Source organism: Verrucomicrobiota bacterium, from assembly GCA_016871535.1.
In the GTDB taxonomy this organism is placed as follows: Bacteria; Verrucomicrobiota; Verrucomicrobiia; order Limisphaerales; family SIBE01; genus VHCZ01.
Genome location: VHCZ01000019.1, coordinates 1 through 46,166, shown reverse-complemented (window position 1 = coordinate 46,166; position 46,166 = coordinate 1). Strand labels below are relative to the sequence as shown.

General features: G+C 60.4%; 37 protein-coding genes and 1 pseudogene. 13 read left to right on the top strand and 25 right to left on the bottom strand.

Going from position 1 to position 46,166, the window contains the following annotated elements:
- Positions 1 to 251: 251 nt before the first annotated feature.
- Entirely contained in the window at positions 252 to 1,652 is a 1,401-nt protein-coding gene (locus FJ398_04730; protein ID MBM3837261.1) for a hypothetical protein, read from the bottom strand.
- A gap of 307 nt (positions 1,653 to 1,959) precedes the next feature.
- On the opposite strand from FJ398_04730, the gene FJ398_04725 reads away from it, so the two are divergent.
- Positions 1,960 to 5,688, top strand: a complete 3,729-nt coding sequence (locus FJ398_04725; GenBank protein ID MBM3837260.1) for a DNA polymerase III subunit alpha — start codon at positions 1,960 to 1,962, stop codon at positions 5,686 to 5,688.
- The gene (locus tag FJ398_04720; GenBank protein ID MBM3837259.1) at positions 5,689 to 6,813 is read left to right on the top strand and encodes a D-2-hydroxyacid dehydrogenase; all 1,125 of its coding nucleotides are present in this window, start codon (positions 5,689 to 5,691) and stop codon (positions 6,811 to 6,813) included. It abuts the gene before it with no gap.
- Positions 6,814 to 6,819: 6 nt separating this feature from the next.
- On the opposite strand, the gene FJ398_04715 is transcribed toward FJ398_04720, so the two are convergent.
- From FJ398_04715 to FJ398_04650, 14 genes are all read right to left on the bottom strand, one after another.
- Positions 6,820 to 7,464: a hypothetical protein gene (locus tag FJ398_04715; GenBank protein MBM3837258.1), complete on the bottom strand. Its 645-nt coding sequence runs from the start codon at positions 7,462 to 7,464 to the stop codon at positions 6,820 to 6,822.
- A gap of 10 nt (positions 7,465 to 7,474) precedes the next feature.
- Complete coding sequence (locus FJ398_04710) at positions 7,475 to 8,635, bottom strand: hypothetical protein (protein ID MBM3837257.1); 1,161 nt, start codon at positions 8,633 to 8,635, stop codon at positions 7,475 to 7,477.
- Positions 8,636 to 8,644: 9 nt separating this feature from the next.
- On the bottom strand, positions 8,645 to 9,397 hold the full coding sequence (locus FJ398_04705) for a hypothetical protein (protein ID MBM3837256.1): 753 nt from the start codon (positions 9,395 to 9,397) through the stop codon (positions 8,645 to 8,647).
- 27 nt (positions 9,398 to 9,424) lie between these two features.
- Positions 9,425 to 11,053: a hypothetical protein gene (locus tag FJ398_04700; GenBank protein MBM3837255.1), complete on the bottom strand. Its 1,629-nt coding sequence runs from the start codon at positions 11,051 to 11,053 to the stop codon at positions 9,425 to 9,427.
- Positions 11,054 to 11,189: 136 nt separating this feature from the next.
- Entirely contained in the window at positions 11,190 to 12,323 is a 1,134-nt protein-coding gene (locus tag FJ398_04695) for an ATP-binding protein (protein ID MBM3837254.1), read from the bottom strand.
- A 212-nt stretch (positions 12,324 to 12,535) separates the two neighbouring features.
- On the bottom strand, positions 12,536 to 12,871 hold the full coding sequence (locus FJ398_04690) for a hypothetical protein (GenBank protein ID MBM3837253.1): 336 nt from the start codon (positions 12,869 to 12,871) through the stop codon (positions 12,536 to 12,538).
- 45 nt (positions 12,872 to 12,916) lie between these two features.
- Positions 12,917 to 13,081, bottom strand: a complete 165-nt coding sequence (locus FJ398_04685) for a type II secretion system protein (protein ID MBM3837252.1) — start codon at positions 13,079 to 13,081, stop codon at positions 12,917 to 12,919.
- Positions 13,078 to 14,115, bottom strand: a complete 1,038-nt coding sequence (locus tag FJ398_04680) for a hypothetical protein (protein MBM3837251.1) — start codon at positions 14,113 to 14,115, stop codon at positions 13,078 to 13,080. Before FJ398_04680 ends, FJ398_04685 begins: the two co-directional genes overlap by 4 nt.
- A complete protein-coding gene (locus FJ398_04675; GenBank protein ID MBM3837250.1) occupies positions 14,096 to 15,406 on the bottom strand; it encodes an MFS transporter in 1,311 nt (436 codons plus the stop codon). Before FJ398_04675 ends, FJ398_04680 begins: the two co-directional genes overlap by 20 nt.
- A gap of 186 nt (positions 15,407 to 15,592) precedes the next feature.
- Positions 15,593 to 16,588 (bottom strand): D-glycerate dehydrogenase, encoded by a 996-nt coding sequence (locus FJ398_04670; protein MBM3837249.1) that lies wholly within the window; start codon positions 16,586 to 16,588, stop codon positions 15,593 to 15,595.
- A gap of 262 nt (positions 16,589 to 16,850) precedes the next feature.
- Positions 16,851 to 17,165: a hypothetical protein gene (locus FJ398_04665; protein ID MBM3837248.1), complete on the bottom strand. Its 315-nt coding sequence runs from the start codon at positions 17,163 to 17,165 to the stop codon at positions 16,851 to 16,853.
- A gap of 224 nt (positions 17,166 to 17,389) precedes the next feature.
- Positions 17,390 to 17,665 carry a hypothetical protein gene (locus FJ398_04660; GenBank protein ID MBM3837247.1) on the bottom strand — a complete coding sequence of 92 codons (276 nt, stop codon included), beginning with the start codon at positions 17,663 to 17,665 and terminating at the stop codon, positions 17,390 to 17,392.
- Positions 17,666 to 17,695: 30 nt separating this feature from the next.
- The gene (locus FJ398_04655) at positions 17,696 to 18,799 is read right to left on the bottom strand and encodes a prepilin-type N-terminal cleavage/methylation domain-containing protein (protein MBM3837246.1); all 1,104 of its coding nucleotides are present in this window, start codon (positions 18,797 to 18,799) and stop codon (positions 17,696 to 17,698) included.
- A 5-nt stretch (positions 18,800 to 18,804) separates the two neighbouring features.
- Positions 18,805 to 19,563, bottom strand: a complete 759-nt coding sequence (locus tag FJ398_04650; GenBank protein ID MBM3837245.1) for a ThuA domain-containing protein — start codon at positions 19,561 to 19,563, stop codon at positions 18,805 to 18,807.
- Between FJ398_04650 and FJ398_04645 the strand changes: the two genes are divergently transcribed.
- Complete coding sequence (locus FJ398_04645; protein ID MBM3837244.1) at positions 19,551 to 20,144, top strand: hypothetical protein; 594 nt, start codon at positions 19,551 to 19,553, stop codon at positions 20,142 to 20,144. The two genes, FJ398_04650 and FJ398_04645, sit on opposite strands and share 13 nt — an antisense overlap.
- A gap of 1 nt (position 20,145) precedes the next feature.
- Here FJ398_04645 and FJ398_04640 read toward each other — a convergent pair whose 3' ends face one another.
- Positions 20,146 to 21,207 (bottom strand): LysR family transcriptional regulator, encoded by a 1,062-nt coding sequence (locus tag FJ398_04640; GenBank protein MBM3837243.1) that lies wholly within the window; start codon positions 21,205 to 21,207, stop codon positions 20,146 to 20,148.
- Between the two features lie 389 nt (positions 21,208 to 21,596).
- On the opposite strand from FJ398_04640, the gene FJ398_04635 reads away from it, so the two are divergent.
- From FJ398_04635 to FJ398_04590, 10 genes and pseudogenes are all read left to right on the top strand, one after another.
- Entirely contained in the window at positions 21,597 to 21,782 is a 186-nt protein-coding gene (locus FJ398_04635) for a hypothetical protein (protein MBM3837242.1), read from the top strand.
- 295 nt (positions 21,783 to 22,077) lie between these two features.
- Positions 22,078 to 22,656: an ATP-binding cassette domain-containing protein gene (locus FJ398_04630; protein ID MBM3837241.1), complete on the top strand. Its 579-nt coding sequence runs from the start codon at positions 22,078 to 22,080 to the stop codon at positions 22,654 to 22,656.
- A 93-nt stretch (positions 22,657 to 22,749) separates the two neighbouring features.
- The gene (locus FJ398_04625; GenBank protein ID MBM3837240.1) at positions 22,750 to 24,258 is read left to right on the top strand and encodes a hypothetical protein; all 1,509 of its coding nucleotides are present in this window, start codon (positions 22,750 to 22,752) and stop codon (positions 24,256 to 24,258) included.
- 239 nt (positions 24,259 to 24,497) lie between these two features.
- Positions 24,498 to 24,722, top strand: a complete 225-nt coding sequence (locus tag FJ398_04620) for a hypothetical protein (protein MBM3837239.1) — start codon at positions 24,498 to 24,500, stop codon at positions 24,720 to 24,722.
- Positions 24,719 to 25,030: a hypothetical protein gene (locus FJ398_04615; protein MBM3837238.1), complete on the top strand. Its 312-nt coding sequence runs from the start codon at positions 24,719 to 24,721 to the stop codon at positions 25,028 to 25,030. The genes FJ398_04620 and FJ398_04615 overlap by 4 nt, the downstream gene beginning before the upstream one ends.
- Before the next feature lie 353 nt (positions 25,031 to 25,383).
- A pseudogene (locus FJ398_04610) lies at positions 25,384 to 25,961 on the top strand (hypothetical protein).
- On the top strand, positions 25,934 to 27,391 hold the full coding sequence (locus FJ398_04605; protein ID MBM3837237.1) for a carboxypeptidase regulatory-like domain-containing protein: 1,458 nt from the start codon (positions 25,934 to 25,936) through the stop codon (positions 27,389 to 27,391). Before FJ398_04610 ends, FJ398_04605 begins: the two are co-directional and overlap by 28 nt.
- Positions 27,392 to 27,426: 35 nt before the next feature.
- On the top strand, positions 27,427 to 30,255 hold the full coding sequence (locus tag FJ398_04600; protein ID MBM3837236.1) for a carboxypeptidase regulatory-like domain-containing protein: 2,829 nt from the start codon (positions 27,427 to 27,429) through the stop codon (positions 30,253 to 30,255).
- 295 nt (positions 30,256 to 30,550) lie between these two features.
- Positions 30,551 to 31,171, top strand: a complete 621-nt coding sequence (locus tag FJ398_04595; GenBank protein ID MBM3837235.1) for a hypothetical protein — start codon at positions 30,551 to 30,553, stop codon at positions 31,169 to 31,171.
- A complete protein-coding gene (locus FJ398_04590) occupies positions 31,172 to 31,792 on the top strand; it encodes a DUF4202 domain-containing protein (GenBank protein MBM3837234.1) in 621 nt (206 codons plus the stop codon). It abuts the gene before it with no gap.
- A gap of 35 nt (positions 31,793 to 31,827) precedes the next feature.
- On the opposite strand, the gene FJ398_04585 is transcribed toward FJ398_04590, so the two are convergent.
- From FJ398_04585 to FJ398_04545, 9 genes are all read right to left on the bottom strand, one after another.
- Positions 31,828 to 33,033: an FtsX-like permease family protein gene (locus FJ398_04585; GenBank protein ID MBM3837233.1), complete on the bottom strand. Its 1,206-nt coding sequence runs from the start codon at positions 33,031 to 33,033 to the stop codon at positions 31,828 to 31,830.
- 86 nt (positions 33,034 to 33,119) lie between these two features.
- Positions 33,120 to 34,349: an FtsX-like permease family protein gene (locus FJ398_04580; protein ID MBM3837232.1), complete on the bottom strand. Its 1,230-nt coding sequence runs from the start codon at positions 34,347 to 34,349 to the stop codon at positions 33,120 to 33,122.
- 276 nt (positions 34,350 to 34,625) lie between these two features.
- Positions 34,626 to 34,988, bottom strand: a complete 363-nt coding sequence (locus FJ398_04575; GenBank protein ID MBM3837231.1) for a hypothetical protein — start codon at positions 34,986 to 34,988, stop codon at positions 34,626 to 34,628.
- Positions 34,945 to 35,613 carry an ABC transporter ATP-binding protein gene (locus FJ398_04570; protein MBM3837230.1) on the bottom strand — a complete coding sequence of 223 codons (669 nt, stop codon included), beginning with the start codon at positions 35,611 to 35,613 and terminating at the stop codon, positions 34,945 to 34,947. Before FJ398_04570 ends, FJ398_04575 begins: the two co-directional genes overlap by 44 nt.
- A gap of 178 nt (positions 35,614 to 35,791) precedes the next feature.
- Positions 35,792 to 37,150 (bottom strand): efflux RND transporter periplasmic adaptor subunit, encoded by a 1,359-nt coding sequence (locus tag FJ398_04565; GenBank protein MBM3837229.1) that lies wholly within the window; start codon positions 37,148 to 37,150, stop codon positions 35,792 to 35,794.
- A 512-nt stretch (positions 37,151 to 37,662) separates the two neighbouring features.
- Positions 37,663 to 38,796 (bottom strand): ABC transporter permease, encoded by a 1,134-nt coding sequence (locus FJ398_04560; protein ID MBM3837228.1) that lies wholly within the window; start codon positions 38,794 to 38,796, stop codon positions 37,663 to 37,665.
- A gap of 3 nt (positions 38,797 to 38,799) precedes the next feature.
- Positions 38,800 to 40,050 (bottom strand): galactonate dehydratase, encoded by a 1,251-nt coding sequence (gene dgoD, locus FJ398_04555; protein ID MBM3837227.1) that lies wholly within the window; start codon positions 40,048 to 40,050, stop codon positions 38,800 to 38,802.
- Between the two features lie 376 nt (positions 40,051 to 40,426).
- Complete coding sequence (locus FJ398_04550) at positions 40,427 to 41,971, bottom strand: CRTAC1 family protein (GenBank protein MBM3837226.1); 1,545 nt, start codon at positions 41,969 to 41,971, stop codon at positions 40,427 to 40,429.
- Between the two features lie 522 nt (positions 41,972 to 42,493).
- Positions 42,494 to 45,793 carry a hypothetical protein gene (locus tag FJ398_04545; protein ID MBM3837225.1) on the bottom strand — a complete coding sequence of 1,100 codons (3,300 nt, stop codon included), beginning with the start codon at positions 45,791 to 45,793 and terminating at the stop codon, positions 42,494 to 42,496.
- Positions 45,794 to 46,166 lie beyond the last annotated feature (373 nt).

Sequence of the window (46,166 nt, the reverse complement as noted above, 5' to 3'; positions counted from 1 at the left end):
GATGGACGACAAAGCTCGTAGCGCAGAGTTGCACTCTGCCGTATCGCAGAATTGTATTCTGCGGGGCGTCTCCCAGTCCGAGCACGCTGGGACTTGCCGGCGCCCTGCCGATTGGAAATCGGCGATACCGCAGATTGAAAATCTGCGCTACGGTTCTCCGGTCGATCTGTCGTCAATCCCACGGTCTGCACAGTAACTCGCATTTAACCGATTTAACGATTAACGATTTAACGTTGTAACGACGTAACTCTTCACCGCTTCAACGCGTTCAGCAATCTCAGCGCCGCATCGACCAGCATTTCACCCGAACCAGCCGCGCAGCGGGCGCTGACGACTTCGTAATTGCCTTGGGGATAGGCTTCGCGGTTCGGGATGTAGCCAATCGATCCGTTCGCCAGCTCCGCGATCATCGTGTAACGGAAGGGCGACGCCTGCTTGATCGCCAATCCAAGCTCGACGAAAATTTCCCCCGGCAAACTCACCCAGGCCAGATCGTCGCCGAGCGCAATCGCCTGCACCTCGACCTCCAGCGGTTTGCCTTCCCGCGCGGCCACGTCGAGCGCTTTGAAGGCTTGGACCTTTTCCATGAAACCGGAATTGTCTTTCATGCTATAGCGTTTGACGGTGGCGCGGGCCTTCTCGACGTCTTCCGGTTTGATCTCCGGCAGGGGCAGCTTGACGATTTCGCTTTGCGCGCGCAACGGCCTCTCCTTCACGGGCTGCAATTGTTTGTAAGCTTGAAAAACCGCCGCCGCCAGAACGGTCCCGATACGATGCGCTTCCTGAGGCCCTTTCTGCGCACCGGCCCATTGGACGTCGATATGGTTGATGTTCCCGCAAGTGCCGTTGGCGAAAAGCGTCAGCATGGCCGCGCCTTTGTAGGCGGCCAGGATTCGCGACAGCGTGCCGGGATAATCGGCTGAGAAATATTCGCCGCCGACTGTGTCGGGATGCATGGCAAAGTTCACGTAAGTGGCGAGCGGTTCCGCCGGAAATTTCTCGCGGGGCGCTTCGAGCAAGACGACGCCCACGTCAGGATCGATGGGGCCGGCGGGCCGGACGATCTTCGGATTCAGCTTGCCTGGATTCCAGCCCACGGTGCCGTCGCTCATGAAAAAGCGGCGATTGAAACTGAGGTGTTCTTCGCGGCCCGTCGCGACCGCGGCGCGCGCCGGCTGCAATCGCGACGCGGCCAGGCGCACGCTTTCCGCAATGCGCCGGGGCAGCTCGTCCGAATAGCGTTGCGAAAGATCGGTGTCGCCGCCCTGCGAAGATTCCCGCGTGCTGCGCCGGGCCAGCACCGGACCCGTGTGCGCGTGCGTGGCGCTGATCATGACGCGGTCGCCGCGCAACGCCGTCGTTTGCTCGATTTCGCGGCGGGCGGCTTCGACCATCGATCGCGTCGTCGAGATCAAGTCCAGGCCGACGAGGGCGGCTCGCACGTCCCCTTGCTCAAGGACGATGGCCTTGGCGAACAGATCGTCGTTCGTGCCCTGCGCGCCGCGCTCGAAATAATAACCCGCCATGCCGATCCCGACCGGCGGCGTGATGTTGACGGCGGCGGCGCCCACGCGCAGTTCGCTAGCGGAGGCGGCCAGGCACTCCGAGAAAAGCAATCCAATGATAGTGGCCCGGAAGGCGGATGATTTCATAAGTGGTTGCGGGGATTAAGCCACAACGCTGCTCGGCCAGCAATTCTCGCTTTGATTTTTCTGGTCTTTCTTCCCGGCGACTCGTCGCGGTGTGAAATCGCCTCGGTGTTGATCCTTGCGAGTTTTCTCAGGCCGCGCAAAATTTCACTGATCTCCTAACTCTCTTAAACTGAATATTAGACTAAAATCCGCCTCTCGCGTCGGCTGCTGCATTCCCCTCCGCGCGCACAGCCATTATTCATTTCTTGACTCCGCCCTTTCGCCGACGGCGATCGTCGAGCTGGCAAAACGGCACGGCCTGCCTGCTGTGGCGCTCACGGACATCGGGAATCTGCACGGCGCGGTTGAGTTCGTGTCGGCGGCGAAGGACGCGGGTGTAAAGCCAATCCTGGGCGCGGAATTGCGCGTCGAAGGCAAACCGCTGCTCCTCTACGTCGAGTCCGCGCGCGGCTATCACAACCTTTGCCGGTTGCTTTCGAAAAAGGCCGACGACGGAGCGCGCCCGTCCCCGGGCGCAGCAGCGCCAGACATCGCTAACGGCAACGACGAGACCGACGCGCAAGAACGTGCAAACGTTGCTGCGGCCGAGGACGGCCGCGCTCCGCTAAGCAGATACCAGAGCGGAGAGGGTGTCCGCAGGACGCGTGCGGCGTCGAATGAAAGACAGAGTGAAGAAGGCAGCGTGGCCGGGCGGCAACGGGCTTCCATTCCTTCCACGTTCTTGCGGTATCATGCTGCGTTGCTCGAAGGACTGGTTGCGGTCGGGGAGGACGTCCAGTTGGCGGAGTTGTTTCCGGGGCGCTTCTATCGTCTCGTCACCGCGCGGGAGATGCCGGCGGATTTCCCGGCCGTCGCGGCGCCTGCGGTTCATTATGCCACGCCCGAAGACCGCCAGAAATACGACATCGTGCAAAGCATCCGCACGCTGACGTTCTTGCGGGAAGCACATCCGGAGAAGCGTCTGGGAGGGCGGCTGCATTTCCGCGCGCCGAGCGAGATGGCCGCCGGTTGCCGGGAGCATCCCGACTGGATGCGGCACACGCTCGAAATCGCCGAGCGCTGCAACTTCGAGTTCCCGTTCGGAAAGCCGCAATTCCCCGCGTTCACCGCGCCGGACGGCTCGTCTCCGAGCGAGTTTTTGCGGCAACTCGTTCATCGCGGACTTCAGGAACGCTACGGCCACGTTACCGAAGAGGGGTCAGAGGCCAGGTGTCAGGTGTCAGGTGGGGCGCATTACGTTTCACGTTTTACGAATCACGAATCACGCTTCCTTCATACGCCAATTGCCAATCGCCAATCACCAATCGCCAATCTCAAGTCTCAAATTGAGACGGAACTGAACATCATCACGGAAGTCGGTTACGAAGAATATTTCCTGATCACCTGGGATTTTCTCCAGGAATGCCGGCGGCGCGGCATCGACTGGATCACCCGCGGCTCGGCGGCGGATTCGCTCGTCTGCTATTGCCTCGGGATCAGCAGCGTCTGTCCGATTCGGTTCGACCTTTATTTCCGCCGCTTCCTCAACAAGGAACGGATGGCCCTGCACAAGTTGCCCGACATCGACATCGATTTCGCGCACGACTTCAAGGACGACGTGGTCCAACTGATCTTCGAGAAATACGGCCCCGAACATTGCGCTGTGGTCGGCGGATTCTCGACGTTCCAAGCCCGGAGCGCGTTTGCGGAAGTGGCCAAAGTGCTCGGCGTCGCGGAACGCGAAGTGCGGAAGTTCACCGAGCATTTCCCGTGGAGTTTCGGCGGCGGCTGGGTGCCGGACGAACCGGCTCCGAGCGGCGGTGAAGGATTGGTCGAGATGCTGCGCGCCAGCCCGGAAAACCGCGAGTTGCCGCTCGATGAAGAGCCCTACAAAACGGCGCTGCAAATGGCCGAGTTCCTCGACGGCGTGCCGCGTTATCCGAAGATGCACCCGTGCGGCCTGGTGCTCTCGCGTCAGCCGATGCACGAGTTGACACCGACGTTCATTTCGAACAAGGGCTGCCCCACGACGCATTTCGATATGGAGGCCGTCGAAGCCGTCGGCCTCGTGAAGATGGACATCCTGGCGCAAGGCGGCCTGGCGGCGATGCGCGACGTGAAGGCGATGCTCGGCGAGCGCGGCATCGAAATCGATCTGGAGCATTGCGTGGCGCGCGACAAGGCCAGCGGCCAGTTGCTGCTGGGTAGCACAGGCGACCCGCCTGTGCCGTCCGGCGACTCGCCGGACGGAAGGGCGAGTGCGTTTGCCAATTCTGACGCCAGTCTTGTCCGGACGGCGCATCGAATTCCGGTCGGCGGGTCGCCGACTGGAACGGGCGAGTCGCCCGTGCCACCCATGTTTCAAACAAACCCCGAACCGTGGCAAGACCCGGAAGTGTGGGACATGATCGCCAGCGGCCACGCGCGCGCGGTGCACCATATCGAGTCCCCCGCGATGACGAGCCTTTCGCGCATGTGCAATGTTCGCGAGATCGACGGTTTGATCGCCATCGTGAGCGTCATCCGGCCCGGGGCGGCGAACGAAGGCAAGAAGCTGGCGTTCACCCGGCGTTATCAAGGGATGGAACCCGTGACCTATCCGCATTCGTCGCTGGAAACTTGCTTGCGGAGCACGTACGGGTTGGTGATTTATGAGGAGCACATCCTGCAAATCTGCGAAGCCTTCGCGGGCCTGGAGCCGGGCCGCGCCGATGTGTTGCGCCGCGCCCTCAACAAACAGAAACGCCGCGTCATCGAAGAAATTCGCGGGGAATTTTTCGCATCGGCGCGCGCCCGTGGCCACACATTGGCGAAGACGGCTGAAGTGTGGGATCTGGTGACGGGATTCGCGGGCTACGCGTTCTGCAAAGCGCACAGCACGGCGTACGGCGTCGAGGCGTATGAATCCGCGTGGCTCAAACGTTATTTCCCCGCCGAGTTCATGGCGGCGGTGCTGAGCAACGGCAAAGGATTTTACGATCCGGTCGTTTACGTGCTCGAATGCCATCGGCTCGGCTTGAAATTGCAGCCGCCGTCGGTGAACGCACCCGGACCGGAGTTTAGCGTGCTTGGCGAATCCAATGCGCCGGGTCGAAGTTCGCTTCCTTTCCCCGCACCCTGTCCCTCTCCCCAAGGAGAGGGGAGCGTTGTCGCCGTCGTGGGACAACCCGAAGCCTCCCTTCCTGACCAACGCCGGGCATCATTCCTCCCTCTCCCCAAGGGAGAGGGCCGGGGTGAGGGGGAAGAGAGCGCCCATTCGGCCCAGTGCTTAAAAACCGAGAGGCGCCAGAAGGAAGCCGTTTCTTCCTTCTGCCTTCCACCCTCTGCCTTGTTTATCCGCGTGCCGCTAACGCGCATGAAAGGCCTCACCGCCCGCACTGCGGAGAACTTGCTCGCGGCGCGCCAGCAAGGGCCGTTCGCTTCGATGGACAATTTTTTCCGCCGCGTCGAGCCGTCCGGCGAGGAATTGGAAGCGATGATTCGCGCCGGCGCTTTCGACGAGTTCGGCGAGACGCGCACCCGCCAATTCTGGCAAGCCCAATACCTCGTCAAGAATGCGGAGCGCGGAATGCGGAATGCGGAATTAAACTTCGGTGAAACGGCGGGTTTGCCTCCGGCCTTCCGCGTTCTTCCGGCAGACTTTCTTCACGAACCGTCTCGCCGGGAACGCCTGATCGGGGAGACCGAGTTGTTCGGGTTTGCCGTCAGCGGGCATCCGCTCGAATTGTTCGACGACGTGGCGTGGGACACTTATTGCCCGGTGAACCGCCTCGGCGAATTTGCCGGCCAGACTATCACGACATGCGGCCTCGTGGTCGAACAGCGCGTCCATCACCAGACCACCGGCGAGCCGATGAAATTCCTCACGCTGGCAGACTGGACCGGGATGGTCGAAACCGAGCTCTTCGCGCAAACATACAAGAGCTACGGCCTGGCGACGGTCCGGTATCCGGTGCTGGAGATCGAAGCGAAGGTCGAGCCGTTCGAGAACGGCCAGGGCTTCTCCCTGCGCGTGCTGCGGGCGGGCAAACCGAGGACGAAGCAGGATGAGCAGTGAATGCGTCCAGAGGAATTCTCCATCCTGGCGCAAATCCGCTTGACGCCCGGCGCTGATAGGACTACGCACGGGGCTATCATGACCCGGAGACCTAATCTTCCTGCATTCGTTTTTGTCTTTGCCGCCGCGTTGCTTCTGGCAGCGCCATCCGCTCTTGCTCAGAAGGTCAAAGTGCTCGTCCCGGCGGGCAACCTGAACGACCTCCAATCGCTCACCGAGCGCCATTCCAATCTGGATCTGGTCCCCTTCAGCACGTCGCAAGATTTGCTCGCCAAGGTCGCTGACGCCGACGCGATCGTTGGCTTCGGAGCAAACAACCCCGCCCCTCAAATCGTCGCGGCTGGCAAGAAACTGAAGTGGATTCAAACCCACAGTGCCGGTGTTGAGACCACCCTGGCCGAGCAGGCGGTCCGAGACAGCCAGGTCCTGCTCACGAACGCGAAGATCATTATGGGGCCGGAGATTGCCGATCATGCCCTGGCGTTGTTGCTGAATCACACGCGCGATCTCAAGTTTCACAACGAGCAAATGACGAAGGTCGGCTTTCAACGCGGCAACCGTCTCCCGCAAATCGAGCTGCGCGGCAAGACCGTCCTCATCATCGGCCTGGGCGGCATCGGCACGCAAGTGGCGGAGCGCTGTTTTGCGTTTGGCATGCGCGTCCTGGCGGTCGATCCGAAAGACATTCCCTTCATGCGCGCCGTCGAGGAAGTCCGCAAGCCGGACGAACTGCACAAGCTTTTGCCGCAGGCCGACGTGGTCATCAGTTGCACGCCGCTGACGCCGGAATCGAAGCGTGTCCTTGGCTCCAGTGAGTTTGGGCTGATGAAGGACGGCGTTTACATCATCAACGTTTCGCGCGGGGAAGTCCTCGATACCGAAGCGCTCACGGCGGCTTTGAAGTCCGGCAAAGTTCGTGCGGCGGGCCTGGACGTGACCGATCCGGAACCGCTGCCGGGCAATCATCCGCTGTGGTCGATGCCGAACGTCACCATCACGCCGCACAACGCGACGAACTCGGATCATCTGCAAGAGCGCCGGCTGCAGCTTTATCGCGAGAACATCGAACGCTTCCTGACAGGCCGGCCTCTGCGCAACGTGGTGGACAAACAGCGGCGCTATTGAGTCGCGTTATGGCGCGATGGCGCGGTAAAAACGCCCGCGAATGCTGACGGCCGCCGGGTCGCTGAACGTGGCGACCCCGTCCACGAACTTCACCTCCCCGACCCGCGTCCAGTTCAGCAAGTCCGTCGAGGCCTCGATGACGTAACTTTCGCCCGGACTGCCCGTCAGATTGAATCGGAACTGGCCGCCGGAGACTCCGGCTCCCTTCGACCCCAGCCGGCTTGAAGCGCGGGTTTCCCTTTGCCCGGTGATGGGAAGGATGTTGCCGTCGAAAGAGGCGACCCCGGCAAAGGCGACGGTTTTCTCCGGCTTCGAGCTGGGCACGACTTCGTAAGTCAATTCACGAGCCGTGTTGTCAAAGAAGGGGCCCCATTTCACCTGACTGTTGACCGCATCGATCGCTCCGCCGTCGCTGGGATTCTGCGCTGTCCAACCGGCTGGAATCTGATCCTGGACCGCATACACGGAAACATCCGGCGTGGTGCGGATCGCCAGCCGAACCTTGAAGACCTCGCCGGCCACGAACGCCGGCGGCAAGACGCTGCCCGCCGAAAGCCCTGGGGCCTTATCGACCGCGCCCATAAGGCCCAACGGTCGTGCGGCGGGTGGGTTAACCCACCAGAGCGGCGGGGCGGGGATCTTTGGATCCAAAATGTAACTTTCACCGTCTTTCCAAAGCGCGGCGCATCGGGTGACGTAATCTATCGAGATCGGACTCGGCGGAGTCGGCCAGGGCGAACCTTTCCGCCAGGCCGAGCCGTAGGCCGTCACTTTCGTCGAGTGTGATCCGGCTGTCCGCCGGGTTGGTGTCGGCCGGGTGTAAACTGGCGAGCTGGATGACGCGATCGCTTCCAATGGCGCTGCCGACGCCATTGACCGAAGCCATCCCGGTAAACTCCTTTGCGCCCGTCTCTCCGAACGGCGGTGTGACCACATAGGTCAGGGTTCGTGGATTCGCGTCGAAATAGGGACCCCACTTCACGTTTTTGTTATTCGCGTCGTAAGCGCCGCCGTCGCTGATTTGGCTCACCACCCAGTTGGCCGGCGGGCGATCTTCAACCGCATAAACACTGGCGCCCGCGGGCGGCGAGGCCTGCAGTGTCACACTCAGCTTCGTGCCGGCGGAATAAGTGGAAGGAAGCTGCCGTTCGACGAAGACAGCGGGGAGCGAGACGATGGCCAATTCACTCGTAACCGAGCCCAGACTGTTGGAAACCACCACGGTGTAGCCGCCCTCCGTCGCAGCCGTGGCATTGTTCAACGTTAGCGTTGTGCTCGTAGCCCCGGAGATCACGGCGCCATTTTTCCGCCATTGAAAGGTCAGCGGCGGCGTGCCCGTCGCCTCGACGCTCAGAGTAATTGTCGAACCAATGACGAGCGTCTGGCTTTGTGGTTGTTTGACAATCACCGGTCGCGCGGGATTCTCCACCGCGAGCTTCAAAACCCTGTGGTTCACTCGGTCGGTGACGAAAAGATGTCCGCTATCGCTGTAAGCTACCGCAAAGGTGTGCCCCGAAAGCGGCTGCGTCGGTGTCGCGCCCGAAGGCAAAATGTAAGAGCCGAGCAGGAACCCCGTTTGCCGGTAAGCATCCACCTGGTTGGAGTACAAGTACGTGACGAACAGGACGCCGCGGTTGTCGCCGGTGATCGCCATCGCTCCGTCGCCCCGCACGGTGAATTCTCCCAGCAGCCTTCCAGACGAGTCGTAGCGCAAGACTTTCGTCCAGCCGACGGCAAAGATCTCTCCGGACGCCGAAACCCACACGTCGTACGCCTGGGGCGCCGGCCAGGCGCGCACCAACTTGCCCTCGGGGGTCCACACCGAGATTCGTCAAGTCTCGGTCGGCGCGCCCGCCACGACCAGGTTCCCGCTGGTGGGATCAATGGAGATGCCGCCAGGGAACGGCCTCGCACCGGAAGGTTCGGTCGAGAAATTGCGCACCGCTTTCCCGTCCGCGGCGTAGGCGTAAATGCTGGCCCCGTACTCCGAAACGTACGCGTTTCCCGCCCTGTCAATCGCCACGTCGTTGGGGTAGTAAAGCCCATCCGCGTACTGGCGCTTGTACGCGCAGGTCTCGCGGTCAAAAACCTGGACGCGCCGGTTCGTATCATCAACGACGTGCAATTCGCCATTGCCCGCCAGGCCCATGCCTTGCGGATACTCAAAAAGCCCGTTGGCTGTGCCGCGCCCCCCAAAACTCTGGACCACCCTGAAAGCCACCGGCTGCAGCACCGTCAGCGACGCATTTTGGCTGGTCACAGACCTGCCCGCGTTGCTCACCACGACGCTGTAATTGCCCGTCTGACTGGATTGCACACGGCTGATCGAGTAACTGGCGCTGGTCGCGCCGGTGATGTTGTTCCCGTTGTAGCGCCATTGATACCGGATCGGCTGCGTCCCGGAGGCGGTCACGATGAACGTGACGTTGGTTCCTTCCAGGACCGTTTGGCCGGCTGGTTGCCGCGTGATGGTGGGCCGCGCCACGTTCGATAACCCGGCTCCGCGTACGTTGGCGGCAAAGCCGTACGCGGCGAGAAGAGCGAGACCAAAGCAAAAGAAATGGGTTCGATTCAGAGTTTGCATAATCAGGGTGAGTAAGACGCTGCGGCCTCACTGCGGATCAGAGCCATGCCCGACCGCGCGATAAAAGCGCAGTAGGGCGCGTCCTGCTTCCGGATCCGCAAACACCACGATGCCGTTCTGGTTCAGGGCAGTCGTCAGCGGCTGCCAATCTTCAAGATTGGTCGAAACCTCAATGTGGTACTTCTCGTATTGCCGTCCGTTCACACTGATCTGGAATTCGCCGCCTGGCAGACGCGGCAAAATTCCCAGCCGGCTGGTGGCGTGGGATTGCCGTGGTCCGGCGGTCGGAAGGTTCACGCCGTCGAACGACACGACTCCACCCAGCGTCAACACGTCTGGCGTTCCTGGATCCGTGGCAATCTCATAACTCATCTCCCGCGGGTTGCTATCGAAGAACGGCCCCCACTTGACCCGGCGGTTAACCGAATCGAATTCTCCGGCGCCGCTGATCGCCGTGACGCGGACTCCCGGTGGAACACGATCCTCCACGGCGTAAACGGAAACCCCAGGCATCGGTTTCACAGACAATTGCACTTTGAAGTTCTCCCCAGGCACGAACCGCGACGGCGCAGTACTCGTGGCCGTATCCGGCCTGGCAATGCGCGAGACGTAGTTCTGGAGCCCGAGGCCTCTCAAGTTCCCGCTCGTCGTATTCACCCACCAAAGCGGCGGGCCGCTCACCTTCGGATTGATCGCGTAAGTTTCTCCATTCTTCCACAGCGTTCCGGCTCGCGTGACGTAATCGATCGGGATGGGATTCGGCCCGCTGACCCACGTCGCGCCTTTCCGCCACGCCGCGCCGTACGCGGTCGCTTCGTTGATGGTGATTCGGGAATCCGGCGGGCTGTTGTCGGCCGGATGGAGTTTGATCAACTCGATTTTCCGGTCTCCACCGATCGGGGCGCTCACGCCGTCGGCGGACGCGCTGCCGGCAAACTCTTTTTCACCCGTCTCGCGCGGGGGCGGCGTCACGGTGTAGGTCAAAGTCCGCGGATTGCCGTCGAAGAACGGCCCGAACTTCACCTTCCCCGTGTTCGCATCAAACTTGCCTTCGTCGCTCACTTTGCTCACGGCCCAGTTCGCGGGGGGCCGATCCTCGATTGCATAGACACTGGTTCCGGCGCTGGGTGAAGCTTTCAAGGTGACGATCAGCGTGGCGCCGGGCGCGTAACCGCCGCTCGGCAACATCGCCGTGACGAATGCCGGCGCGTCACGCGCGCTGACCTCGGTGAATTTGCTCAGGCCGACGAGATTGGGCGGCGGGAGAAGCCCGCCCCCCAACACGACCGTGAACGGATTGGATTCGAGCCGCAGCGCCGAGGTTTCAAAAGTCGCGCCGTTGTAGGCGCGGATGAGCAACGTGGCCTGGGCGCCACCGGGAACACCGGGAACGGAAACGGTGATTGAATTCACGTAGCCGCTCGCGGGGCCAGTTTGGAAGGTTGTGGGCGGCGGAGCCGCTTGCCACGCTCCCGCCTTCTGCACGTAAAGCTGGGCGGACCATCCGGCACCCGCGCCGGTGCCGTCCGCAAGGACGACCCGGGCGTCGAATGTGCCGGGCAATCGGTTGTTCAAAATGACTGTGCCTTGGCCGAGCGCCTGGAGCGACACAAAGACGGTGGTCCAGGCCAGGGCGATCCTCTTCATAAGTTTCATAATCCCGGGAGTTTCGGAGTGAGTTCTATGCAACGTCCACGCTCTGATCCACGAATTGCATCTCACCCTGGATAATGCTTCATTGGCCCCAGGACTCAAGCCTGGAATTTGAGGGAATGAGCCTATCCTCGCCGCGTCAAACCAGCGCCCGCCGCAATTCTGAAGGCGAGACGACCGAAATCTTCAGCCCGGCCTGAACTCGTTCATACCCAGGACCACTCCGTGGGCTGACCACGAAGTTCCTCCCCTTGGGATAGTGTTCCCGAAACACTGCCAAGCCGCGCGTCTCGAACGCCTCCGGCTGCCACTTGCACTCGATCACGTCGATGGCATCGCGTCCACGCGGCACAACGAAATCCACTTCGCGCTGTTGTTTGTCGCGCCAGAAGTGAATCTTTGGCACGCCCGCGGCAATGAGAGAGTCCAGCACGAGATGCTCCCAGAGAGCACCGCAATCCTCCGACCGCAATTGATCCCACCCCCGCGCGTGGCACACTAACCCGGTGTCGAAGCCAAACACTTTTGGCTGCGCGACGATCTCGCGCCGCCCGCCGGCTGAGAACGGACGCACCAGGTGCGCAACGTGAGTGATTTGATAAACCTCCAGCCAGTACGTCACCGTCGGCCGGCTGATCTGGCTTTCGGCCGCGAGCTTCGTCACGTCCAGCATCCCGCCGCTTTGGCGTAAGAGCAATTCCAACACGCGCAGAAATCCAGCCCGCTTCTCCAGCCGGAACAGCTCCTGAACATCCCGCGCGAAGTAGGAATCTTGCCACTCGGCATAGAATTCGGCATTCCGTTCCTCCGACAGTAACGCAGGCGGCAATCCTCCGCGCAGCAACCGCTCGCGTGTGTCCGCCACCCCGAACGCCATCAACTCTTCATGCAGCACCGGCACGAGCTGTACCATTCGCTTGCGGCCTGTCAGACTGTCTCGGAACTTTTGCGTGGCCGCGAGCGTGGAAGAACCAGTGGCCAGGATTCTCAACCGGGGAAATTCGTCAGCGCCAATCTTCAACAACCGGCTTGGGTCAGGAAGCTGATGCACCTCGTCGAAGATCACGACCGGCTTTCGGACCGCCCGGTAGAAACTCTCCGGATCCCGCAAACGTTCCGCCACGCTGGGCAGATCACAGTTGAGGAATTCCGAGTCCGGGATGCTTTGCGCCAACACCGTTTTGCCCACGCGCCGCGGTCCGGTGAGCCAGACGACGGAGGCCTGCTTCCACGCCAACACGAGCCGTTCCATCCAGAGCGGGCGAGCAATCATGGCAGGCACACTTTACGTTTAGACGGCTAAAAGTAAATCGAGGATTTTCTCGGACGACAAGTGCGGCTGTTGAAAAGCCGATTTCGTACATGGCGATCTTCCCTTTCCCTGTGCCGCAAAGAATCACCCCCAAAACCGAGATCTGTCAAACTCAGCGGGCCGTATCGGTTTGGAGTATGGCACCCCTACACTGCCCCCGGAACGCTCATGGCTCACCGGATCGGCGCGACGTGGCCGTCGCCGTAAAGAACGTTCTTCGTCCCGTTCGTGCCGCCCGGATGGAAGTTCTCGTAATCGTACATCAATCGCGCTTTCTCCGCCGTCATTTCGATGCCTGATATCACGCCCGGCAGGACAATGGGCTTGCCATTGGCGGCATAGTTCCATTCGTAGCTTGAACCTTCCTTTTCAAACCAGCCGTCCCGGTCCTTGGGGCAACGAAAAACCGCCAGCACACCGCCCAGATTATTGGAGAGCACGTCCACGATTCGCGGCAACACATTCGTCGGCTCGATCGGAGTCGTCGGGCGGCGTTCGGCAAAGGGCAATTTCCCGCCGTAATCCTCCGCGTAGATTGTCAGCGCGATGCCCAGTTACCGGAGGTTGCCGATGCATTTTGTGTCCAGCGCTTTGCCTTTCGCGCGGCTCAAGGCCGGCATCAACAGCCCCATCAAGATGCCGATGATCCCGATGACGACGAGGAGTTCGATCAACGTGAACGCCACCCCGGATCGCCGTCTGGATGAGCGTGGGATCATGGCTTTTCGCCGCGCCGGTCCTTCTCAAGCTGGCGACGGTCGCGCGCCACGCGCTGCTCAACCGTTCCGTTCTTCAGCCGATTCTGAATGCGTTGCATCGTGTCCTGCTGCGACGCTTGCTTGGCTTGGGAGACCATTTCCTGCATCCGTTGCTGGCGCTCGGCGGGCGGCAACGAATTGATCTGGGCCAGAGTTGCGATCTGCTCCTGAGTTTTCTGCCGTTCTTCGGGAGACATTGTGGCGAGGAAAGCCTCCAACGCCTGTTCAGGCGACTTGGTGGCCGGTTCGCAGACGAATTCCGCCGGAATGGAAGGTGCCGGTTGGGCTTGCGTGGCCTTGTCTTCTCCGCCTGGGGCTTCCTGCCGGACCACGGCCACGCTCTGAAGCGGCTGGATCGTGTAGAATTCGTCCCATTTGCGACGGACCTGTTTGGCAACTCGAGCCACGGCCATTCTGAATGGCACTTGTTCGAGTTTCAAATTGATCGTCCCTTTCGTGCCGTCCTCCGCAACCACTTGCGCCCGCGAGAAACGCGAGAGCGCGAGCACCGCGAAGTCCAGGTCTTTGTCCTGAATCTGCGCGGAAACGAGCTTGTTCTCCGCGCGCAAAAGGTTCGCGAACCCGGTCATGCCACCCAACTGCCAAAGCGGAGTCTTCTGAAGATTGAGCCAGCCGGTCCCCGCCGGAGAAAGGTCTCCTTGAACCACTTTCTCGAACGTGCGCGCCGATCTCCGCGTCGAGTAAATCGGATACAAAGCCGTCCAACGCGCGCTGGTCTGGAGGCCGATGATATTGAGGACTTCTTCGAGCGGAACGTTGCGCACGTTCAGCGTGACGGATCCATGGACGTTCTTGTTCACGACGATCCGCTCCCAGGTCTGCCATTCGAGTTTGGAGATCACCCAACGGACGTCCATGTTGCGCACCCTGAGCGTCACCAGATTCGTGTGGGCGCGGTAGGCACAGTAACCGCCCCACAGCAAAACTCCCGCGAGCAAGCCCGCGAAAACTTGTTCATTCCGCCTTTTCGGCAAAGACTGGCTCTCGCGGATCAATGATCAGCCAGCAGAACGTGCCGATGAGAAAGAGCAATCCCATGAGGTAAAGCGGCAAGTTCCAACTCTCAAACCACTGCACCGCGTAACCGACCACCAGCGGACAAATCAGACTGCCGAGTTGTCCCGCTGTGTTCATCGCGGCGCTGACGACGCCCGCGTGGTCGCGGCCGACTTCGATGCACGTGCCCCACGCCGCCCCCAGCGTAAACATACACGCTGCCGTGGCGACCGAGATGAGCACTGCCGCGAGGACAGGAACCGGAGAGGCCGCGGCGACGATCAAAGAAACCGCCGCAATGACATACGCCACGCCGCCTACCAGGCAGCGCCCCGCGCGCAATCCGTATCGCGCCGCCACGCGGTCGGTCACCACGCCTCCGAATAGATCGCTCACCACGCTCAAGAGCAAAGGCAGTCCGGACAGGAATCCGAGCAGCGCAGCGTCGAAACCGTGCCGTTCTTTCAAGTAGGTCGGCAGCCACGTGATGCAGAAGTAGAACATCGAGCTGTTCGGGACGTACATGATGCAAAGCGCGATCACGTTGCGGTTGCGGAAAAGCCGCCGCCAATATTCCCAACCGACCTCGTGCGTCGCATCGGCAGGCCGTTCGGCGGTGATGCGTTCGAGTTCCGCTCCGTTCACGGCCTTGTGCTGCGAGGGATCGTCGCGGAACCAGACATACCAGGCCGCGGCCCAGACGAAGCCGAGCGCCCCGAACAAGACAAAGATCATCCGCCAATGCATGTAAGGCATCAGCGCCACGACCACGAGCGGCGTCACTCCGCCCGCGAGATGCGCGCCGGCAAAGAAAATCCCCTGGATCGTTCCGCGCTCGCTGCGCGGGATCCACCGCGAGAAAGTCCGCGCCACGCACGGCCACGCGCCAGCTTCACCTGCGCCAAACAGGAAACGCGTCACCAACATCGTGCCATAGTTGAACGCGCCCGCCGTCGCGATCGTGAACGCGGACCACCAGACGACAATGCGGGTCAACACTGCGCGAGTGCCAAAGCGGTCCGCCCACCATGCGGTCGGGATTTCGAAGAGCGCGTAAGCCAGCGCGAAAGCGCTGAACACATAACTCATCTGAATCATGGACAACCCCAGATCGCGCATAATCTCCGGCGCCAGCTTCGAGATGCAGACACGGTCCAGATACGTGACCATGGCCAGCAGCACCGTCAACCCGACGACCCGGTAACGCACGCGCGTCGGACGCGTTTGCGATCCGACCGATGCGGAATCCAGATTGGTTGTCGCCTTCATTTTTGCGGGCACAGAGCGCGCGAGAATCCGAAATCCGAAACAAATTCCGATTACGGAAAAGGACAATGCCAAAACCGAGGCACAGGCGGCTGTATCCCCTCAGTTAATGAGGCATTGCAGGCGGCTTCCGTTTCGAGTTTCAACCTTTGCTCATTTCGATTTGTTTCGGATTTCGGATTTTGAATTTCAAGAGTCCCGCGGCTCGACCCGCTTTCGAGCGATATGAGAATCAGGCCGATTCAACGCCCGCTCTGGTTCCTGGCCCGAGAGCACGAGCGCCACGTCGCGGGCGCACAGCAAGCGAGCCTCGCGCCGGCCTTCTACGGACGATCCGCCCAGGTGGGGAGTCAGCACGACATTGCTCCGTCCCAGGAGCTCTGCCGGCGCCTTCGGCTCGAATTCCATCACGTCCAGACCGGCGCCACCGAGAAGCCCGCTGGCCACGGCGCGACACAAAGCCGCTTCTTCGATCACGGGACCGCGCGACACATTAAGGAGGATCGCGCCGGGTTTCATCCGCGGCAAATTGTCGGCGTTGAGCAAGTGACGGGTCTGTTCCGTCAATGGGACGTGCAGGCTGACTACTTCCGCGCGAGCCAGCAGTTCATCCAGTTCGCAAAAATTCGGCTCACCACGGCGGCGCGGCGCGTGCATGAGAATCTTCATCCCGAAGGCTTCCGCGCGGCGCGCCACCGCGCGGCCAATCCGGCCATAACCGATGATTCCCAGCACACTGCTGTGCAGGCGCAGACCGTCCCAACGCACGGGATTGAAGCCATCTTTGGCCCATTGGCCTGACTGAACGTACTGGTGCCCCTCGCAAATTCGCCGCGCCACCGCCAGCAGCAGCCCGATCGTGGTGTCGGCGGTAGTTTCCACGAAGGGATCGGGAGCGTTCGTCGCCCAGACGCCGTGGCGCGCCATCGCTTCGAGATGGAGGTTGTTGAAGCCCGCGGCCATGTTGGCCACGATCTTCAGCCGGGGCGCGGCCGCGAGCAAAGCCTCGTCCACGATCACATCGCCGTGATTGATAATCCCAACCCACTCGGAGGCGCGTTGCAAGATGGTTGAGCGGGGTACCAGCGAACCGTCGCTTGGCCCCATCACGATCTCTGCGAGCCCTTCCAAAGGTGCTAGGTGGTCCGGTGGAGTGACAGCGGTAATCAGAACGCGGGGCAGCATCTGTCAGCCAGTCTATGCGGTGGCCTTGAAGTTCAGAAGGAAAATGGTGGCTCGATCGGGAGCGGGCCGAGCTCATGCAAATCGCAACTTCCTAATGGTGCCGATTCAGGGCATAAAATGCCATCGTGAGAACGGTTTTGCCGGGAGCGCTAACTTTCACGCGCCAGCGTTTTGGAGTGCGGCGGCCCTCTGCCGCTTTTGGCCCGGTGCGACGAATGGAAAGGGCCCGAGGACTGGCGCACTCCAAGGCCTCGCGGCCCATCTACCGCTTATGGCAAGCGCTCTTGGCGACGGCGCCATGCATACGGTCCATGAACCCGGTAGGGCGAGTCCGTCCCGGCGAGCCACTCGACGTGCGTGGAACACGTCCGACTCGGCTCGCTGGGGACAGGCTCGCCCTACCGTCTGGTTCATGGGAAGTCCTGACGTCGGTGATCCGGCTTCTGACGCGATGGAGTGGCGCTAACCCGGCGGAAAAGCCCCGGCTCGACCACGCCGCAGCCGAATTGCAGGGATCAAGCGGAGCGCTGCTGCGCTGGCAGACGACCGGCCCGTTGGACATGGCCTCCGCCAGCACATTGATTCAACAACCGACCTTGCAAACTGAGAATGCCGAGGCGCCCCTCGATCTGGCGCGCTCGTGGCAAACGTCGATAGCGAGCGCGGATTTGCGCGTTTCACCGGGGACGGGCCAGGCGGTCGAAGAACGGACAGTTTGGCTCGCCCGCACGGATTTCATCGTGCCCAATTCCGCGCCGGCGCAGTTTTGGGGATCGAGCCGCAGCCCGTGGAGCGTCTGGCTCAACGTCTCTTCAAGGGAAAGGTGGTCAACGGAAAGGCCAGGAGCCTCCGTTGGCCCATCGTCTCTTCCTGGGCGGCGGTCTGCCTCAAGGTTTGATTCGGGACGGAGTGGAATCCGTCCCTACCCGGTTCCTGAGAGGTGTCCTGTTCCTTTCGGACCTGCACTCGGCCCATGAACCCGGTAGGGCGAGTCCGTCCCGGCGAGCCGCTTCGACGTGCGTGGAACACGTCCGACTCGGCTCGCTGGGGACAGGCTCGCCCTACCATCTGGTTCATGGGAAGTTTCCAGGGTTCCAAAGCACCCGCTTATCGCTTCGGCTCCGTCGCGCGTTCCTGGAGCCAGAGCACGTCCGGGTTGGACGGAGCGGATTCGAAGGGAACCAGATTCTTGCCTTTGTGCACTGGAGGGACGGTGCGCTTGTCCAGCCATCGCTTGCGTTCGGTGTGTCCGTCCGCAAAAACGAGGTTCCCGCTCCCGTTGTGATAGCTGGCCGGAAAATCGATCATTCTCCAGATGGCCGGCCGGCGCGGTTCGAATCCGGACATCTCCACTCCGAAGTATCCGTTGTTGATCCGGTCTTCCCGCTCGTCCACGAGCACGAAAATCCCCGAAGGCCCGCGAAGGATCATGTCGGTGATCTTCCGGTAGATCTTGAACGGATAATCCTCCCGGTCGTCCCACGCATTGCTGCGCGAGTTGAGATGCGAGTTCATCGAGATGGAACGGACGCGCGGGAGATCCTTGCCGCCATGCCGGGAGGTGCTTTTGTCCGAGGGACAACGCCAGATGCCCAGATTGGCGTGATACGGCCAGAGATGGCTGTTCATGAGATGGAGCACGTTGGTGTTATCCGGCGCGGGCACGGCGTAATCCAGGCTGCCGCGGACCCAGGTGCCTTGCACGCCGTGCTCGTTCGGGGGAATCCGGTCGCTGTTGTCGTCGGCGTACATCAGCCAGGATAGCCCCATCTGGCGGAGGTTGCCGCCGCAGATCACACCCTGGGCGTGAGCTTTGGCGCGGGCCAGAGCCGGGAGGAGCAATCCGGCCAGCAACGCGATGATCGCGATGACGACGAGCAGTTCGATCAGCGTGAATCCCGCGGCAGTGTTTCCGATGCTGCTGCTTCGCGCGCCAGAACCATGACTCTGACGGCCTACGAACCGAAAACCGTGCGGACCGCAGCCTTCAGGCTGCTTCCGCGCACTCTCCGGAGTCGAGCGTTGAAGCGGCCTAAAGGCCGCAGTCCGCGAGACGGGCTCATGGGGGTCCACGGCCTCCCGGCCGTGCCCACGGACGATGAACCCATCGATGGTAGGGCGGTGCTGCTGCGCCGCCGCAGCGACGGAAGACCGGCTGCGTAGGAGCGCAGCCCGACCGAATTTACGCAAGGGGCAGAGCCAGCGGTTCATTCCTTTCATTGGCCTGCCGCCGTCCCGGTGAACAAATCCGCCGGGCGTTTGCCGGCCCAGGCAATGCCGCGCAGCAACAGCCGACGGTATTCCGGCTTCTCGAAGTTGGAGTATTTATGCCCTTGCAGCGAAACAAACGCGCGATAGGGCCGGCCTTCTGGCAACGTCTTTTCCATCACCCAGAGTTGGGGAATCGTTTCCTCGGGGGTCCGGTCGCTCGTCGCCAGGACGTGCATCTCCGGCGCGGTTCGGAGCCGGAAGAAAATTTCGTCGTCCATCTCGAAATCCGACGCGCCCTGAACGATCGGGTGGGAACGATCCACGAAATGAAATTTCATGGGGCCGGTTTTCCAGTTCATCTCGCCGTGCTGCTTGGCGCCGCCCGCCAGATTGGCGAACCAGGTGGTGTTCGTTCCGCACATGGCATCGTGTAAAACCACCAGCCCGCCCCCGCGCTTGAAGAAGGTCTCAAGTCGTGAGCGTTCTTCGGCGGCCATATTGGTGCCGTCGGCGGCGTAGAGAATGAGCACGTCGGACTTGGCCAGTTCGGCGCCGGAAGGAAAGCGCTGCGCGCCGTCCGCGACCGCGCCGCGTTCGTTCAGCAATTGTTTCCATTGTTCGAGGAAGCGCGGGTAATCGTGCTGGCCCGGGCCGTGCGTCTTGGCGCTGGCGCGGATGAACACGCGCAGCGGAGGTTGGTTTTCAGCGGCGAATGCGGTCAGAGTGAGGGAGAGGATTCCGAGGAGAACGAATGACAGTTTCATCGTGGGCCTGGAGTTCAGGTGATGGTGAGAGCTTAAGGAATGTCTGGAGCTTGGCAAGTGCAGCTATGAATTCATGGTCTTTCAAAAGGGCCAGCATCGGGGGCCCGCGCCCGGTTTTGCCGATAGGAACCCATGGCACCCGTGTCGCACGCCTGGAACCAGGAGGCAATCGGGCGATTCTCTCTCAGCCGCTGGCACTTCGCGAGAGCAGCGATTTTGGGTTGCAGTTTGATTGGGCTATCGACGCTCCGGCTGGTGCGGCGGGCGTGCTGCAAGTGCGAGTCTTCGGCCTCGACTCCAAAACGTTTGAACTCTGGACGATCACCAGCGTATGTGGCAGGGATGAAATTCGTGCAATGGATGCCGCGGATTCGTGCCCAACGGGTCTCTTAAAAATTTTGGGGGCCGGACCGCCGTTGTCCTACCCTGCATGGCAGAATGGGCGGCGTATGAAGACTCAAAATGGAAAATGCACGAAATCATGGAACGCTCCCACCAGGACGGAAGAACCGCTCTGGCAAACGATCCTTGGCTGCCTCCTGCTGGCCGGCCTGTGGGCCCTGGCGTTGATTGTTCTCTGATCTAGGCCACCAGCTTGGAAGGAAGGTTCGTGCTCAACTCCGCGGTCACGGAGCGGCACAGGCCGACGAAAGTTTCCTCCGCCAGGCTCAGGCGTTTGCCGCAACGGTGCAGCACGCCCCAGTCGCGTTTGAGCTTCCGCCGGCCCAGCGGCATCGCGACCAGCGATTTCTCCTCCAGTTCGCGGCGCGCGATCCACGGCGCGAGAATGCTGATGCCAAGGCCGAGCTTCACCAGCTCTTTGATCGCTTCCATGCTGCCCAGCTCGATGACGGTGTTCAGCACCATTTCCTCCTCGCGGAAATATTCTTCGATCAACCGGAACGTGTAGCTGTTCTTGTTGTAGAGCACGTAATTCTGGCGGGGAATCTCCCCGCGCGTCACGTGATGGTCCATCGCCCAGGGATGCAAGGGCGCCGTGAGAAAGGCCATTTCGTCCGTAAACAGGGGGATGAATTCCACCAGCGCGCGCTGCTTGGGTTCCAGGGCCACGGCCAGATCCACGCGGTTGTTTTGCAGGAGCTCGACACATTCGTCCGTGTCGCCGGGCTCGATCGTGATGTGGGATTCGGGGAAGCTTTGCTTCAACTCCCGCAGCACGCTGGGCAGGATGTACTGGCACGCCGTGCTGCTCGCGCCCAGGCGCAGCCGGCCCTTGCCCCACTTGCCGAGGTGCTGCAACGCGCTGCGGGCGGATCCCATCTCCAGCAATATTTTTTCCGCGTGATGGAACAACTGTTCCCCGGCCTGGGTCAGCACCACTTTTTTGCCCATCCTGTCTAAAAGGCGACATCCGACGTCCTCCTCCAGGGATTTGATCGAATGGCTGATCGCCGACTGCGACAAAAAGAGTTTCTTGGCTGTGTCCGTGAAACTTCCCGTCTGGGCCAGAATGACGAACGCCCGCAATTGCCGGCTGTCGAGCGGTTGGTTCATGTATGAACGCCTTTCATCCGTTTCATCCAAACATTGCCGTGCAGTCGTCGTGCCAGCCTGGACGCTCTGGCATGCCTGCGGCTCAGCGGCGGCCCGATGAATCTGTCCGATCTGAAGAGCGTCGGCCATTGGCCCACGCTCGTCACGGCTTTTCTCTACTTCGATTACAGTTTCATGGTGTGGACGCTCCTGGGCGCACCGTTGTTGGAAAGAAATCCGCTCCGGTTCTACAAAATCGGATTCTTCGTTTGCTCGGACTGAATCTCTTCCTTGTCTTCAAGCTCTTGCTTGGCAACTGAGCTTGGCCAAAACAAAGCGACGCGTTGGGTGGGGTGACGCTCCCGCGGAGCCTTGGCCGTGATCAAGCCGACACGAATTTCACGAATTAACACGAATTGGGAGGTCCTCTTAATTCGTGAGGCCGAGCGAAAGAGATCGGCCTCTGGCATCTCACCAGCAAAACCATCTCGAAGGAACTGCCCTCGCCGGCCAAGACGTGGTCGGAGAGCAAGGACTACGTGCTCAAACCCTTTGAAAAACGCGGCGAGATGGACCAGGGCATCCTGCGTTTCACGTGGTATTCGCTGATTCTCCTGGCTAAAGGCTACGCCATCGCGCTCCTCGTGGGCACGCCGATCGGCTTCATGCTCGGACTCTCGAAGGCGTTCACCAAGACGTTCTCTGGCAAGAGTACAACGCGCTGAATTATTCGCGGATCATCCTCTGCATTCTCACCATCGGCATCGTGGGCTTCGTCCTCGACCGATTGATGAGCGTGGTCGAAAGGAGGTTTAGAACGGGGTGAACGCCTCACGCAAAGAACGCGAAGGACGCAAAGAAGGAAGGGCTCCAGTCTGCTCACCTGTCGGCTTCCTTTCAAGTGTTGCTTGCCAAGAATGCCAAGAAGACAAGAGGGGCAATGAATCCGGATCAAACCGACATCGAATCTCCGATCCACCTTTGCGCTCTTCGCGCCCTTTGTGTGAGGCTTGACATCGTATGGCATTTCCGGAACTTAACGAAGTCAGTAAGAACTACGGAGAAGACCGATCGAGCATGTGCGTTCTCCATGACATCAACCTCTCGGTCGAAAAGGGCGAGTTCGTCGTCATCGTCGGGTACTCCGGCGCCGGGAAGACCACGCTCATCTCGTTGATTGCGGATTTGCTCAAGCCGGACGCCGGAACGATCGCGCTGAACGATCTGGAGATCACAGCGCCCGGCCCGGATCGCGGGATTGTTTTTCAAAACTATTCGCTGCTCCCTTGGCTGAACGTTTACGAAAACATTTACCTGGCCGTGGATCAGGTCGGGGACATCCTGGAAGTGAAATTCCCGCGGCCGCGCGACCGCAAACAAGTCATGGAACACCCGGATTATGATCGGCTCCGCCGGCATCTGATCACGTTCCTTGCGGAGCATGCGGACAAGAAGCGCGATCCGGCCGCGAGCACGGGCGTGGCACCGGGCCATGGAAATCAACGGCGGCCTCCCAAGGCGGAAGCCCTCGATGGAACCTTTAGCCAATCCGCCGTGTCACGCTCGTCCCGGTTCGCCCCTGCCGGCGCGGATCGTTGACCATCGTTACAGCGTTACAACTTTACATCGTTACATGGGTTGAATGGGAAGATTTGCGCAAGCCGCGGAAACCCTTATGGATCGCAGTGCACGGTGCGGACGACCGAGATTGAAACAGCGTTGACCCAAGTCAAATCTTCGTCCGGCGCCTTTGTCAAAACCAAGCTCATGTCTAGAACAATGAAAAAAACCATCCGACCAAAGCAGAACTTCCCATTCACCTGCGGCAGCGCTGTGGTACTGGCGATCACGGCCTCGGTCTTTGCCCAGGAGAAACCCTACACGCTGCCTGGCACTGGCCAGCCCGCCTCGCCGGCGCCTGCGCCCGCGGCAAAGCCAAAGCCGTCAGCTCCCGCGTCCGCCAGACCTGCCGAAACGGGAACGTTCAACAGCTTCTTCAGCACGGAACTGCCCGACGCCATCGGCAAGAGCAAGCTCTCCATCAATTCGCGCTTGCGCTGGGAGCAAGCGGACCAGGACGGACCCGGCGCCGCCGACTTGAAGGAATCCGACGCGTTGACGCTGCGCACGCGCTTCGGCTTGACGACCGGGTCGCTCTACGGATTTCAGGGCATGCTCGAAGGCGAAAACGTGCTGAGCGTGATCGACTCGGACAATTACAACGCCGCCGGTTCCAACGGCCAGCCGGGCCGAACCGTGATTGCCGATCCCGAAACCACGGAATTGAATCAAGCCTGGCTGAGCTATTCTTCGACCAATTTGAATCTGACGCTCAAAGGCGGGCGGCAACGCATCGTGTTGGACAACCACCGGTTCGTGGGCGACGTCGGCTGGCGGCAAAACATGCAAACCTTCGACGCCGCGTCGTTGGAGGTGAAGCCCGTCAAGGACCTGTCGGCTTACTACGGCTACGTGTGGGAAGTGAATCGGGTGTTCGGCGACGTAAGCGGCTTGCCGGCCATCAACCAGGATTTCGAGTCCGATTCGCACCTGATGAACGTCGCATACAGCGGATGGAAGTATGGCCGCTTCGTCGGCTACTCCTATTTGCTCGATTTGGAGAATTCTGCGCCGGCTTCGCTGGGGAATTCGACGGCGACTTACGGCGGCTACTTCGCAGGCACGGCGCCCGTCGAAGGAAACGTCAACCTGGCTTATCGCGGCGAGTTCGCCTGGCAGACGGATTACGGCAAGAGTCCGCTCGCTTACGACGCGGAGTATTGGAACGTGGAGTTGGGAGCGACAGTAAAGAAGTTTGCGCTCGGCGGCGGCTACGAATTGTTTGGCTCGGACAACGGCCAGGGATTCAAGACCTCGCTGGCGACGTTGCACGCGTTCAACGGCTGGGCCGATGTGTTTCTGAATACGCCTGCGGCAGGCTTGCAGGACATTTACGGCTTCGCGCAATACACGCTGCCGTGGCAAATGCCGCTGCGCTTCGTGTATCACAAGTTCGATGCCGACACCGGCGGCGGCGATTTCGGCCAGGAGTTCGACGTGCAGCTCAGCAAGAAGTTGGGCAAGCATTGGACCGCGCTGGCGAAGTACGCCTTTTACGACGGCAAAGACGCGGCGCCTCCTTCCTTTGCCTCGCCGATCGACATGCAAAAATTCTGGCTGCAACTGGAGTTCACTTATTAGCGCCGTATTTGCTCGCGACTGGGTGCGATTAAAACTGTCGGTCAGCGACTCCGATTGACTTCTCTCTCTCCCCGCGAGGAACGAGTGGGGAGAGAGGGGATTCTTGGAAACAGGAGACGCGAGCCAACGCACCTCCTCTCCCCAGCCCTCTCCTCCCTTCGGGAAAAGAGGGAGAAGACTTTGTTGACCGACAGTTTCAATCGCACCCCTCGCGACGCGTCCGTATTGACGCGGTTGGTGTGGCACCGGACAATGGACACGATATGGGTCGAGTTCGGCGTGGCGGTTTTATTATCACCTGGTTTATCGGCGATCACGAGCCGCGCCATGTTCACGTCGAAACCACCGACGGCAAGCTGATCGGCCGGTTGAATCTCCAGACGCGGCAAGGAATGGAAGGTTGGCAGCCTGACAGAAAGCTGTTACGAATCATTGCCGAACTTGAACGCGAAGGTCGATTGTGAAATCGCTGACGAATCTGAAGAAGCCTTTTGGCACCGCCAAAATGGTCCGCATCAAAAGCGTCCGCTACCTCGCCTGGGAAGACGCTTTCGACGTGGAGTTTGAGGACGGTTTGAGCTTCCTTCAGCCGCAACGGACGATCCGCAAATCAAATCGAATCTCGCCCAAGGCTGTCCCCGTCGAGGTAGTGCTGGATGAAGAGTGCCGGATCGGCTTCACCGTGCGCTATGACAATGGTCAGGCGGCCGAAGTTTCCTGGGCGTTCATCCGCGAGCTGCCGCCGAAGAAGCAAACGAATACGCGCTATTGAGCAGGCGCGCTTGTTGTTGGAGGCGCTGCAGGGGGATGAGCCTGCGGCGGTACAGGCTGGGCGTGTTCGATTCGCTGTGTCGGCGGGTTCATTCGAATCTTCCTTCAAGCCAACCCTGGAGCTTCCTCGATCGCCCACATCGGCCCTGAACCGTTTGGACTGCGGTGGCAAGGCGCAGTCGCGTCACCGCTTTTGAGGGCGCCGGCAAATCCAGCACCCAAAGCGGCGTGGCGCTGCGCTTCCCGCCGCAGTCCAAAAAGCCGCCCGGGCGACGGAACGCGTTCCTTTTGCGCGCTCTGTCCAAAAGGCGACAGACCTTCTTGTCGGGGAATTCCTGATTCGTGGGCGGGTGAATCCGGCCCTTCGCCGCTTTGAATCCAGTTTCTCTGAATCTCGGCGTGCTGGTCCGTCCGGAGGAACTGTTGAAAGTCATCGTCGCGATTGTGCGCGTGTTCATCGCTCACGGCAATCGCGGCGACCGCAAGAAAGCGCGGCTGAAACACTTGCTCGAATCGTGGACGCTCGATCGGTATCTGGCGGAGACGGAGAAGGTGCTGAGTTACCAGTTGTTGAAGGCTCCTGCGGGGCTGTGTCAGAGCGTGGGAGCGTCGGAGCTTGGGAGCGTTGAAACGGCTGCACGCTCTGACTTTCCGACCGCTCTGACGTTCCGACGCTCCACGCTCACGTTGGTGTCTTCCCGCAGCGACAAAGGGGACTCAACTACGTCGGAGTCGCCATCCCGGTCGGGCAGATCACGCCGAAGCAAATGGTCCGGGCTTACTTGTGCCATCGCCGGGTGGGTGAATCTTTCCGGGCGTTTTCACAATTACCGCGGAATATTGGATTCCCGACGGCAATATCACCGGGCCGCCGGATCGGGTTTTCAAGGCCGTTGCCGGAGCCGTGGGCGATGCGACCCTGGTCGGGATGAAAGATGGGTTCTACACCTTCCATGTGACGCGGACGGGCTGGGAACCGCTCTCCTACACGCCGCCACCCAATGCTGGTTTCGTCACGGTCGGCGGCAAGGTTCGGTTGATCCGATCGCACTATGGGTCGGTATTCCTCCGTCCTGTCAAACAGGATCTCAGCGTCACGGTCAAAGGATATGATCCGGTCAAGGAAGAGGCCAACCGACCGCTCAAAGGGATCACGGTCAAACTGACCGGTGTCGATTTCACCGATGACACCGTGACGCTGGTGCCCCCGCAGTCGATCATCACTGGCGAAGACGGCACGTACAAATTCGAGAAGCTCGCGCCCATTCGCTGGAAAATCGAAGCGGGAAGAATGGGCTATGCTGCCGTGACCAGCCTCGTTTCGCCGAACGCCAATGGCACGTTCCAGCCGCAGACCCTGGAATTGCAGTTGAAGCCAACCAAAGTAAAGGTCGTGGTGGCTTCCCCGTACCAGACTGGGAACGCGGTGAAAGGCGCCAACGTGCGGCTTCAAGGAATCCGCAACTCAAATACGGAAGGAATCGAGCGTGATCTGGAAGCGCAGGCCGATGCCGCGGGGCACACCGCGAGCGCCACCTTCGCGAACTTGCTGCCTGGCCGATATTGGATCCATCTCTTGCACGCGACCACGCTTAGTGACTTGCCGTCACGGTCGGGGCCGCTCTTCGGTCCGAGTTCCTTTCAGGTGGCATTCTTCCCTAAAGAGACATTTGCCGAGGTGGCGGTGGAAAAGACCGAGCAAATCCGAGTCAACCTCGAACCGGTTCCGGCACGCGTCCGAGGACGGCTCTGGGCGACCGATGAACTGGGGGATCCTGAGAGTACGAATTGCGATCCTGAAGATCGCCGCGTATTTCGGCTAATCGCGCAGAAAGGGATCACATTTGTCGAACACAAAAGCATCAAGCTGCTGGCGAGCACGAACAACTCGTTGACGATCGATACGGATGCCGCCGGTGGATACACCGCGCTGGTGCCACCCGGAATCTTCGGTGTGCAAATTCCGGCCATGACCGAATACACGGGGCACAACATCGAATTCGGCGACCTGACCGAAGGCCAGGCGCCGTATCCCGGCCCGTGGCCCTATCCGGATATTTGCCCCTATTCAACCTACGAGCCCGGACACCACGGCGCCGGCGTGCGGCTGGATTTTTCACACGAGTACCAACTCGATCTATTCGTGCATCGGCAGTATGTGTCTTGTGCATTAACGCCGACGGATCGGCGCAGTCGGTTCACTACAACCATTTGGAGGCCGTCGGCGCCGAAGTGGTTGCAACCGGCACGGCGACGCAACGCGCCCGCGCCACGAGGGGGCCGACCTATCTCTTGCGGAATGTCAAGCCGGGGACTTACACGATCGCGCTCAATCACCCGGATTACGCCGCGAAGCCGGTAACCGTCACGGTAGCGCCGTGACAGCCTCCCGGGATCGTGCCGGGAGTCGATCCGCTCAGTCCGGCTTATTTTTTCCCCGGCATCACGCATTGCGGCAACCAATTCGATATCATCGCCGAATGGGCCACGAAGGGCTCAATCAACGTCAGACGATGGACGTGGTTTGGGCGCGAGAACCCGCGCTATATCAGCGCTGGGGAAGGGACCCCAAGGTACTTTCAGATGGAGAGCCTGCCCAATCAGGTTTTCCTCTTCGACCGAAGCTCGGCGGGGATTCCTTCGGGTGCCTACACGATTTGGGAACGTCATGGCGACGGCTGGTTTACAGGTCTCGGCAGCGGATCCAAGGAATTTAATGCATACGAAGGCGGTCTCTCAGATAACACCCATCCCACCGCCGCGCCGGTTGGCTCCAGGACCTACACTGTGGAGCTTCATGCCTACAGCATGGCCGAGCCAAGCCTGGAGATCCCTGATGCCACGTTCCTGCTCGGAGGCAGGCCGGCGAAGAGCGGCGATTCCATTCCTTGTGACGTCACTCCAGTTGTCACAGGATCGACGGCGACCGGATGGAAGCACCTCTTTGGTGAAGTCGAATCCGTGGACTATGCGAAGCGGCTCTTCCGGCTCAGGGCTTTCATGGAGCGCATTATCACGGTGAAGGGAAAAATTACGGGGCCTGGCGGTCCGGTTCCAGGCGCCGCCGTTGTCTTGCGCAATCGCTATGGCAACCCTATCGATAGTCGGGTGACGAAGTCGGACGGGATGTATGAGTTTCCGTCGGTCTCCCCGCAAACCGTTTACCTCGACGTGAACCGGCGTGGCTTCGTGCCGCAGCGCAAGCGCTATCCGCTGCCCACTCCACAAGCGACCGAAATCATAGCGGACTTCGACCTGAAGAGCGTGCCGGAGCCCACGATCGATGTGTTCACTATGAACCGGTTCGGGCTTTTCCTGCCGGGAGTCCTGAAAAGTGGCGACTCTGAGGGGTTCGATCCGGAGGGAGCGCGGGAGCAGCTCACGATGACGTGGAAAAGCGCGGCGCGCGGAGCCACTTTTCCTGTCGAACTCGAAGGGTTCGTTCAGGCCAACGAAAAAGCCGGGCCGCCGGAGAAATTTGAGGTGGCTGATCGGGTGGTGGAAATCTGGCTCGTGGACCGCCGCGCCTTCACCAATGCTTTTGTCAATGCCTTGGATCAAAAAGCCGATTACTCCAACGATCCGCCACTCCCTCGCAACTATGTGAGCGTCCAGAACTGGCTGGGAGAAATCATCGCGGCCCGGAAAGACGGCAAGCCTCACTATGTGGTGCATCAATTGGCGCGGCGCGAAAACCGGTTTGAAGGCAAACTCAACTTGTGGGAATTGCCCAGTGGCGTCTTCAAACCCAGATTGATCGCCATCACAGAAAGCGGCGGCGTCGCAGTGAAAGATTATGAACTGCCGCCGGACAAGCAGCCGCTTCAAGGATTGAACCTGCCCGAATGGGCTGCCTCCCTTCTGGAACTGATCGGAGGCGCGGCCAACGCGGGGAAATTTAGTGCCGACGTCCATCTGAATTATGGCGACGGCTTCTTGAAGGTTGGCACGTTCTCACCCAAATTCGACGGGCGGATCGACCTGGATCCAGCAAACGTTCCTCCGGAAGCCGACGCCTATCTGACTTACAAGTACGAGCTAGGCCTCGAATTGGCTTTGGGTGAGGCAACTTCAGAAACTGGCCCGTTAAGGCTTGGCCCCAAGTTTCTTGGCCTTAAGCTTCAGGAGGCAACCGCCGAATTTGAAGTCGTTGGAAAGGAGAAGAAAGCGATCTTGTCGATAAAGCCCGGACTGGGCAAACCCGAAAAAGTGGAGATACGGACCAAGGAATACCGGCCCGTCATTCTCAGGGATGACGGCGATGACGACAAACCAAAGAAGAAGCCCGAAGCCAGCATAGAGTTTGGCACCTTCGTCGAACTGGACTCGAATTGGCTTGGCAACAACACGATCTCGAGTTTCGGTTTCCAAGTTGAAGCGGCAGGGGCTGTAGAACTGGTCGCTAAAGCTAACGCGAAACCCGTGCTCCGCTTCATTCCATATGTGGGTCCGCTGTTAGTCGCCGGAGACGCGACGGGAGCATTGAAGGCCAAGGGCGTTTTTGAAGTTCTGTTCGGCGCCCGCTTCAAGGGGCAAGCAGAAACTCGATTCCCAAAGCCGACGACCGGCTCCACTCAGGTCCGAGGGGATCCGCCGCAGCGTTGGAGTCTGCTCGGCAGCTCGGAAGGCAAAGTGGAATTCATCCCGATCCTGCGTCTCGCCTCCGGCTTGGAACTCTCACTCGGTCGTGGAACCGTCGAAGGCACGGCCCTCTTACAAGCGGGTGCCCCGGCCGATGCGCCGGATAACAAGGGAATTCAGATGACTATTAACCTGCTAGGGAAAGGACCGCTCATCACCAAAGTCGAAGGAGCGTTCAGCGCCGTCGTCCGACTCGCCGTCAATCTTTGGACGGGCAAGATAGGAAAGGAATGGCAATTTGATATTCACCGCTTTGTCATCGACCGAGGCTCGGAGCCCAGCTTCGAGTTGGCCCCGATCAACGTGACCTACTCGGTCATCAATGCCGCCAGCGTTCCCCAGCAAAACTTTGTTGGCGTTTCCACGAATATCATCGAGCGCTTTTATCAAGCCGGCACCCTGGACCTCACGGAACAAACCAGGCCGCTTCTTATCTTCACTGGCACCGATCCCGCGACCGGCCAGATGACTGTCATGGCCAGCCTTCGCGCGCCAATTGCTGCCCGCGCAACCGATCCAGGCGTTCGACACGGCCGGTCACACGGCGGGCGCGGCTCTGGTGGTCGTTTCCAACGAGTCCGGTGAACTACGGTCGATCTCCTGGAACGGCAATGCGTGGAGTGCGCCCAAACGAATCTCTGATCGCGCCGAAGACGCTTTGTCCGTCCGGTTCGACAGCGCCAACCGCGCGGTGCTGGCCTAGGAACACGCGGACGGTTCCCTGGCTTTCTCGCGTTTTGACACGAGCACGGAGAATTGGACGAGCGCGACGTTCCCGGTTCGGGACGCGTTCACCACAGACTGCGAGATTCTGCCGCTGGCCAAGGAGGGAGAGACGCTTTATCTGCTGGCCTGGACCGAGGGCGGCGACCAGACATCGTTGTGGTACGCCTTCGTGGATTCGCTCGGCGCAACCCGCTTCCCGGCGACGGAAGCGACGGTCGATGCCGCGGGGAGGTTCAAAAGCTTGCACGTCCGGCCTCTGGATGGGTTTCGGGCAGCGATCCTCGCGCAATACTCCGCCGGAACGAACACGACCGTGCGAGAGTTCGTGATCGGATTACCTTCCGCCGGTGACTGCGACGGCAATGGCATCTCCAATGCGGCTGAAATCGCCGCCGGTTTGGTTCAAGATTGCAACCGCAACGGCGTTCCGGATCGTTGCGAAATCGCCAGCTTGAAAACCGCGGATCGCAATCACAACGGCATTCCTGATGAATGCGAACCGCCGCCGCCGGACGACTGCAACCGCAACGGCATACCCGACCGCTATGAGATTTCCCTGGGAATCGGCGACGCGAACAAGAATGGAATTCTGGATGAGTGCGAGGCTGGCGCCCGAACAAAGGTCGTTCCCTTGCCGAAGGACGTGTCGGCTCGTTACTATCGCGCCATGCGAATCATCATCAAATCGAGATCGACCGATTCCCTGGAATTCCAGTATGAAGGAACCCTCGAACAGGCCGACTCGGTGACCGGACCCTGGAGAGGGGTTCCCTGATTGATCAACCACGCCCCAGAACGTTTCGCAGCCGCGATCCGGCGCTTTGACGAAGAGAACGCCAGAGATCCCAACGTGGAAGCGGTCGCGGGAGTCGCTCAGCCCCGAGAGTTGATTTACGCCCAGAGGCTGACGGATTGGGTCTTGAAACTGTGCCCCGGCGCTTCGGAAGAACTCCGTCTGGCGGCGCGCTGCCAGCACCTTTGCCGCTGGATGATTCCGCGCAGCCAATATCCGATGACCCGCGCCGGATATTTGAAATGGCGCAATGACCTGAAAGCCTTTCACGCGGAAAAGGCCGGTGAGATTTTGCGCGAGGTCGGTTATCCGGCCGAGGTGATTGCCCGCGTTCAGGACCTGAACCTGAAAAAGAATTTTCCGAATGATCCAGATAGCCGCGTTTTGGAAGACGCGCTCTGCCTGATCTTCCTCCAGTATCAACTCGCGGACCTCGCCGCAAAGACGGACGAAGACAAAATGATCAACGCTCTACAGAAGTCGTGGAAGAAGATGACGCAGGTAGCGCGGGAAGAGGCGTTGAAGCTGAGTTTCGGGCCCAAGGAAAAAGCGCTTCTGGAGCGGGCGTTGGCTGGGGCGCGAAACGTAGAACGTAGAACGTAAAACGCAAGGCGTAATTACGTTTTACGCATCACGATTCACTCATACCGCAGCGACTCGATCGGGTCCAGGTTCGCCGCCTTGACGGCCGGGTAAGTTCCAAAGACGACGCCGACGACCAAACAGATCAGCAACCCGTAAATGATCCAATCCACCGGGATGACCGGCGTGACTTCCAGGAAATACGCCGCCGCATTGCCGCCGATGATGCCAAACACGACCCCGATCAACCCGCCGACCTGGCAGAGCACGATTGCCTCCAGGATGAACTGGCTCATGATGTTCCGCTTTTTAGCGCCAACCGCGCGGCGGATGCCAATCTCGCGCGTGCGCTCGGTCACGGACACCAGCATGATGTTCATGATGCCGACGCCCGCCGCCAGAAGCGCAATGGAGCTGATCACCGTCACGCCCAATCGCACGGTGAAGGTGAACCGCTTGAATTGCGCGATCAGCGAATCGTTGGAGAAAATCTCGAAGTCGTCTTCCTTGCCCGGAGCGACTTTGCGAACCGCCCGCAAGATGCCCCGGACCTGCTCGATCGTGTCGTCATAACTCGCCTGGTCGCGCGCCTGGACCAGAATTGACAGGCTTCGCCAGGTGCGCCCATAGCGGTTCAGGCCCGTGGAGACGGGGATCACCGCGAAGTTATCTTGATCGCCGCCGAGCATCTGGCCGCGCGATTCCAGGACGCCGACGACGCTGTAGTTGATGCCGGTGAACTTGACGCGGTCACCGACGGCCGAGCCGAACGGAAAGAGAATTTTGGCCAGCCCGGCGCCCAACACGCACACATCGCGCGCGCTCTCAACGTCGGATTCCATGATGGCTCTGCCTTCAGCGACGGTCCAGTTTCGCGCCGGAAAGCTGCCCGGTGTTTCGCCCAACAAACGCGTGCTGGGCGGTGTTTTGTCGAACCGTGACAGAGCCACGCCACCCCAGAAGTAACTTTCCAGCCCAACGTTCAGGGCCAGTGTCGCGTGTTCCTGAACTTGCAGGCCTTGCTGGAGCGTGATGTTTCTGCGCCGCCAGTATTTCTCGAAATCGGCCACGCCGAAGAATGCGCCGGGCCATTTGCGAATTTGAAATGTGTTGCTCCCGAGCTGGCTCAACTCGGCCTCGATGTTCGACTGCAACACGCGCATGGCGGTCATCACGACGATGATTGAGAAAACACCGACCAGCACGCCAAGCAGCGTCAAGGCGGAGCGCAGTTTGTGGGCGGCAATGGCGCTCATCGCCATGCAGAAACTCTCTTTCAGTTCCGCGCGGAACAGGCCGCCCCAGGGAGATTTCAGATTTGAGATTTCAGATTCCAAAGGAGCAAAGGTTACTCGTTCCGGAGCGCATCCACGGGATTCAGCCGGGCTGCGCGCCAGGCCGGAAAGAAACCGGAGACGATTCCCGTCAGAGCGGCCACGGCGAGCGCGATCCCCACCACGGTGGGCGACATGACGCCGCCCAGGTGTTTCTTGAGCAGCAGCGTCACGGGATAAGCGATGGACAGAGCCAGAATTCCGCCCAGGACGCAAATGCTGGCCGCCTCGATCAGGAACTGGGTCAGGATCGCGCGGCGTTTGGCGCCAATGGCCTTGCGAATACCGATCTCTCGCGTGCGCTCGGCCACGGAAACGAACATGATGTTCATGATGCCGATCCCGCCCACGAACAGCGACAGGCCCGTGATGAACAAGCCCACGGACGCAATCGTGCGCGAGACGCGTTTGAACATGCTGAGAAACATTTCTTGCTGGTCGATGGAGAAATCGTCCTCTGCTCCAGGCGCGATGCGGCGAACGCGGCGCATGATTCCGCGCAATTCCTCTCTAGCATCTTCGAGGCGCGCCATTTCCAGCACCTTCACCTGAATTGTGAAATCCGGATAATGCCAGAACGACGCAATGAACTGCTGGAGCGGAATGATCACGGCGTTATCGACGCTGAAGTCGCCGAAGAAATCCCCCTGCTTTTCCATGACGCCGACCACTTCAAAAAGCTGCTGGCCAAGCCGGATTCGGTTTCCGACCGGCGGTTCGAGCAAAAATAAATTCGTCGCCGCGGTGGCGCCCAGGACGCAAACGGGCCGGCCGCCCTCAGCCTCCGGCGCGGTCAGGAAGCGTCCGTCCATGATCGAAACGCCCTTGGTGAACAGGAACTGATCGGTCGTGCCGATGACGGTGACGCTGTCGGAGCGGCGGTTTTTGTATTTCACGGGCCGGCGCGTTTCCACAAAGGGGGCGATGGCCTGAGCCATTCGCATGTGTTTCTCGACGGCTTTGACCTGGGCCAGCGTGATGCGCTGCCGCTTCTCCGCCTTGAGCCATTCCTCCCAGGAATCGATGAACCAGGAGAAGCGCTGGACGTACAGAACGTCCGCGCCAATCGTCGAAACGGTATTGAGGAAGGAGCGGTTCAACCCCTCGATCGCGGTGCCCATCAACGTTACCGTGACAATGCCGATGACGATCCCGAGCGTGGCGAGGCCGGAGCGAAGTTTGTTCGCCCAGATCGCGGCCAGCGCGATGCGCATGCCTTCAAGGGTTTCAATGATTAGGTGCATGCGTAAAACGTGAAACGTAACCTGGGGAATAGGGGGAACACGGGCTCAACCCCAACGGGGTTGCGTCTTTGGCCAATCGGAGAGGCACAACCCCTTTGGGGTTGGTTCCTTCTCGTTGGCTTTACCCAGGGTAGCTCGTGGGAAGTTTCCTTGGTTTCAGAACCATGCACTCGGCCCATGAACCCGGTAGAGCGAGTCCGTCCCGGCGAGCTGCTCGACGTGCGTGGAACACGTCCAGACCGGCTCGCTGGGGACAGGCTCGCCCTACCATCAGGCTCATGCGAAGCCTGCCTTGGTCTGGTTACCATGCTCTCGCCCCATGAACCCGGTAGGGCGAGTCCGTCCCGGCGAGCCGCTTGACGTGCGTGGAACACGTCCAGACCGGCTCGCTGGGGACAGGCTCGCCCTACCGTCTGGTTCATGCGAAGCCTTCTTGGTCTGGTTACCATGCTCTCGCCCCATGAACCCGGTAGGGCGAGTCCGTCCCGGCGAGCCGCTTGACGTGCGTGGAACACGTCCAGCTCGACTCGCTGGGGACAGGCTCGCCCTACCGTCTGGTTCATGCGAAGCCTTCTTGGTCTGATTTGCAGCGATTTCACGATGCAGCAGGCGCGAGCGACGCCTTGGCCACTTTCTCATCGCTCGCAATCAATCCGTCCCGGATGCGGATGATGCGCTCCGCGTGCTGCGCGACCTGTTCTTCATGGGTCACGACGATGATGGTGTTGCCCTTGGTTGAGAGTTCCTCAAAGAGCGTCATGATCTCCGCGCCGGTTTTGGAGTCCAGATTCCCCGTCGGCTCGTCGGCCAGGATGATGGACGGATTGGTCACCAAGGCGCGGGCGATGGCGACGCGCTGGCGCTGGCCGCCGGACAGTTCGTTCGGTTTGTGATGAATGCGGTCGGATAAACCGACCTGGCTCAGGGCTTCCAGCGCGCCTCGTCTCCGTTCGTCCGTGGAAATTCCGGCGTAGATGAGCGGCAATTCCACATTGTGCAGCGCATTGGAGCGCGGCAAGAGGTTGAACGTCTGGAAGACGAATCCGATTTCGCGATTTCGAATCTCGGCGAGCTGATTGTCATCCATTTCGCTGACATTCACGCCGTTCAACTCGTACCGGCCAGAACTCGGCGTGTCGAGACAGCCGAGCAGGTTCATCAAGGTGGATTTTCCCGACCCGGACGGTCCCATGATCGCGACATACTCGCCGCGCTCAATGGTCAGAGAGACGTCGCGCAAGGCGTGAATGACCTCCTCCCCCATCTGGTAACGCCGGGAAATGTTTTCGATGTGAATGAGGCTCACGAACGGGATGTGGAGTGATGGAGTGGTGGGGTGATGGAGTGGTGGAGCAATGGAGTAATGGAGTAATGGAGAGGCTGCAACACTCCAGCGCTCCAATACTCCAACACTCCAACTGCTTCGCAGTTCTTCCTCACTTCTACTCCTTCCCCTTGTCGTCACCCGGCGCGCCTTTCTTGATTTTCTTCCCGTCTTCAAGCTCGCGGCTCACGGCTTTGTGGCCGCCGGACACGACTTCCCGGCCCTCGACGAGGCCCTCGGTGATTTCCAGGTAGGAGTCGTCGCTGATGCCCAGTTTCACCGGCACCATCTTGACGCGGTCGCCGTCCACGGCGAACACCACTTCGATCGGTTTAGGCGGTTCGCCGGGCTTCTTGTTCGCGCCGGGTTTTGCCGGCGAATTGGTGGTTGAAGAAGTCGTGGTCGCCGCGTGCGCCTCCGATGGATTGCTTTCGTTTTTCCCGCCGGGATTTGGGCCGTTCTTGGATTCTTTCGGCAGCCGCACCGCGACACTTTGGATCGGCACGGCCAACACGTTCGTGCGCGACCGTGTCTCGATTTCCGCCGTCACGGACATGCCCGGACGAAACACTTCTTTGTCCTGGATGCGAACTTTGACTTCGAACCGCGTGCCTTCTTGCTGTTGCCCGCCCCCGCCCATACCCGGAAGCCCCATGCCTTTGGAGGAGTTGGCAATCTCAGTGACAATGCCGCCGAACTTGCGGTCCTTGAACGCATCGACTTCCAGCCGCGCTTTCTGTCCGTAAGCGATGAGCGGCACATCGATCTCGCCGACGTCCACGCGCGCCTCCATTTCATTGAGGTCCGCGACGATCATGACCTCCGTGCCGGCCATCTGGGCCGTGCCCACGACGCGCTCGCCCAACTCCGAGTTCAACTTGCTGACCGTGCCCGTGAGCGGAGAGCGGATGGTGGTTTTGGCCAGCTCTTCCCTGGCGCGCGCGAGCATGGCATTGGACATTTCAACGCGGTGCGTGGCGCTTTGCTGGGACGCTTTGGCGATTTCGTAAGCGGCTTTCACGTCGAAAAACACCGACTCGGAAATCAGCTTCCGCCCGAACAACTCCTCGTTCCGCTTGAACTCGGCCTCGGCCTTGACCAGGTTCGCCTCGGACGTGCCTTTGTCTGCGACGGAGGAACGGTAGCTGGCTTCCGCCTGGTTGACGTTCGCGACGTAGAAATCCGGTTTGATGCGCAAGAGCAAGTCGCCTTTCTTCACTTGCTGCCCTTCCTTGACCGGCAACTCGATGATTTCGCCGCTCACCTCCGGGCTGATTTTCACCTGGAGGACCGGATGAATCCGGCCATTGGCGACGACCAACTCCGTGATGTTGCGCCGCGCCACGGTGTCGGTTTGCACGTTGATGGGCTTCTCCCGCTTTCGGATAAAGATGGTGACGGCCACGGAGACCGCGATCACACCGATGGCGGAGAAGGCCATGACTTGCTTTCGTTTTCTGGTCTTGGGATTCGGCATCAGCATTTTAGGGATGACACGGCCAGGGTGTTGATAGTTTCAGACGAAGCGGTCCATTTATTGATGAAATGGACTACCAAGTGACGATCCGTCGGTCATAGTGCCTGGGCGGTCTGACGCGTGTAAGTGGAATTTTGTTCAAAGCAGCAATCCTCATTAGGACTGGTTCCATGACTACGAACGTTTCCTTGGTAGGGCGAGTCCGTCTCGGCGAGCCGTGTCCGACGTATTCGGAACACGTTGGGGGCGGCTCGCTGGGACAGGCTCGCCCCACCGAATTCAAGCTGGGAATTGCTGTGTTCAAAGATTGGAGGCACTGAAAAGTGTGGAAGGTGCAAGTGCAAATTCACTTTCGTTAGACCATCGCCACGCCCACAGGTCACGCGCCGGTGGAGCGAGGTACCCGCCGAGCTGGAGTATCCGCTCTCGTCAGCCGCAAGCAGGAGCGCGGGCAGCTTGCCCGCGTGGTCTGAAGATCTCAAGAAAGGCGGGCAGGCTGCTAGATTCTTGAATCAGCCGTGCGCCAGCCGCCGCTTGGCCAGCCAGGTGTTGATCTGGTCCAGCACGACCGCCAGAATGACAACCGCGCCAATGATGATCTGGCTGTAATTCTGGTCGATCCCCAGAATCACGATGCCGCTGCTGATCATCTGGATCAGCAGCGCCCCCAACACCGCGCCCAGCGCCGAGCCTTTCCCGCCAGACAGGCTCGCGCCGCCCACCACCGCCGCCGCGATCACATTCAGTTCGTAGCCCTGGCCGTCGCCCGACGTGGCCGCGCCATAGTAACCGATGGACAGCAGCGCGGCGATTCCCGCCGTCAGGCCCGAATACACGTACACGCTCAGTTTCACCCGCTCGACGCGAATGCCGCTGAAGCGGCTGGCGAGTTCGTTGCCGCCAATCGCATAAACGCGCCGGCCCGCCGCCAGTTTCGACAAATAAATCCAACCCAACACCAGAATCAAAACCATCACCGTCAGCGGCATCAGGCTAAGGCCGTTGCCAATCTCCCAGCGCACCAGATCGCGAAACGCCGCCGGAAAACTGCCCACGGATTGGCCTTGGGTAATCACGAACGCGATCCCGCGAAAAATCGCCATCGTGCCCAGCGTAATGATGAACGGATGAACCTTGAGCGCGACGATCATTGCGCCGTTGCTCAGCCCGCACACCGATGCGCACCCCACGCACGCCAGCAAACCCAGCGGAACACTGATCCACCCAGAAGCCAACGCCTGGGAGCCCGTTGGACCGAATACCTGAAAAACCAAAGCGCCCAGAACCGAAGCCAGCGCGTAGGTCGCGCCCACGGAAAGATCGATCCCGCCTGAGATAATCACGAAAGTCGCGCCGACCGCCATAATGGCGATGAAGCTGGTGTCCTTGGCGAGTTGGGCGAGGTTTTGCGGGTTGAGGAATTTGTTTCGCTCCACCATGGCCGGCTCGCGCTCGCCGCTCGGGTTGCTTACAAAGACGCGCTGCCGCGTGCCGTCAGGCGCGGTCTCGAAAAGCGGCATCTTGACCGTCCCTCCAAAAACCGTCAGCAAGGCGCCGAGCAGCAGAATCACTAGCAGAAGGCCTGCTTCCTGGAATTGGAAATCGCGCCGGGCCGAGCGGGCCGCGCTGCTACTCGGCGAAGTCATTTGCTACCAATCCACGACCGAACCGTCATCCGCGTCGTAGGACTCGCGGTTGCGCCAGTCGTGATCGATTTTATCGGCCAGCGCCTTCTCGTCCAGCTCGACGCCGAGGCCGGGGCCGTCGGGGAGTGGGATGTAGCCATTCTCCACTTTGAACGGCTTTTTGATGTAGCCGTCGCCCAGAGAAACCTGTTCCTGGCAAAGAAAATTTGGAATCGACGCCGCCATTTGAATTCCCGCCGCGAGTGAAATTGGGCCGAGGGGATTGTGCGGCGCGATCGCGGCGTAATAGGCTTCCGCCATTCCGGCGATCAAGCGCACTTCCGTAATGCCGCCGGCGTGGCAAAGGTCCGGCTGCAGAATCACCGCCGCTTTTTTCTCCAGGATTTCCCGGAAACCCCATTTCGTGAAAATGCGTTCGCCCGTGGCGATGGGCAAGTGCGTGCCGCGCGCGATCTCCGCCATGACATCGACGTTCTGACATTGGACCGGTTCTTCGATGAACATCGGTTGATACGGTTCGAGCGCTTTGATCAAGAGCTTCGCGGTCGCGGGCGGAACCGCGCCATGGAAATCGATGCCGATATCCACGTCCGGCCCGCCGGCTTCGCGCAGCGCGGCGAAACGTTCGGCGGCGTAACCGATGGCCGCGGGCGTTTCGACGATTCGCGCCGGCCGCCGCGTGGCGGGCCCGGTCTTGAACGCGCGGAAGCCTTGTTTGACCTTCTGCTTCATGTCTTCCGGACTCCGGGAATGCGCATAGACGCGGACGCGATCGCGCGTCGGGCCGCCGAGCAATTCATAGATGGGGACGCCAAGCGCCTTGCCTTTGATGTCCCAGAGCGCCTGGTCGATGCCGCTGAGCACGCTCGTGAGGATCGGACCGCCGCGGTAAAACGCGTGCCGGTAAATCGCCTGCCAATGATGCGCCACGCGCCGCGGATCTTTTCCGACGAGATACGGCGCGACTTCTTCCACCGCTGTGGCGCAAGTCTTCGCCCGGCCTTCGAGGATCGGTTCGCCCAGGCCGACGATCCCGGCGTCCGTGTGAATCTTCAGGAACAGCCAGCGCGGTTTGACGAAGAGCGTTTCGAGTTTGGTGACTTTGATTTTGTCCTTGGGCGAAATGGGCGCGTTGCTGGCGGCCGCCGCTGCGGCGTCCGCGTCCCATGGCATAGCGGCGAGGCCGGCGGAAGCCGTCATTCCGCGGAGCAAAGCTCTTCGCGAGAGCGGTCGATTCAATTTGGATTTGGACATAAGCATTTTCCTTCGTTTGCGGACAGCGCGACTGTCTTGCGATGAGTTACGGTGTGCACGGCGGAAAAGTATCCGCGCTGGCCCATCCGCCGCAAAATAATTCTCAGCCGCAGGTCGCCGCCGAGCGCCGGTCAGAATTCTTGGTAGCGCAGACTTGAAGTCTGCCGTATCGCCGATTTGCAATCGGCGGCGCTTCGGCGAGTTCCAGAGCCCCTGGAACTTGTCCAGCCCCTGCGGAATGCAATTCCGCGATACGGCAGATTACAAATTATTACAAATCTGCGCTACGAGACGAAGAATTCTGCCCTGCGGTCCTCCTCGCCTCATTCAGCGGGCTCCGTGATGATCAGGGTGCGATCTATCGGGATGTCCTTTGTCACCGTCTGTTTTTTCCCGAAGGCCACAAGACTTCCACGGACTCCACGCCCGTTGCCTCTCCCAGGCCGAAGTAGAGCGGCATCGAGCTTTGCGACAGGTAACCCGATTTCCCGTCGTGGAACTGCGTCAACCGTTTGCCGCCGGCGCGGACGATCACGGTCGCCCCCAATCCGTCGCGGTTGGATCGGACGCCCTTGAGCTTGATCTTGAGCGAGCGAACGCGCTTGGCCTCGGTCAGATTGCTGACGAGCAGTTGGGGGCGGTCGTTGAATTCGTTGGTGACGACGTCCAGATCGCCGTCGTTGTCGAGGTCGAAGAAAGCTGAAGAGCGTGTGCTCAACGTGCCGGTGATGACGGTCTTGCCAGATTTGCCGGCGCATTCCGGGTGCTGTTTGTCCGCGCCATCGCAGTCCAGCGTGAACCAGGGTTTCTCCGTCCGCCGGTCGCCGCGCGGTTCCACGCCGACCAAAAACTCGCTGCCGAAGAACCCTTTCCCGCCTTCGTTCATGAGCACGGGGTTGATGCCATAGCGAAAGGGATAGCCCATGCCGGAGGCCACGAAGATGTCCTCGAAGCCATCGGCGTTCAAGTCGCCGACGCTCACGCCCCAAGGCCAGTACGTTTCGACGCCCAGCCGGTCGGAAACCTCGGCGAACTTCCCGCCGCCCAGGTTTTGGTAGAAGGCGTTGCCAAAGATGTTGTTCGTGGAGCCTTGCAGATAGGCCTCGGTCCACTGGACGGAGCAGAAGGCCTCGCTCTTGGTTTTCTCCATCTCGATCCGAAAATTGAGCGCCTCGACGGTTTGGCCTTTGGTCATATCGGAGTGCATGTCGGTGATGTAAACGTCCATCAGGCCGTCCTGATTGAAGTCGAAGAACTTCACGCCCATTGCGCCCCAGGGGGTCTTCGGGAAATAGGCCGCCGTCTTGTCGATGAAGCCTTTGTCGCCCTGGTTTTCGTAGTAATGATTGTCCCCTTGCATGTTCACCACGTAGAGGTCGGGGAATCGGTCCTGGTTCAGATCGGCAAATGTGGCGTCGCCGCTCCAACTGCCGTCGCGCAGATTCATCTCCTTCGAGACGTCCTGGAATTTGCCGCCTCCCAGGTTCCGCCAAAGCTGGTTGGCGCCCAATTGTGTCGTGAAATAGATGTCCACCATACCATCGCCATCCACGTCGGCGACCGCCAGGCCGTTTCCATGATCGTAATGGGCGGCTTTGTATTCTTTGCCAGCGTCGTCCACGATCTGGTCGGCAAAAGTGATCCCGCTTTCCGAGATTCGATCGGTGAACTTGAAACCGTGGAACGCCTGATATTTCTGGGCGGCGGCGACTTGCTGTTTTCTCCGGCTCTCCAGGAGATTCAACGTGATGGCGTGATTGGAAAGCTCCTCCGCGCCAAGAAGCGGAACGGAAGTGGCGAGGAGGCAGCCCAGGATGAGAAGAAGTGCCGAGAACTGGCCGAGCGCAGTCAACAAATGGGACGCGAGGGAACCCCGTCGTATCGCCTTTTCAAGAGAAGGACGGTGAACGCGCAACGGCATGGGTGGCAGGTCAATGGTTGAAAATCGCACTTTTGGTGGTTCTGGGCGCACGGTAGGGGAATCTGACGGAGGATGCAAGAAGGAGCGCGGTCAGCTTGCCCGCGCGGGTTGCGTGAAGATTTCGAGAGAGGCGGGCGGGCCGGCTGCCCGCGCTCCTTTCGCGAGATTCTTGAATCAGCCGTGGGTGTCCCCTCAGTTATGATAACGACGGTGGAACGACGCTCCCGCGGAGCTTTTCTTCGATGGCATTGGCTCGGCGGGGGCCTCGCCCGGCCTCGCCCCACCTTACTGTGCAGACCGTGGGATTGACGACAGATCGACCGGAGAACCGCAGCGCAGATTTTCAATCTGCTGTATCGCCGATTTCCAATCGGCAGCTCGCCGGCAAGTCCCAGCGTGCTCGGACTGGGAGACGCCCCGCAGAATACAATTCTGCGATAGGGCAGAGTGCAACTCTGCGCTACGAGCTTTGTCGTCCATCCCGCGGACCAAGCAGTAACTGAGTTGACACATGCCGAATTCTCATGGATACGCCGGCCAATCGCGCGCCAGATTCAGTGCGGCCAGGCCCTCTCGGATCAAACGCAGACTCCACACCTGAACCGTCTGGTCCTTGGTCGCAGCCGCCAACTGCGTGTCGTCAGGGCTGAACACCAGTATTTCCAACGCACTCCGGTCCGGGCTCTCCAGAGTCGCGAGCAGTCTCGGTTGCAGCGAGTCGCCTAGAGGCAACTGATGCAATTGAATCGTGTGCCTGGAGTAAGCCAGAGCTGCGATGGCGCCGTTCTTCGTGAAGGCAATCGGCGCGTGATGACTCGACCCGGTCTTTCGGGAAATGGAAAACGCCGCCTTCTTCCAGTCCCCAACGCGATAGAACTGGAATTCACCGTCCCGACAAATCACCAGCCACCTTCCATCAGGGCTGAAAGCAAAAAATTCACTCGTTGGAATCGGGGCTTGCGGACGAATTACAGGAGTTTTCGAGAGATCCCAGAGATCGAGCGCCCACGCCTCACGGGTTGTGGCGGCCAGCCAGAGCTTGTCCGGATGAATCGCCAACCGTTGGTAGTGCTGGCCGAGTTCCAGCTCTCGAATACTTGCCGGGTGATCCAACGGTCCGATTAGTACTTCCGCTTGATGAACGATCGCCGCGGTCCTCCGGTCCGACGTCAACACGAACGTCCCCAGCTCTTCAGGAATCTGCGCGAACTTGCGGGGCGTGCCAGGATTCATCGCCAACGTCGGATGCGAGACGGCGCGGCCCACCGGAAATCCGAATAGCCCCGATTGCGTGCTCACGACCAGATCGTTGCCGTCGCCGGCAAAAAAGCCCACCTGAGCGTTGGTCAATTGCAGCGCGGGAAACTCACTTCCGGAGGATGCATTCCAAATCGTAGCTTGTTCTCCGGTGACTCCGATAAGGAGCCGGCCATCCGGGCTGAAATCAATCGCTCTGAAATGATCCACCTGGCCGCTGGACCCGCGCAACACGCGGTACTCTTCTCCCAGGACTTCCCACACCTGGGCGTTGGTCGAACCGAAGCGCGCGGCGACCAAAAGCCCGTCATCCCGCCCAAACCAGAGGCGCTCTGGAATCTCTCCTGGCAGGCGATGGATCAAGTGCCGGTCTATCGCGGGGTTCCACAATCTGACGGTTTCGTCCTGGCTCAGCGACGCGAGCAGGCCGCCGCGACGGTTGAAGGCCACGCTCACTACGGGGCCCTCATGTCCGGTCAGGATCTTCCGGGCGGATTCGGGTTGGTTTGGCTTCCACAGATAGACTGAGGAATCACCGCAAGCGACGGCGAGAAACTCTCCGCGAGGGTGCCACGACAAATCGTAGGCCAGGTCGGGATGGTAAAACTTCGCAACGCATTCGCCGCTCTCCACGTTCCAGATCTGAACATTGAGATCGTCCAAACAGGATTCGGCGATCAGCTTCCCCGACGGATCAAAGCGGATCACCTGAGGCGCGCGCGGAAACCGGGATGGCAACCGAAGTTCCCGCTCCTGAATCAGCGCTCCCGACGGCAGGGCATAGACCAGAATCGACCCGCGGCGCAGCCCCACGGCCAGCTTGCTGCCGTCCGGGCTGAAATCAATCGCTCGCGCGTGAACTCCGTGCGCGGCGGTGAATAAGAGTCGATTCGCCCGCCAATTCCAAACCTCCAGGCGCTCCTCGGAGCCACGCCGGCCCGCCACGGCGAGAATTGTATCCGCCGGACTAAACTGAACTTGGTGAACTTGCCTGCCCGGGCCCGGAAGAACACTCAAGACGTCGCCAGTCTTCACGTCGCGCATGGCGAGGGTCTCATCCCCCTCGACTTCTGCCGCCGTCCTTGAGTCAGGGCTGAGGGCGACGACTTTAGTTCGGTTCAAAGCGAATGAGCCAAGTCGGGCCGGCTTCAAATCTGTTAACGCCAGGCACGCAATCGCTTCGTCCCGCAACGCGGCTTCATCCGGATAATCCCGCCGTGCCTGTCGCAGCGCTTCCAGGCTTTCATACCGTTGGCCGGCGACGCCCGTCGTGCGCCAGGCGCGAGCCTGGGAAAAATAGGATTGGGCCAGGGCCTTTCGCGCCACCGTGGCATTCTTCATCGCAGTCACCACCATCAGAGTCATCACCGCGACCACGACCACCGCGATCGCTGTTGTGCGCAGCACGCCCCGGCGAAAGGCCGCCTCTTGCCGCCGCAATTCCGCATCCGGCATGTGCGCCCGGACCCAATCGCGGTCGAACACCTCATGATAGATGCGGTTCCGTTCCTGCACCAGGCCGCGTTCGGCTTTCACGATGCCGGACAGCCGGAGGACGCTGACGAGCGCATTGGTTTCATCGTCCGGAACCAGTTTGCCGCGCCGCACTTTCAGGTAGAGGTCCAGCAAGCTCGCCCGATCCACCTCGCTGCGGAGAAGCCGTTCGCGCACGAAAATCAAGTTGTCATCCCGCTCTCGCGCGCGGTTGCTGAAGAAAAGCGCTTCACAAAGGGAATCGATGAAGCGATCGGCGGCCGCGGTTGGCGCGTCCGGTTTCGAGTTCTCTTCGGCTGCGGCCTGGCAAAGCCGCTGGGTCAAATACGGATGGCCGCCGGTGCAGTAGAGAATTCGTGCCAGCAGGTGTTTCGACTGGCTGGCGTCCAGCGCGGCATTCGATCCGGCTAAACCTCTCGCCAGCGGCTCGGCCTCGGCCGGCGTGAAGTCAGTCAATTCGATCCGCCGGCCAATATTGAAAGGCGTTGTGCGGGTGTCGCGAATGAGATCCGACGGCGTGGCCACGCCGAGCAGACAGAACGTGAGGCGACTGAACTCGGCATCCTCGGTGCGCCGGTTGTAACACTCCCGAACCGCGGCGAAGAATTCATCCGTGGAAAACGGCAAACTGCGCACGAAATCCAGCTCATCGACAAAGATCACGAGGGAGGCGCGTGTCTGCGGCAAGACGACCTCCCGAAGAGCGCTGAAGAACCGCTGCACCGGGCTGAGCCGGAGGTGGTCGTACCAGAAATCCTCCAACTCATCTTCGAGCCGGAGTTGCCCGCCCATTCTCAGGATCAATCCGTCATACCACTGTTCCGACGTGAGATTCTGTCCGATGGCGGTCAAATCGAGCGCGACGACGTGAATTCTCTTTTCGCGCAGTTTCGTCGCCGTGCGCACCATGAGCGAGGATTTGCCCATCTGGCGCGACGTGAGCACGTAGCAGAATTCCCCTTTGAGCAAACCGTCGAGGAGATCCTTGTCCGCCTGGCGCTCGACATAAGACGGGGAGTCGTGGCGCAAAGTGCCGCCCGTGACGTAGAAGCCCGTTTCGAGTGCGCTCACAAGCGTTGGCAGTTAAAGTCCACCTGCAAACGCGGAAGTGGCGAATGGGCACAAAGGCCGAAGAGGGAACTTTATCGCTTCGGTCGGCGATGCCTCCAACACTGAATCAAGGGCCATCTCGCCCGCCTCTTCAACGACTGTCTAATCCGCAAGGTCCGCGGTCCAACTCGGCGCTGAGGCTACACAGAAGCGCATACATAAAGCTACATAGCGATAATTAAAGAAATGGCTCCAATAGGCCTTGGATTTTTCCGGGTGCCGCTGGATATCCTTCAAAGTGGTGAACAGACTGGCACACAACTCGGCAGGGGTGGCGAAGTAACGATTGTGCGTTCCTTCCTTGCGAGTGTAGTGCCAGAGCCGTTTTTGGGCA

Excerpts from the sequence above, each read along its gene's own strand:
- FJ398_04560 (MBM3837228.1), bottom strand. The coding sequence starts at position 38,796 with ATGACTTCGCCGAGTAGCAGCGCGGCCCGCTCGGCCCGGCGCGATTTC.
- FJ398_04660 (MBM3837247.1), bottom strand. The coding sequence starts at position 17,665 with ATGAACCAGATGGTAGGGCGAGCCTGTCCCCAGCGAGCCGAGTCGGAC.
- FJ398_04580 (MBM3837232.1), bottom strand. The coding sequence starts at position 34,349 with ATGCACCTAATCATTGAAACCCTTGAAGGCATGCGCATCGCGCTGGCC.
- FJ398_04570 (MBM3837230.1), bottom strand. The coding sequence starts at position 35,613 with ATGGGGGAGGAGGTCATTCACGCCTTGCGCGACGTCTCTCTGACCATT.
- FJ398_04700 (MBM3837255.1), bottom strand. The coding sequence starts at position 11,053 with ATGAAACTTATGAAGAGGATCGCCCTGGCCTGGACCACCGTCTTTGTG.
- FJ398_04695 (MBM3837254.1), bottom strand. The coding sequence starts at position 12,323 with ATGATTGCTCGCCCGCTCTGGATGGAACGGCTCGTGTTGGCGTGGAAG.
- FJ398_04630 (MBM3837241.1), top strand. The coding sequence starts at position 22,078 with ATGGCATTTCCGGAACTTAACGAAGTCAGTAAGAACTACGGAGAAGAC.
- FJ398_04645 (MBM3837244.1), top strand. The coding sequence starts at position 19,551 with ATGACAGTTTCATCGTGGGCCTGGAGTTCAGGTGATGGTGAGAGCTTA.
- FJ398_04565 (MBM3837229.1), bottom strand. The coding sequence starts at position 37,150 with ATGCCGAATCCCAAGACCAGAAAACGAAAGCAAGTCATGGCCTTCTCC.
- FJ398_04720 (MBM3837259.1), top strand. The coding sequence starts at position 5,689 with ATGCGTCCAGAGGAATTCTCCATCCTGGCGCAAATCCGCTTGACGCCC.
- FJ398_04705 (MBM3837256.1), bottom strand. The coding sequence starts at position 9,397 with ATGCAAACTCTGAATCGAACCCATTTCTTTTGCTTTGGTCTCGCTCTT.
- FJ398_04650 (MBM3837245.1), bottom strand. The coding sequence starts at position 19,563 with ATGAAACTGTCATTCGTTCTCCTCGGAATCCTCTCCCTCACTCTGACC.
- FJ398_04675 (MBM3837250.1), bottom strand. The coding sequence starts at position 15,406 with ATGAAGGCGACAACCAATCTGGATTCCGCATCGGTCGGATCGCAAACG.
- FJ398_04575 (MBM3837231.1), bottom strand. The coding sequence starts at position 34,988 with ATGAGAAAGTGGCCAAGGCGTCGCTCGCGCCTGCTGCATCGTGAAATC.
- FJ398_04685 (MBM3837252.1), bottom strand. The coding sequence starts at position 13,081 with ATGATCCCACGCTCATCCAGACGGCGATCCGGGGTGGCGTTCACGTTG.
- FJ398_04730 (MBM3837261.1), bottom strand. The coding sequence starts at position 1,652 with ATGAAATCATCCGCCTTCCGGGCCACTATCATTGGATTGCTTTTCTCG.
- FJ398_04550 (MBM3837226.1), bottom strand. The coding sequence starts at position 41,971 with ATGCCGTTGCGCGTTCACCGTCCTTCTCTTGAAAAGGCGATACGACGG.
- dgoD (MBM3837227.1), bottom strand. The coding sequence starts at position 40,050 with ATGTCCAAATCCAAATTGAATCGACCGCTCTCGCGAAGAGCTTTGCTC.
- FJ398_04655 (MBM3837246.1), bottom strand. The coding sequence starts at position 18,799 with ATGAACCGCTGGCTCTGCCCCTTGCGTAAATTCGGTCGGGCTGCGCTC.
- FJ398_04585 (MBM3837233.1), bottom strand. The coding sequence starts at position 33,033 with ATGGCGATGAGCGCCATTGCCGCCCACAAACTGCGCTCCGCCTTGACG.
- FJ398_04640 (MBM3837243.1), bottom strand. The coding sequence starts at position 21,207 with ATGGCCGACGCTCTTCAGATCGGACAGATTCATCGGGCCGCCGCTGAG.
- FJ398_04670 (MBM3837249.1), bottom strand. The coding sequence starts at position 16,588 with ATGCTGCCCCGCGTTCTGATTACCGCTGTCACTCCACCGGACCACCTA.